The sequence below is a fragment of the Ectobacillus ponti genome (assembly GCF_024294785.1).
In the GTDB taxonomy this organism is placed as follows: domain Bacteria; phylum Bacillota; class Bacilli; order Bacillales; family Bacillaceae_G; genus Ectobacillus; species Ectobacillus ponti.
In genome coordinates this window covers 342,269-399,939 of sequence record NZ_JANCLT010000002.1, presented here as the reverse complement: position 1 = coordinate 399,939, position 57,671 = coordinate 342,269, and the positions used below count along the sequence as shown (strand labels likewise).

Here is a 57,671-nt window from a genome sequence, read left to right as displayed (position 1 = left end):
CATGAGGAAAAGCTTCCTATTGTCCTGGTAGGAGGCGGGAGTCCACTCTTAAATGACAGATTATTCGGAAGATATAGAAAGGTTATCAATCCAGCAGGCTATCACATCTGCAATGCAATTGGCGCATGCTTTGCCCATGTAAGTGAGCAGGTTGATAAGGTGTACTGGCTGAGGGAGCAAACAAAGGAAGAGGTCATTGAGGGCGCGGTGGCCGCGGCGAGAGAAGCTGTCATCTGGAAAGGGGCAAAGCCTGGAAGTGTCAGAATCGCTTATGTGGAGGAATACCCCTTTGATTACCTGCAGGGAGAGGTATTGAGGGTGAGAACGAAGGCAATTGGGGAGTTGGAAATGAAATCGTAAAAAACAGGGAGATGAATAGGATGGAGAACAAGACGCTGGCTGATGATTTTTCCTTAACCCGTGTACCTCAGGAAGCCAGGCTGCCGATGTGGGAGGTGCTGCTCGTCCGGGTCGGTGCGTTGACAGCATTGTCTCAATTTATGCTGGGAGCGGCTCTTGGCTATGGCATGACCTTTTGGGAAGCATTTTGGGCCACCATGCTGGGCAGCGTACTGCTGGAGGTTGTCAGCTTATTTCTTGGTCTCGCAGGAGCGCGTGAAGGCCTCTCCACCAGCCTTCTGGCCCGCTGGACCGGGTTTGGCAGATACGGTTCGAGCATCATAGGGGGCGTCATTGCAATTGCGCTGATTGGCTGGTTCGGTGTACAGAATACCGTGTTTGCACAAGGCTTGAATCAGGCCATGAACGGCTTGCTCGGAGTGCCCTTGACGGCGGTTCTCACCGGCTTGGCAGTAACAGCTATTGTTGTGTTTGGATTCAAGTGGCTGAGTTGGACAGCCAAAATTGCCGTTCCCGGATTTCTTTTAGTTATCATATTCGGTATTTTTGAAGTGCTTTCCAACCACTCCTTAGGAAGCTTGGTGAATATGGCGGCGCCAGGACCGGCTTTGTCAATCGGGATGGCCGCAACAATGGTTGCGGGTGGGTTTATGGTTGGCGCTGTTATCACGCCGGATATGAGCCGCTACTGCCGCAATGGCAAGGATGTACTTTGGATGACGCTGATTGGGACTGTGGCCGGGGAACTCGGCGTTAACCTGATCGCTGTTTTAATGGCCCACGCAGTCAAGAGCAGTGATGTTGTTACTATTATTCTACAAACGGCAGGCTGGATGGGAGCGGCAATTGTTATTTTTTCTACTGTAAAAATCAACGACCTGAACCTGTATTCTTCTTCTCTTGGCGTTACCAATATCATTGATACAGTGTTTAAAAAGAAAGTAAATCGCGGCCTTGTTACTTTAATTATTGGAATCATCGGCACACTGCTTTCCGTTGCAGGCATTCTGGATAAATTCGTTGATTTCCTCGTGCTCCTTGGCATTGGGATTCCTCCAATTGCGGGCATCATGGTTGTGGATTATTTCATCCTGAAAACGCATCGAAAGGTTCTTGATGAGAGCAGAGCCAGAGGAGAGCTGCCGGATACATGCGAGAACCTGAATCCTGTAACCTTGATCGCCTGGATTTCCGGCTTCGCAGTGGGCTACCTGGTAACAAGCGGCATTCCATCCCTGAACTCCCTCATGTCAAGCGCAGTTGTTTACTTCCTGGGGATGGTGATTTACAACAAGGCTTTTAAGGCAAAAAGCAAGGCGGATTCTGAATTCACAGTATGATGTTTCATTTACGACTTGAGGAGGGGACCTTTGATGCGGTACTTAGGAAAACAGGAAATAGAGGACATTGCTGTCGGCGCAGCACTATTGGGAACAGGAGGCGGCGGTGACCCGTACATCGGCAAGCTCATGGCCCTTCAGGCCATCGAGGAATGCGGCCCGATTCAAGTGCTGTCTGTTGACGAGATTCCGGATGATGCACTTGTTGTCCCATCCGGGATGATGGGTGCTCCAACCGTTATGGTCGAGAAAGCGCCGAGCGGTGATGAGGCGTTCAAGACCTTTGAGATTCTGGAAAAGTACCTGGGAAAAAAGATTTATGCAACTATGCCGATTGAGGCAGGGGGCATCAATTCCATGCTGCCGCTGGCACTGGCGGCCCGTCTGGGTCTTCCGGTTGTAGACGTGGATGGAATGGGAAGAGCCTTTCCGGAGCTGCAGATGGTCACGTTTTACCTGGATGGCATTTCAGCAACTCCTATGGTAATTGCGGATGAGAAGGGTAATACAACACTGTTGAACACGATTGACAACCTCTGGGCAGAACGGATTGCCCGCAATGCAACGATTCAAAAAGGCGGCTCCGTCATGATGGCCATCTACCCGATGACAGGCCGCAATTTGAAGGACAGCGGCATTCATGACATTCTGCAGCTGGAGGAGGAAATCGGACGTTCCATCCGCCTGGCGAAGCAGAATAATGTGGATCCGATCCGGGAAGTGCTGGCGCTGACAAACGGGTTTGAGCTCTTTAAGGGAAAGGTCGTTGACGTGAACCGGAAGACAGAAACAGGCTTTGCCCGGGGCACCGCAAAAATTGAAGGGATGCTCGATTACAAGGGCGAGACATTGGAGCTGAGATTCCAAAATGAGCACTTGATTGCGCAAACAGAGAACCGGCTCGTCTGTGTCACGCCTGACTTGATTGCTGTTCTTGATGCGGAGACAGGACTTCCAATCACAACCGAGGGTCTGCGCTATGGCGCCCGCTGTGTCGTCGTCGGCATTCCGTGCCATCCGAAGTGGAGGACAGAAAAGGGCATTGAAACGTGCGGCCCTAAGTATTTCGGCTATGAGGTGGAGTATACGCCGCTTGAAGAGCTTGTAAAGAAAGGAGTGAACGCCTGATGAGCATCTACAGAATCGGCATTGATGTCGGAGGAACGCATACGGATGCGGTTTTGCTTGATGAAAATAATCAGGTCATTGCTGAAACAAAGGCAGCAACCTCTGCTGATGTCAGCACAGGAATTTTTCATGCCATGAAGGCAGTCATTCAACAGGGGCAAGTGCCCAGAAACCAGATTAAATACGCCATGCTGGGGACCACTCACTGCACAAATGCGATTGTGGAGCGCAAAAGGCTGAATGAGATTGCCGTCATTCGCATCGGTGCGCCGGCCACATTGGCGGTGAAGCCATTAATTGGGGTGCCGGATGACCTCCGCGAGAAGCTGGGCCAGTACGTCTACATTGTAAGAGGCGGGCATGAATTTGACGGCCGGGAGATCACCAAGCTGGATGAGACGGATTTGTACCGCATTGCTTACGAGATTAAGGGAAAGGTGAACTCGGTGGCAGTTACTTCCGTATTCTCCCCTGTGTCCCGCGGACATGAGGCACGGGCTGCTGAAATCCTGCAGGAGGTGCTGGGAGAGCATATACCTGTTTCCCTTTCTTCAGAGATCGGCAGCGTGGGACTGCTGGAGCGGGAGAATGCCACCATTCTGAATGCTGCTGTCGTCAATGTGGCAAAGACAACCGCAGACGGGTTCATCGAGGCCTTGAAGAATGAAGGAATTGAGGCAAGAGTATTCTTCGGGCAGAACGATGGCACGCTCATGTCTGTAGAATACGCGGTGAAATATCCGATTTTTACCATTGCCTGCGGCCCGACAAACTCACTTCGCGGCGCATCCTATCTGAGCAATACGTCCGATGCCATTGTCGTTGACGTAGGAGGAACCACGACCGACATCGGAGTACTTATCCACTCCTTCCCAAGGGAGTCCTCGCTTGCCGTTGAAATTGGCGGAGCCCGTACGAACTTCCGGATGCCAGATTTGATCTCCATCGGTCTTGGCGGGGGGACCATTATCCGTGTAGGGGAAGACGGGGCATTCACGATCGGGCCTGACAGCGTCGGCTATCAGCTGCCGGAGAAGGGTTTGATTTTTGGGGGTGACACGTTAACGGCTACTGACGTTGCGGTCGGGCTTGGAAAAGTGCAGCTTGGTGACCCTGCCAAGGTGGCTCACCTGGATAAGAGTGTACTAGAAAAGGTGTATGCAGAGCTGGTGAACCATGTGGAGCAGGCCATTGATAAAATGAAGACGAGTGCAGCTCCCGTACCAGTCATTCTGGTGGGCGGCGGAAGCATTTTGCTGCCCGACGAGCTGAAGGGTGCCTCTGAAGTCATCCGGCCGAACTATTTTGGTGTCGCAAATGCGATTGGCGCAGCCATCTCGCAGGTCAGCGGCCAGGTGGAGCGCGTATATTCCCTGCAGGAGCTTGGCCGGGAGAAAGCGCTTGAGATGGCAAAGCAGGAAGCCAGAAATGAGGCAATCAAGGCAGGCGCTGATCCTGATCAGCTGGTGGTTGTGGACATAGAAGATGTACCGCTTGCCTATCTGCCGGGGAACGCCACCCGCATTCGAGTGAAGGCGGCAGGTGCCCTGGCCAAGGTAGAAGAAACAGAGGTAGTGTAATAGAAAGGGGCCAATTCGGCCCCTTTTTGCGTATAAATGAAAAAATGTTGTAGATAAATCTAGGGAATTTGCAGATGAAATGAAAAAAGTGTCGGATAAAACTTCTCATACCGAACAAAAGGGACTGATCAGAGTCAGTCCCTTTTGTTCATTTCTTATAGCGCCGTCAAAATGATTGGCTCGCCTTTTGTCACCACGATCGTATGCTCACACTGCGCCACCAGGCTCTTGTCCGGCGTGATGAACGTCCAGCCGTCGCCGGACTCCACGATATGATCGGCCTTCGCGGAGACAAACGGTTCCACCGCCAGCACGAGTCCGTCCTTCAGGAGGACGGTGTCACGCGGCTCGAAGTAGTTGAAGATGTGCTCCGGCGCCTCATGCAGGCTGCGGCCGATGCCGTGGCCCGTCAGATTTTCGATCACGTTGAAGCCGCTTTTGCGGGCTTCGTTGAACACGGCGCGGCCGATCTGGTTGCGCTTCGCTCCCGCCTTCACCTTCTTCATCGCTGCCCAGAACGCGTCCTCGGCAGCCTTGCACAGGCGCTCCTTCAGGTCATCGCTTTGCCCCACGACGAAGGAAATGCCTGTGTCCGCATAAAAGCCATCCAATGCCGCAGAGATATCAATATTCACCAGGTCGCCGTCCTGTATGACGCGGTCACCCGGAATGCCGTGCGCCACCTCTTCGTTCACGCTGATGCAGGTTACGCCTGGGAAGTCATATTCCTTTTCCGGTGCAGAGACAGCCCCGTGCTCGTCCAGCACACGCTTGCCGATGAGATCCAATTCCTTTGTTGTCATGCCCGGCTTCGCTGCAGCCCGCATCTCCTCGCGCGCCAGCGCCACAATGCGGCCGATTTTCCGCAGCGCTTCCAGCTCTTGTTCGTTCTGAATAATCATGAGAAACCCACTTTCTGTACGAATAAATGTTTTCTTTAAATGGTATCACTTTTTGCGGGAATGTTCAAAGCACATGACAATTGTCACCCCACATTCATGACATCCCATACTGCAGCCGAAAAAGGGAATTTCATACAATGAAAACAGGAGGATGATGAACATGATCGAAGTGAAGGGTGTTACGAAGCAGTTCAAGGATAAGAAAGCGGTAGACGGTATATCGTTCACTATACAAAAGGGAAGTGTCACAGCCATCCTGGGACCGAACGGGGCAGGGAAAACGACGCTGATTTCGATGATGCTGGGGCTGCTTGACCCATCAGCGGGGCACATCCGGCTGGGCGGCCAGCCGCCAAAAAGCATGGCGGCGCGGGACCAGCTGGGAGCAATGCTGCAGGAGGTCAGCGTCATTGACGGCATTACAGTGGGCGAAACCTTGGATTTGTTCCGCAGCTACTATTCCCATCCGATGTCCAAGGAGCGGCTGTTGGAGTGGTCCGGCTTACAGGGGGAGCAGAAGAAGCGGGCTGACAGCCTGTCGGGCGGCCAGAAGCGCCGGCTTGGCTTTGCCATCGCGCTGGCGGGAGATCCGGATTTGCTGTTTCTCGATGAGCCGACAGTGGGCATGGACATTACCTCACGGAAGCTATTTTGGGAAAGTATCCATAGGCTGACGAAAAGAGGAAAAACGATTATTTTAACAACGCACTACTTGGAGGAGGCAGAGCATGTCGCTGACCGGGTCATCCTCATGTCCGCCGGCAAGGTGATTGCGGACGGCACGCCGGAGGAGATGAAGGCTTCCTTGACGCACCGGTCGGTATCCTTTACGGCTGACGGCATACTGGCTGTGGACGCGCTGACAGCCCTGCCGCATGTAAAAGGCGTCAGCACACAGGGCAGCCGCATGACGGTGACAACGACGGATACGGATGCGGTGCTGCGGGACATCTTCAGCCGCAATCTGCCTGTGCATGATATTGCCATTGAGAACGGAAGTCTGGATGAAGTGTTTGAAGTGCTCATGAAACGGGAGGAGATCGCATGAACGGATTTTTGATGCAATGTAAAATTGAGCTGCTGCGGACGGTGCGCAACCGCCGCTTCATTATCGCATCTCTCATGATGCCGATTCTGTTCTATTATATCTTTACAAACGTGGTGAACAACGCGCCGGACACGAAGGCATGGCAGGCGCAGTATATGATCTCCATGGCCGCCTTCAGTGTGATCGGCAGCGCCTTTAACGTGCTGGGCATCCGGCTTGTGCAGGAGCAAAGCTTCGGCTGGACGAAGCAGCTGCGCATCACACCACTGCCCGCGGGCGCCTATCTGACGGCGAAAATGATTGCTCAAACCTTCATCAATGCCCTGTCTGTCATTGTAATTTTTCTGGCAGGCTTTCTCATCAATGATGTCGAGCTGAGTGCTTGGCAGTGGCTTTCCGCCGGACTTTGGATTATTCTTGCGGCTGTCCCATTTTTGGCGCTGGGCACTATCATCGGTTTAATGAAAAAGATTGATACCGCCGCAGCCATCTCCAGCATTCTCTATCTGTGCATGTCCGTCCTCGGCGGTTTGTGGATGCCGATTGAAATATTTCCAAAGACACTGCAGAAAATCGGCGAGTGGCTGCCGACCTACCGCTTCGGGCACGGCGCCTGGAATATTGCGGCCGGCAAAGCGCCGGATCTGCAAAGCATGGTCGTTTTGGCAGGATATTTGCTGGTATTTGTCGTAATGTCCCTGTATATCAGAAAAAGACAGGAAGCGATTTGATGGCAGGAAAGAAATGGCGTCTCTTTCCAGAAAAGTACGGGTACTTCCCGCTTTTCTGGCTTATTTATTTAGCATTTCCCGTTCATTATCTGCAGCTGGAGCCCCCGCTGAAAATGGTGGCAGGCTATGCGATGCTTGCGGTCTTCCTGGTGGTGTACCGGCAGCTGTACTATGCAGAGAAGTGGTATGTGCCGCTTGTGCTGCTGCAAATGCTCATCGTCTATATTTTTGTGTTCGCGTATGACCCCAATTATATGTATATGGGCTTCTATGCCTCCAATTTCATCGGCATGATCAAAAGCCGCCGGCAATTTATCAGCCTGCTGGCGGTGTTGGCGCTTGGCAATGCGCTCAGCATGTTCTTCGCGCTGGACCGCCTGAATCAGGATGACCTGTGGAATCTGATGCCGCCGGTTATTTTGAGCCTACTGTTCCCGTTTGCCACGCAGGCAGCCATGAAGCAGCAGGAGCTGCGCCGGCAGCTGAACGAGGCCAACGCGCAGATTGAGGTACTGGTGAAACGGGAGGAGCGGCAGCGCATTGCCCGGGATTTGCACGATACCCTGGGGCACACCCTCTCCCTCATTGCTTTGAAAAGCCAGCTCATTGAAAAGCTGGCGGTGCGGGATGCGGCGCGCGCCCAGCAGGAGGCCCGGGAAGTCGGGAAGACCGCCCGCTCGGCCCTGCGGCAGGTGCGCGAGCTCATTTCGGATATGCGGGCCGTGACCATTCCTGAGGAAATGGTTCAGGTACGGGCGATCCTGGAGGCTGCGGGCATCTCCCTTTCCTGTGAGGTGGAGGAGCGGCCGCTGCCGCCGCTGATGCAAAATATTCTGGGCATGTGCCTGCGGGAAGCTGTCACCAATGTGGTGAAGCACAGCCGGGCGGATCACTGCTCCATCTCGCTGAAGGAAGCGGGCGGAGAAATTGTGATGGAGGTCCGGGACAACGGGAGGGGCTTGGCGGAGTCGGATGGCTCAGGAAACGGCCTGAAGGGCATCGAGGAGCGCCTTGCTTTGCTGGAGGGCCGGGCTGCATTCCAGTTTACCGGCAAGGGAACGACAGTCCGTATTGCCCTTCCCCTTGTCATCAAACAGAAGCAGGAGGTGGCAACATGATTCGGATCATCATTGCCGAGGACCAGCGGATGCTCCGGGGCGCGCTCGGGGCCTTGCTGGATTTTGAAGAAGATATTGAAGTGATTGGCCAGGCTGAGAACGGGCAGGAGGCGCTTCGCTTAATTCGGGCGCTACAGCCCGATGTGTGCCTGCTGGATATTGAGATGCCCGTGATGAGCGGGCTGGAGGTGGCGGAGCAGCTGCAGGGCGCCGCTTGTAAGGTCATGATTCTGACCACCTTTGCCCGTCCCGGCTACTTTGAGCGGGCGATGAAGGCCGGTGTGCACGGGTACCTGCTGAAGGACAGCCCGAGCGACGAGCTGGCGGAAAGCATCCGCAGCGTCATGAAGGGCAAACGGGAAATCTCCCCGGACCTTATGTTCGGCATGTGGCAGGAGGGAAACCCGCTGACCGACCGGGAGCGCGACGTCCTTCTGCTGGCGAAGGAAGGAAAGACCACGAACGAAATTGCCAAGACCCTCTACCTCTCCCCGGGCACCGTCCGAAATTATATGTCGGAGGTGCTGAACAAGCTCCGCGTGCGCAACCGCATTGAGGCGATTGCGGCGGCGGAGGAGAAGGGCTGGATATAATGTGGGGCAGCCTTCGCGAATTGTAGGAAAGCTTTTCTGAATTGTAGGAAGCAGCCCGCGAATTGTAGGAAAGCTCTTCTGAATTGTAGGAAAATCCGCGGGAGTGTCGGGAATCCATGCGAATTGTAGGAAAGCTCTTCTGAATTGTAGGAAAGCCCGCAGAGGAAAGTCTCTACAGCTCAATCTCCGCCCCGCGCACCCGCTTGTACCCCCGCAGCTTGCCGATGTCCTCCATCAGCTGGAGCAGGGCTTTGTCCTTTTGCTTGCTTTCGAGCATGACATCGAAGTCGCGCCCCAGCGATTTGGCCAGTGTAAGGAACGGCTTGATGAACTCCAGGGCCACATAATCCGCGTGGGCGCGGAATTCTTTTTCGGAGCGCGGCGAGGAGAGGTGCACCTTCGGGACGACGCCGAAATGCTCCCAGGTGTCAAACACCTGCGGCAGCAGCTCCTCCAACGGTTCTTCACCGGGGTTGGCCATGTGGTGGTGATAGTCGAATACAAGCGGAATCGTATGGCGCTGGCAGACAGCGAGAGTCTCCGCAGTCGTGTACGTTTTATCATCATTCTCCAGCGTCATGCGCGCCTTCACATGCGCTGGCAGCTGTTTGATATTTTCATGGAACCGCTCAACTGCCGCGCTTTTATCTCCGTAGGCACCGCCGACATGAATGTTCAGATTTCCTCGATCCTGCACACCCATCGCTTCGAGAATGCTATAGTGGTATTCCATATCCAACACAGCATTTTCGGTAATATGCGGTTTGTCGCTGGTGAACAGGGTGAACTGATTCGGATGCATGCTGACCCGCATGTTGTTCTGCCTGACAATATCGCCAAGCTCCTTCCACTGCTCCCGGAACAGGCCGATATAGTCGAAGTCCACCTCCGGATGGGTCGCAAGCGGCACGAGTGAGGAGGACATGCGGTACATTTGAATTTCCTGGGCAATATTGTAATATAGAATTCGTCTTGTGCTCTGTAAATTCAAAGCGGTAACCTCGTACAGCTTCCGTTCCCGTTCCTCCTTCTCCATCTGCTTCCAGCGTGTGAACGTCAGCGTCTTCGCCGGTGTGCATTCCCAGAGCGTGAGTGCATGCGATACATAACCAAAGCGGATTCTCAATGGAATTCCCCCTATAAAAAGAATGCGATGATTGTGCCGATTTTCTCCTTCAGCCGCTCGCCAAAGGACAGTCTCTCAACGTCCTCCAGGGTAAGCTTGCGGGAGGCTTCCAAATCCTCATCCACCTCTTTTTTGATGGCGGCAAAAAAGGAGGAGTCTTGCATGATGCAGTTCATTTCATGATTGATATAGAGGCTGCGCAAATCAAAGTTGGCCGTTCCGATATCACAGATGTGGCCATCGACAATAAAGATTTTTGCGTGAAAAAAGCCGTTCAAGAACTCGTACACGTCGCAGCCCTCCCGCAGCAGTTGCCGCATATACGGGAACTTGGCCTCACGGACCAAGGGATGGTCTGATTTTTTCGGCACGAGCACCGCAATCCGCACACCGCGCTGCGCTGCCTGAATAAGCGCATCCATGAGACGCTTGCCGGGGATGAAGTAAGGGGTGCCGATATAAATATCATGCTGGGCCATTTCAATCAAATCCAGAAAGGTCTGCTGCAGATACGCGCCGTCCGTGGGGACAAAATAGTGCTCTACCGCGCCCGGCAAAAGCGGCGGGAAGTACCTCGATTCCCTGAGCAAATTCTCCTTCGTATCATCCCGCCAATCATGCAGAAATTGCGTCTGCAAATCCTGGACGCCCTCGCCGGTCAGGCGCAGATGATAGTCCCGCCAGTTGCCGAGCTTTGGATCGTTCCCGAGATATTCTTCTCCGATGTTAAAGCCGCCCACATAGCCGATTTTTCCGTCAATGACCGTAATTTTCCGATGATTGCGCTGATTGATGCTGTAAAAGAAGTAGGGAAAGCGCGGGTTGTGGCAGAAAGCAAAATGGACGCCGGCACGCCGCAGCTCCCTGATGGATTTGCGCGACAGCAGATGGCTGCCGACCCGGTCAAGCAGCAGGCGCACCTCCACGCCTTCCTGTGCCTTTTTCATTAAAAGCTGAAGAAAACGCTGGCTGACTGCATCATTCTTTACGATGAAAAATAAAATATGAATATGGTCCTTTGCTTGTTCTATATCAGCAAATAGATCCCTATATAACATCTTGCCGTATGTATAAAGCCGAAAATCACTTTTGCGCCGCGGAAAGGCCCGCTGTCTCACGCGCTTCAGCTGCCGTCTGCGCCCCAGCCAGAAATCCACCGGCAGCCAGGCGATGAACAGCAGCAACACGAGAAGAAAAACCGTCATCGTGTTTTCCCCCCTGTACACTGGTCTCCCTAGTTTCTGCCGCTTTGTCGAAAAAAATTCATTCGTGCCGTACAACAAAATGGTTGACTGAATGCTCACTCATTATATAATGGAAGTAGATTACAATTCAGAAAATTACATGATTTTCGAATAGTTTGTAATGAACACTATAATGAGAGGGGTTGAAGCAGCATGAATGGCTGGCTCATCGTCAACTGGCTGGCGTTTCTCGGAATTACAGCCTATGCACTCTATTTATTCGTATACCTTGTCCAAACCCGCATTGCCTACATCAGGCTCGGCAAGAAGGTCGAGTTTGACAACAATGTGAAGGAACGCTGGAACCGCGTGAAAACGAACGTGTTCGGACAGAAGAAGCTGCTGAAGGATAAGAAAAGCGGCATCATGCACGTCATGTTTTTCTACGGTTTCATTCTTGTCCAATTCGGGGCCATCGACTTCATCTGGAAAGGCCTTGCACCTGGATCACACCTCCCGCTTGGACCGCTCTACCCTGCCTTTACCTTCTTCCAAGAAATTGTCACCTTAGTTATTCTCGTTGCAGTATTTTGGGCGTTTTACCGCCGCTACATTGAAAAGCTTGTGCGCTTGAAGCGCAATTTTAAATCTGGCCTTGTGCTGATCTTTATCGGCGGCCTGATGATTTCCGTTCTGTTAGGAAACGGCGCAGGCATCATCTGGCATGGCGAAGCGGCATCATGGGGCGAACCGATTGCCTCTGTCATCTCCTTTGTGTTGTCCGGTCTTGGCACAACTGCAAGCGCTGTCATCTTCTACTTCTGCTGGTGGGTGCATCTTGTCATCCTGTTAACCTTCCTGGTGTATGTGCCGCAATCCAAGCATGCCCACTTGATTTCCGGTCCGGCCAACGTCTTTCTTGGACGTCTGACAAACCCGGGCAAGCTGGAAAAAATCGATTTTGAAGATGAAACGCAGGAAACCTTCGGCGTCGGCCGCATTGAAGACTTCAAGCAGACGCAACTCATCGACCTGTACGCCTGCGTGGAGTGCGGACGCTGCACGAATATGTGCCCGGCAACCGGCACCGGCAAAATGCTGTCGCCGATGGACTTGATTTTAAAATTGCGTGACCATCTCACTGATACAGGGGCGGCAGTGACCTCCCGCACCCCTTGGGTACCGGCTTTTGCTTTCAACAATACGAGAGGCAACCAGCTGGCGCTGCAGGCAGCCGGCAAAGGGCAAAGCGAAACGGCTGCGGCTGTCGCTTACAGCCCAAGTCTGATCGGCGAAGTCATCACGGAAGAGGAAATCTGGGCATGTACAACATGCCGCAACTGCGAAGATCAATGCCCGGTCATGAATGAGCATGTCGATAAAATCATCGACCTCCGCCGTTACCTCGTGCTGACTGAGGGCAGCATGGATCCGGAAGCGCAGCGCGCGATGACCAATATCGAGCGCCAGGGCAACCCGTGGGGCCTCAGCAAGAAGGAGCGCGAGGACTGGCGCGAATCCCGCGAGGATGTTGTGATTCCGACAGTAAAAGAAATGCAGAAGAAGGGCGAGGAGTTCGAGTACTTGTTCTGGGTCGGCTCCATGGGCTCTTATGACAGCCGCAGCCAAAAAATCGCGCTGGCGTTTGCGAAGCTGCTGAATGAAGCGGGCGTAAGCTTTGCGATTCTTGGCAACAAGGAGAAGAACTCCGGCGACACACCGCGCCGTCTCGGCAATGAGTTCCTGTTCCAGGATCTTGCGGCGAAGAACATTGAAGAATTTGAAAAAGCGGGCGTGAAGAAGATTGTGACCATCGACCCGCATGCTTATAACATTTTCAAAAATGAGTATCCGGATTTCGGACTGCAGGCAGAGGTCTTCCACCATACAGAGGTGCTGGCGCAGCTCGTACAGGAAGGCAAGCTGAAGCCAACTCATGCAGTCAATGAAACCATCACATTCCATGATTCCTGCTACCTCGGCCGCTACAACGAGGTGTACGAGGCACCGCGCAGCATCCTGAAGGCCATCCCGGGTGTGAACCTTGTGGAGATGGAGCGCAACCGCGATACCGGCATGTGCTGCGGCGCGGGCGGCGGCCTCATGTGGATGGAGGAAACGGCCGGCACGCGCATTAACGTGGCGCGCACCGAGCAGGCCATCGCAGTCAACCCGTCCGTGATCAGCTCCGGCTGTCCGTACTGCTTGACGATGCTGAGCGACGGCACGAAGGCGAAGGAAGTGGACGAAAGCATTCAAACATTGGACGTGGCAGAGCTGCTGGAGCGCGCGGTCATCGGCGCATAAGAGTTTCGGGAAGAGGTGCAGAGGCACCTCTTTGCCCGGAAACGGGACTGAACGAGCGTTCAATCGACAATTAAAGGGGGATATGAACATGGGGAAAACAGTAATCGTAGGAGCGGCAAGAACACCGGTCGGCAAGTACGGCGGTGCTTTGAAGGATTTGAAGGCGGTGGAATTAGGCGGTCTGGCCATTGGGGCAGCCCTGGAGCGCGCCGGTGTGGCGGCTGACCAGGTCGGCGAGGTCATCTTCGGCACGGTCATCCAAGGCGGGCAGGGGCAGATTCCTTCCCGGCAGGCAGCGCGCCTGGCAGGGCTTCCGTGGGAAGTGAAGACAGAAACGGTGAACAAAGTGTGCGCGTCCGGCATGCGGGCAGTGACCTTGGCCGACACCCTGATCCGCGCCGGGGAAGAGTCCGTCATCGTGGCGGGCGGCATGGAATCCATGAGCAGCTCCCCGTACATTTTACGTGGTGCGCGCTGGGGCTACCGCATGGGCCACAGCAATGTGGAAGATTTGAATATAGCGGATGGTCTAACCTGTGCGTTCTCCGGCGTACATATGGGAACGTACGGAAGTGATACAGCCCGTGAGCTTGGCATTTCCCGCGAGGAGCAGGATGCCTGGTCCTACCGCAGCCATATGCGTGCCGTTGCCGCCCGTGAGGAAGGCAAGTTCGAGGAAGAAATTGTGCCGGTCAGCATCCCGCAGCGCAAAGGGGACCCGATTGTCGTGCTGCATGATGAGTCTCCTCGTGCGGATACCTCCATTGAAAAGCTGGCAAAGCTGAAGCCCGCATTTGGCGCGGACGGCACGATTACCGCGGGCAATGCCCCGGGCATTAACGACGGTGCTGCTGCCCTCGTGCTGATGAGTGAGGAGCGCGCCCAGGTGGAGGGACGGACACCGCTGGCGACCATCCTGGGCCACACAGCCATGGCAATTGAATCCAAGGACTTCCCGAAGACACCGGGCTATGCGATCAACGAGCTCCTGAAAAAGACCGGCAAAAAGGTAGAGGAGATCGACCTGTTCGAAATCAACGAAGCATTCGCGGCAGTGGCTTTGGCAAGCATCCAACTGGCAGGCATCGACCCTGAGAAGGTGAACGTCAACGGCGGCGCGGTGGCGATGGGCCATCCAATCGGCGCAAGCGGCGCGCGTATCATTGTATCCCTGATCCATGCACTGAAGCAGCGCGGCGGCGGCATCGGCATCGCCTCCATCTGTAGCGGCGGCGGCCAGGGCGACGCGATTATGATTGAGGTTCGGTAATTTTTGGGTATCCGGCTTCAGCGGCTAGCCCCCTGCCAGGGGAGAACCCCCGACACGGAGAGGCAAACAGCACCTTTCAGGTCGGGGAACCTCCCCTTCTGGGGGCTGAGCAAGCCGCTTCAGCACTTAGGGGTATCCGGCTTCAGCGGCTAGCTTGCCGCCAGGGAGAACCTGCCCGCATAACAGGCAAACAGCGCCTGTTAGCGGTCAGAATCTCCTTTCTGCAAGCTGAACGAGCCGCTTCAGCACTTAATTAGAGGAGGAGAAAAGATGGGCGTACAAAATATTTTGGTGATTGGTGCAGGTCAAATGGGTTCCGGTATCGCGCAGGTGTGTGCGGCAGCCGGGTACAGCGTCACGCTGCAGGACTTGAAGCAGGAGCAGCTCGACCGCGGCCTTGGCATTATTACGAAAAATTTGTCCCGTACTGTGGATAAGGGCCGCATGACAGAGGAAGAAAAGCAGGCTGTGCTGGACCGCATCCAGCCGACGTTGGATATTGAAGCTGCCCGGGGAGCGGACCTTGTGATTGAGGCGGCCATCGAGCAGATGAACATTAAGAAGCAAATTTTTGCACAGCTGGATGAGCTGGCTCCGGCCCATGCCATTTTAGCGACCAACACATCCTCCCTGCCGATTACGGAAATCGCAGCGGTGACAAAGCGTCCGGAGCAGGTCATCGGCATGCATTTTATGAACCCGGTGCCGGTCATGAAGCTCGTGGAAATCATCCGCGGCCTTGCGACAACGGATGAGGTATATCAGACCATCGAGGACATTACGAAAAACATCGGCAAAACACCGGTGGAGGTAAATGACTTCCCTGGCTTCATCTCCAACCGCATTCTGCTGCCGATGATCAACGAAGCCATCTATGCTTTATATGAGGGCGTGGCAACGAAGGAAGCCATTGATGACGTCATGAAGCTTGGCATGAACCATCCGATGGGCCCGCTGACGCTGGCTGACTTCATCGGCCTCGATACGTGCCTGTATATCATGGAAGTGCTGCACGAGGGCTTAGGCGACAGCAAATACCGCCCATGCCCGCTGCTGCGGAAATATGTGAGCGCCGGCTGGCTCGGCAAGAAGAGCGGCCGCGGCTTTTATGTGTATGAGTGATTGCTAGGGAAATAGATTCAGCTGGGGCGGCTGGCTTGCCGAACGAGCCGCTTCAGCACTTAGATGGGGGATGGACATGAATTTTCTACTTACAGAAGAGCAGGACATGATGCGGAAAATGGTCCGGGATTTTGCGGAGAAGGAGATTGCGCCGTTTGTGCCGCAGATGGAGCAAGGGGAGTTCCCGCGTGAGGTTTTACGGAAAATGGGTGGGCTTGGTTTAATGGGGATCCCAATTCCCGAGGAGTACGGCGGCGCCGGGATGGATTTTACATCCTATATTTTAGCTATCCATGAGCTGTCCCGGGTCAGTGCGGCCATCGGGGTGATTTTAGCCGTACACACATCTGTCGGCACGAATCCGATTCTGTACTTTGGGACGGAGGAGCAAAAGTGCAAGTATGTGCCAAAGCTGGCAGCGGGCGAAATGCTTGGGGCCTTCGCGCTGACGGAGCCGGGCGCCGGTTCGGATGCGGGCAGCCTGAAAACAAAAGCGGTCCGCAACGGTGACCACTACGTTGTCAATGGTTCCAAGGTGTTCATTACAAACGGCGGGGAAGCTGATACCTACATTCTGTTTGCTTCCACAAATCCGTCAATGGGAACCAAGGGCATTTCAGCTTTTATCGTGGAAAAGGGTACAACGGGCCTGGTCATCGGCAAGGATGAGCACAAGATGGGGCTGCACGGCTCCCGTACGGTGCAGCTGACCTTTGAGGATATGAGGGTGCCTGCCGAGAACCTGTTGGGTGCCGAAGGGCAGGGCTTTAAGATTGCGATGTCGAATTTAGACGTAGGACGGATTGGCATTGGAGCACAGGCCTTGGGCATTGCCGAGGCTGCCTTGCATGATGCCAACGAGTATGCAAAAACGCGTTATCAATTCGGCAAACCCATCAACACGCAGCAGGGCATCGCCTTCAAGCTGGCAGACATGGCCACAGGTGTCGAGGCATCCCGCCTGCTCGTGTACCGGGCAGCTTCCCTCCGCCAGCAGGGGCTCCCGTGCGGCAAGGAGGCCTCCATGGCGAAGCTGTTCGCTTCCCAAACAGCCATGCATGTGGCCATTGAAGCCATCCAGGTGCTTGGCGGCTATGGCTATACGAAGGACTATGCGGTGGAGCGCTTCTTCCGCGATGCGAAGGTATGTGAGATTTACGAGGGCACAAGTGAAATTCAGCGTATTGTCATCAGCAAGCAACTATAGGGGGAAATGAAGATGCAATTCAAATTATCTGAAGAACATGAAATGATTCGTAAAACTGTGCGTGATTTTGCCGAAAATGAAGTAGCGCCGACTGCGGCTGAACGTGATGAAGAAGAACGCTTTGACCGGGTTATTTTTGATAAAATGGCGGAGCTGGGCCTGACCGGCATTCCATGGCCTGAGGAGTACGGCGGCATCGGCAGCGACTATCTGGCCTACTGCATCGCGGTCGAAGAGCTGTCCCGCGTCTGCGCCTCCACAGGGGTAACACTGTCCGCCCACACCTCTCTTGCCGGCTGGCCGGTATATAAGTTCGGCACAGAGGAGCAGAAGCAGAAATACCTGCGTCCAATGGCAGAGGGAACAAAAATCGGTGCGTACGGCCTGACTGAGCCGGGTTCCGGCTCTGATGCGGGCGGCATGCGCACAATGGCGAAGCTCGAAGGCGACCATTACGTCCTGAACGGCTCCAAAATCTTTATCACAAACGGCGGCATTGCTGATATCTACATCGTATTTGCTCTGACAGATCCGTCCTCCAAGCAGCGCGGCACAACAGCTTTCATTGTGGAAGCCGACACGCCTGGATTCTCTGTCGGCAAGAAGGAAGCGAAGCTCGGCATCCGTTCTTCACCAACAACCGAAATTATTTTTGAAGACTGCCGCATCCCAGTCGAGAACCGTCTTGGCGAAGAGGGCCAGGGCTTCAAGATCGCCATGCAGACACTCGACGGCGGACGCAACGGCATCGCGGCGCAGGCTGTGGGCATCGCCCAGGGCGCGCTTGATGCAGCGGTCGGCTATGCGAAGGAGCGCCAGCAGTTTGGCCGTCCGATCATCGACCAGCAGGGTATCGCCTTCAAGCTGGCTGATATGGCGACAAGCGTAGAGGCTGCAAGACTCTTAACCTATCAGGCTGCTTGGCTGGAATCTGCAGGCCTGCCATATGGCAAGGAATCTGCAATGTCCAAACTGTTTGCCGGCGATGCTGCGATGCGGGTCACAACAGAAGCGGTGCAGGTATTCGGCGGCTATGGCTATACGAAGGACTATCCGGTGGAGCGCTTCATGCGTGACGCGAAAATTACACAGATTTATGAGGGAACACAAGAGATTCAACGTCTTGTCATTTCCCGCATGCTGGCAAAATGATGAGCGCGGGTTCGCCCGCGCTTCTCTACAGAGAGGAGAGAGCGAGTTGAGCAAGCATACTGTTCAAGCATCTGTGAAGGATGAAAAGCTTGTGGCAATTCGCCGCGAGCAGATGGTGAAAGGGGCGGTGCAGCTCTTTAAGCAAAAGGGCTTCCACCGCACGACAACGAGAGAAATCGCCAAGGCGTCCGGTTTCAGCATCGGGACGCTGTATGAATATATACGCACGAAGGACGACGTATTATACCTCGTGTGCGACAGCATTTATGAGCTTGTAAAGGAGCGGCTGGAGGAGGCCCTGAATATCGGGCAGGGCAGCCTGGAGAGCCTGAAGCTTGCCATCGCCAACTACTTCAAGGTCATGGACGAGCTGCAGGACGAGGTACTCATCATGTACCAGGAGGTCCGCTTCCTCCCGAAGGAGTCCATTCCTTATGTCCTGCGCAAGGAGCTGGAGATGGTCGGCATGTTTGAAAGCTTCCTCCAGCAGTGCGTCGACAACGGGGAATTCTCGCTGACGCAGGACGAGATCGCGTTGGTGGCCCACAACATTTTCGTCCAGGGACAAATGTGGGGCTTCCGCCGCTGGGCCATGCGCAAGCTCTACACGCTGGAGCAATACACGGAGCTGCAAACACAATATTTGCTGCACGGTGTGCATATGAAAGAGAAGGGAGCAGGAGTGTGAATGATGACAACAGTATATCGTCCAAAGCATAAAGTCCGGTTTGTGACCGCATCGAGCCTGTTCGACGGACATGATGCCTCCATCAATATCATGCGGCGCATTCTGCAATCCAGCGGTGCCGAGGTCATCCACCTCGGGCACAACCGCTCTGTTGAAGAAATTGTAAACGCCGCCATCCAGGAGGATGTCCAGGGCATCGCCATTTCTTCCTATCAGGGAGGCCATGTGGAGTATTTCAAGTATATGTATGACCTGCTGCAGGAGCGCGGCGGCGGCCATATCCGTATTTACGGCGGCGGCGGCGGTGTTATTATTCCGCGGGAAATCGACGAGCTTCACGCTTACGGCATCGCCAAAATTTTCTCGCCGGAGGACGGCCGCCGTCTCGGCCTGCAGGGCATGATCAATCAAATGCTGGAGGAAAGCGACTTCCCGACAGCGGGTGACCTGAACCAGGCTCTTCTGGAAACAGAGGAACTCAATGTGACAACGATCGCCAAGCTGATTACCTTGGCGGAGGAAAGTGTCGGCAAAGGGAATATTTTGATTCAATCTCTGGCAGAGCGCGTCAAGAACGCGGCGCCGGTGCTCGGCATCACCGGTACAGGCGGCGCCGGCAAGAGCTCCCTGACGGATGAACTGATCCGCCGCTTCCTGAACGAAATTGACGACATTAAAATTGCGGTCATCTCCATTGACCCGACAAAGCAAAAGACGGGCGGCGCCCTGCTTGGTGACCGAATCCGCATGAACTCCATCAACTCACCGCGTGTATACATGCGAAGCCTGGCAACACGGGAATCCCGTTCCGAGCTGTCGCTGGCCATTCAGGATGCCATTACTGTCGCAAAGGCAGCGGGCTTTGATCTGATCATCGTGGAAACAAGCGGCATCGGCCAAGGGGACGCGGCCATCACGCAGTACAGCGATCTCAGCATGTATGTCATGACAAGTGAATTTGGCGCGCCGACTCAGCTTGAAAAGATTGATATGATTGATTATGCAGATCTCATTGTCATCAACAAGTTCGAGCGCAAGGGCTCCGAGGATGCCCTGCGCCAGGTGCAAAAGCAATATCAGCGCAGCCGCATGCTGTTCGAGCTGCCGCTGGAGGAAATGCCGGTATACGGCACCATTGCGAGCCAGTTCAACGATGCCGGCACAAATACGGTATTTTTGAAGCTGGTTGAATTGGTGAACACCAAGGCGCAGAAGGAATGGCAGCCAAAAACCATCAAGCCGGGCAAGGTGGAAAAGCAGAATGTCATCATTCCGACAGACCGCCGCTATTACCTGCGTGAGATCACGGATGCAGTCCGAAACTACCATAAGCGTACAGAAGAGCAGGCAAAGGCAGCGGAGCGCTTGTTCCAAATTGAAGGCGCAATCCAGGCGATTGCTGAAAAAGATGGTGACCCGCAGGCTGCGGAAACGCTGCGTGCGGTGCGGCGCAGCTATGAAAATGTGCTGTCTCCGGACGTGAAGCAAATTCTGGAATCTTGGGATGAGGTCAAAGCGAAGTATGCGGCTGACGAGTTCGTGACGAAGATCCGTGACAAGGAAATTCGTACACAGCTCTACACAACGACTTTGTCCGGCACACGCATTCCAAAGGTTGTTTTGCCGAAGTACCGCAACTACGGTGAAGTTGTACGCTGGGTGCGCAAGGAGAACGTGCCGGGCGAGTTCCCGTACACAGCGGGTGTATTCCCGTTCAAGCGTTCTGATGAGGATCCGAAGCGCCAGTTTGCCGGCGAAGGCACACCGGAGCGCACGAACCGCCGCTTCCACTATTTGAGCAAGGATGACAATGCGAAGCGCCTCAGCACAGCGTTTGACTCTGTGACACTGTACGGGGAAGACCCAGCGTATCGTCCGGACATTTTCGGCAAAATCGGCGAGAGCGGCGTCAACGTTTGTACGCTCGATGACATGAAGAAGCTGTACAGCGGCTTTGACCTCTGCGCACCTTCCACGTCCGTGTCCATGACCATCAACGGCCCGGCACCGATCATTCTGGCGATGTTCATGAATACAACAATTGACCAGCAGATTGAAAAAGCGGAGGCTGAATTGGGACGCAAGGTGACGCCTGAGGAGTACAAGGGCATTGCGACGCGTGCCCTGCAGACTGTCCGCGGCACGGTGCAGGCTGACATTCTGAAGGAAGATCAGGGGCAGAACACGTGCATCTTCTCCACGGAATTTGCGCTTCGTCTCATGGGTGACATTCAGGAGTATTTTATTGAAAACAAAGTACGAAACTACTATTCTGTCTCCATCTCCGGCTACCATATTGCTGAAGCGGGGGCAAATCCGATTTCCCAACTGGCGTTCACGCTGTCCAACGGCTTCACGTACGTCGAATACTACCTGAGCCGCGGCATGAGCATTGATGACTTCGCACCGAACCTGAGCTTCTTCTTCAGCAACGGCCTCGATGCCGAATACTCTGTCATCGGCCGTGTGGCGCGCCGCATCTGGTCCATTGTCATGAAGGAAAAGTATGGTGCGAATGACCGCAGCCAGAAGCTGAAGTATCATGTGCAGACATCCGGCCGTTCCCTGCACGCGCAGGAAATCGCGTTCAATGATATCCGGACGACACTGCAGGCACTGATGGCGCTGCATGACAACTGTAACTCGCTTCATACCAATGCATATGATGAGGCGATCACAACGCCGACAGAGGAATCCGTGCGCCGCGCGATGGCCATCCAGCTCATCATTACAAAGGAGCATGGACTGACGAAGAACGAAAATCCGCTGCAGGGCTCCTTCATCTTAGAAGAGCTGACGGACCTCGTCGAAGAGGCGGTGCTGCAGGAGTTTGACCGCATCAACGACCGCGGCGGCGTGCTGGGCGCGATGGAAACACAATATCAGCGCGGCAAGATTCAGGATGAGTCTATGCATTACGAAATGCAAAAGCACACAGGCGAGCTGCCAATTATCGGCGTGAACACCTACCTGAATCCGAATGCGGCTGTGGAAGAGGAAATGAACAATCTGGAGCTGGCCCGTTCCTCCTATGAGGAGAAGGAATCTCAGATTCTCAACCTGCAGTCCTTCCAGGAGAAGCATAAGGACGAAGCCGGTCTGGCTCTCCAACGCTTGAAGGAGGTCGCAGTCTCCGGCGGCAACATTTTCGCGGAGCTGATGAACACCGTCCGCGTTGCCAGCCTGGGGCAGATTACACAGGCATTGTACGAAGTGGGCGGCCAATACCGCCGGAATATGTAACAAACAAAGGCTCCCGATTCATGGGAGCCTTTGTTTGTTACACTTTTTCGAATTTATCTTACACTTTTTCGGATTTATCTTACACTTTTTGAGATTTATCTATAAAAATCACAAAACCGTAAATCCATACTTCTGAAAAATCTTCAACGCTGCATCAGACTGCAGATATTTATAAAAATCATCCGCCTCTGCCTTATGCTTCGTCGCCTTCAGCACTCCAAGCGGGTAGACAATCGGGTCATGTGTGCCCGCGTCCGCAGTCGCCACAATTTTCACTTTGTCTGATACCTTCGCATCCGTCTCATACACAATCCCTGCCTCCACGTTGCCGGTCTCCACATACGTCAGCACCTGGCGGACATCCTTGGCGTAAATCATTTTACTCTCAACAGCCTGCCAGAGCCCGAGCTTTGTCAGAGACTGCTTGGCATACTTGCCGGCCGGCACAGATTCCGGTGCGCCCATGGAGACTTGCTTGGCTGAGACCAAATCGGAAAAGCCCTTCAGCGCGCTGTTCTTCGGCGCAACCAGCACGAGCTTATTCCCCAGTACATTCTTTCCTTCGCTTACGAGGCCTTTCTTCTGCAAGGCTTGAAACTTATCTTCGGCGGCGGAGAAAAATACATCTACAGGCGCGCCCTGTTCAATTTGCTGCTGCAGGGCGCCGGAGCTGCCGAAGTTGAAGGACAGCTTCATGTTCGGATGGTCTGTTTCATATTGTTTCTGAATATCGGTCAAAGCGTTCTGCAGGCTGGCAGCAGCGGAAATCGTCAGGGACACCTGCTCCTGCTTGGCGCAGCCGAAGAGTGCCAGCAGGCATAAACTCAAACATAGACAGAGCCGTTTCATATATTCGTTCCTTTCTTGTTATAACTAGTTATATCTAATTATAACTAGTTATATCTAACCTGTACACGATAGACTTTGACCACTACAATGGGGATAGAAAGTGAGGGGATGAAGCATGAGAGGAGACTCTTATACAACGGAGGAGGTCGCGAAGCAGCTGAAGGTGTCCAAGCTGACGGTATATGACCTCATTAAAAAAGGGGAGCTGCCCGCCTACCGGATCGGGCGGCAGATGAGAATTGATGTGGAGGATTTGGAGCAATATATCCGCCGGTTGAAAACAGGGATGCCATCCCGGCAGGCAGCGGTCATCAGCGGCCAGGACTTGTCCTTGGATATTTTGGCCAAGCATGTGGAAAAGCAGTCGCCCGACACAGCGGTGCTGCGGGCCTACAACGGCAGTCTGACCAGCTTGCTGCAGCTGCATGGAAATGAAACAAGTATCGTCAGCCTGCATTTGTTCGATGGAGATACAGGCGAGTACAATATTCCGTATGTGAAACGTATTTTAGTGGGCAAGTCGTGCATTGTGCTGCATTTGCTCTCCAGACGGGTCGGCTTTTATGTGCAAAAGGGCAATCCGAAGCAAATCCGGACGTGGGAGGACCTGCGGAAGAAGGGCGTCCGCTTTGTGAACCGGGAATATGGCGCCGGCATCCGGGTGCTCGTGGATGAAAACCTGCGCTTGCGCGGCATCAAACCGAGCGAAATTCAAGGCTATGATCACGAGGAAAGCAACCATATCGGAATCGCTTCCCGTGTCGCGGGCGGCCGGGCTGATGTCGGCATCGGAACAGAGAAGGTGGCGGAGCTTGTCGGGGTGGAGTTTATCCCGCTTGCTTTGGAGCAGTATGATTTGGTGATACTGAAAACAGCGGCAAATGAAGAATGGATTCAAACAATAAAAGCTGTGCTGCATACGAAAGGGTTTCAGGAGGAGCTGGAGGCTATTGGCGGCTATGACCTTTCGCAGACCGGACGGGTCCTGTATGAAGCCTTTTAACACAGCAATTTCAAGAGGATTCGCTATTTAGAACAATAAAACGTGTAGATAAATTGGGTGAAAGGAGAGGGAAATGCAGCTTTTTTTGCGGAATATGTGAAAATGGTAGCAAATATGTCTGTTTTACAAACAAAAAAATATAAAACAATCAAAAAAAGTTGTTTAAAATTATAGACAGGGCCAAAGGCATTTGCTATGATGAAAGCGTAATCAATTTGCAGAAAATACAAAAAAGAAATGCTGCTTTTCCTGAGGTGAAAATGATGATGACAAAATTATCAGTAGACCAATCGAATACGGAGGTTGCCACAAGAGTGCTGACGACCGACTTGGATAATTTCATTGAAATTGCCAAGGCGCTGTCGACAGACCTGCGGATTGCCATGTTCAAGAGCCTGCTGGAGCGGCCGCGCAATGTCATTGAGATTGCGGAGATGTTCAACATTCCACCTTCCACGGCAGCAGTCAATATTAAAAAGCTGGAGGATGCCAACCTCATCCAAACAGAAATGGTGCCCGGCACAAGGGGAACACAGAAGGTCTGCGCCGCGGTGTTCAGCAAGATCATTGTGGAGACAAACGCGGTCGAGCAAATCAAACAGAACGATATAGTGGAAATCCCAATGCCGATCGGCCACTTCTTTGACTTTCAGGTGGCGCCGACCTGCGGCTTGGTCAGCGACAAGAAGATTATCGGCGAGTTCGACGACCCGTCCTCCTTCCTGGAGCCTGAGCGGACAAACGCGCAGCTGATCTGGTTCCGCCAAGGCTACCTGGAGTACCGGTTCCCGAACCGGACACCGCGGGGAGCACGCGCAAACAGCCTGGAGCTTTCCATGGAGATTTGCTCGGAAGCACCATTGCACAATCTGGATTGGCCGTCTGATATTACCCTTTGGATCAATGGAGTCGAAGTGGGAACTTGGACGAGTCCCGGGGATTTCGGCGGGGAACGCGGGGTGCTGACCCCATCCTGGTGGGGCGAGGCAAATACACAATTCGGTTTGCTGAAAACATGGCGTGTAGCTGAAGACGGCGCTTTTATTGACGGCCGGACCATTTCGGAGGTCACGCTGGAAAAATTGGCGCTGGAGCAATCGCCTTTTATCACCGTTAAAATCGGTGTGAAGCCGGATGCGATAAATGATGGCGGCATCAACCTGTTCGGCAGCAAATTCGGAAACTATGAAACAGATCTTGTCATGCGTCTTGGCTTTGTGAGATAGCCTACTAGTTCTTATTTTATATAGATGTGAGTGAATGGGTAGGGAATAGATAAAGGGGGTAACCACACATGAGTATGTGGAGACAAGTAAGAGGAATTGCAGCTGCAACAATCCTGGGCACATCCCTGGTACTGGCGGGCTGTAGTTCAAAGTCAACAGAGAAGACAGCTTCTCCATCTGCAAGCGGCAAGCAGGAAATTACATTCTGGACACCATTCTCCGGTGCGGACGGTCCGTTCATGAAGAAAATTGTGGACGCTTATAACAAGGAATCCGACAAGTACAACGTAAAATTCCAGATCATCCCGAACGGCGAATACTACAAGCAAGTAGATCTGGCTCTGAGCACAGGCAAGAAGCGTCCAGATGTGATGATCATGCACGTGGACCAGATCCCTACATATCAAAAGAAGGACCAGCTGCAGCCAATGGATGACATCGCAAGCAAGGCTGGCATCAAAGCAAGCGACTTTGTAGAGGCTCCTGTGAAGTACGAAACAATCGATGGCAAGCTGTACGGCGTTCCGCTCGACGTTCACCCAATGGTTATGTACTACAATAAGGATTTGTTCAAGGCTGCCGGCATTGAGAAAGCGCCGACAACCCGTGAAGAGTTTGTAGCAGCTGCGAAGAAGCTGACAGACAAGGACAAGGGGCAGTGGGGCTTCGTTATGCCGACACTGTGGCCGCAGCAGTTCATCTTCCCGTCCGTAGTAGCGCAAAACGGCGGCAAGCTGGCTGATGAGCAAGGCAAGCCGACGCTGAACTCTCCGGAAGCAGTGGAAGCACTGACATTCCTGAAGAGCCTGGTGTACGATGCGAAGGTATCTCCTGAAAAGGTGGCGCAAGACGGCGAGGTTACTCTGTTCCTGCAAGGCAAAAACGCCATGCAGCTGAACGGCCCTTGGATGAAGGATCAATTCGACAAAGCAAAAATCAACTATGGTGTAGCAGAAGTTCCACAGCTTGGCACAAAGCAAAAGGCAGTGCAAGCAGGCTCTCATAACTTCGTCGTTCCAAAGGATGTTAAGGATGCCAAGGTTCTGGAAGGTGTGGGCGACTTCCTGAAGTATGTTGCCGGCCACTCCATCGACTGGGCACAATCCGGCCAGGCGGTTGCTTCCAAGCAAGTATTGGCAAGCCCTGAGTTCCAAAGTCTGACACAGCAGCAGACAACTGTGGCAAAAGAATTCGACTATGCGATCTTCAACCCGCCTGTTGTCAACTGGGGCGCAATGACTGGCGACCTGTACAAGGAAATCAACCTTGTGCTGCTTGGCCAGAAGGATGCAAAGAAGGCATTGGATGAAGCACAGGAAAAAGCATTGCAAGTGAAATAAGGCAAGGCGATCGGGCAGGTGGCTTCACCTGCCTGATTCACTAAGAGAAGGAGGAATCTCCCATGGGTCAAAATATGAAGCCGGGCTCCGGGCCAGACTTGGCTGTGGAAACGTTATCAGTCCATGCTGTGCAGACTGCAACAAAACGCCGAAAGCAGAAGTGGAAGTCTAAGCTGACCTCCAGCCTGTTTGTGCTCCCATATCTCATTTGTTTTATCGCATTTCTCATCTACCCTCTGATGCACGGAATTATTATGAGTTTCCAAGATTACGAACTGCTTTCCGATTCCACGAAATTCATCGGCCTGCAGAACTATGTGGATATCTTCACTGCCGGAAGCTACACGCACACCAGCTTCTTTCAGGGATTGCTTGGGACTGTAAAATTCGTGATCTACTCTGTTCCCTTCTTGATTGTTGTCGGCCTGCTGCTGGCGCTTCTGGTGAATGCGCTGCCGAAGAAGGCAAGCGGCCTGTTCCGGACCATCTTCTTCAGCCCGTATGCCATTTCCGCATCTGTTATGGCGGTTATCTTCCTGCGCGTGTTCGATACGAACTCCGGTCTTTTGAATATTGTGCTCGGCAAGCTCGGCCTGCAGTCGCAAATTGGCTGGCTGACGGATCTGCCCTGGGCATGGATTTCCTTAATCGGGGCGACACTTTGGTGGACCATCGGCTTCAACATGCTGATCTTTATCAATGCCTTGAATGAAGTATCTGAAGAAATGTATGAGGCGGCCAAAATTGATGGGGCAAGTGCATGGCAGAAGCTGATTTATATTACGCTTCCATCCATCCGGAAAATTATGCTGTTCATTATCATCACGTCCACGATCGCATCCTTTAACATCTATGCGCAGCCGTTCCTGATGACGCGCGGCGGTCCGGGATCTGAAACAACCGTACTCCTGATGAACGTGTTCGACGTTGCGTTCGGCCAGCATAAGATGGGCGCGGCATCCGCGATGGCTCTCTTGATGGCTATTATGATCATTGTCGTTTCCATCATCCAATTCCGTGTAACGAACGAAAAGGAGCGATGATTTCCTATGAAAAGAAAGGCAAAGCCTATTACTCTCATTATTCTTGCGAGTTTGCTTGCGGTCATTTTTATTGCGCCGCTGTTGTGGATGGTTTCCATTTCCTTTAAGGACGATGTAGAGGCCATTCTGCCAAACCTGAGCTTTATCCCGTCCAACCCGACAATTGATAACTACGTGAACGTACTGACAGGCGGCGACCTGAACGTGCCGATCATGCGCTGGGTGTTCAACTCCCTGTTCGCCGGCATCGCAACCACCGTTCTCGTTGTGGTCATTGATGCCCTGGCTGCTTACGGCCTGGCACGCTTGGATATTCCGTTTAAAAAGGTCATTTTCGCTGCCATTGTCGGCACGATGATGATTCCAAGCATCGTTTGGTTTCTGCCGCTGTATGCGCAGTTCAGCGATTGGCAGCTCATTGATACGTATTGGGCGCTGATTTTGCCGTATACCTCCGGAGCCTTCGGTGTGTTCCTGCTGTATCAGTTCTTCGCGGGCTTCCCGAAGGAAATTGAAGAGGCGGCGCATCTCGACGGCGCGAACAAGTTCCAGATTTTCTGGATGATTCTGCTTCCGTCCGCGAAGCCGGCGCTTTGGACACTCGCCATTCTGACATTCATGGGCGTGTTCAATGACTTCGTTTGGCCACTGTACGCGACAAACTCTGATGAAATGCGGACGCTGACAGCCGGTATTGCGATTATGACGCAGGGCAGCTATGTCAGCACACCAAATAAAATGATGGCTCTTTCTACAATTGCCACGATTCCAGTTATGCTTGTCTTCCTGATCGGCCAGAAATCCTTCGTGAAGGCTGTTACGCAAGCGGGAATTAAATAATAAAGGAGACCGAGACGATGACACACTTACGACCAGAATATCCACGCCCGCAATTCGTGCGCAGCAATTGGGAAAATTTGAACGGAGCATGGGATTTCTCCTTCGATGACCGGAATGCCGGTCTGCAAGAAAAATGGTATGCGCAGTTTCCAAGCGAGTCTGTAACGATTCAGGTGCCGTTCGCATATCAAACAAAGCTCAGCGGCATCGCTGATCCTTCCTTCCATGATGTGGTCTGGTACCGCCGCAGCCTTGACATTCCGGCTGCGTGGGCCGGCCAGGAGGTCATCCTGCACTTTGGCGCGGTGGACTACCGCGCTTGGGTATACGTGAACGGGGAACTGGCGACCTTCCATGAGGGCGGACATGTTTCCTTCTCCACAAATATCACGTCCTTCTTAAAGGATACTGACAATGAACTGGTGGTGCGCGTGGAGGACCCGTCCACTGACGAGCTGATGCCGCGCGGCAAGCAGTACTGGCACGAGCAATCCGCATCCATTTTCTACACACGCACAACCGGCATTTGGCAGACGGTGTGGATGGAAGCGGTAGAAAGCAGCCGCATCGAAAAGGTCCGCTTCACGCCGGATATTGATAACGGAGATATCGCGATTGAATACAACCTGAAATTCCCGGTTGGAGCTGATCTCAGCGAATACCAGGTACAGACTACCATTTCTTTTAAAGGGCAAACGGTTGTTTCAGACAGCTTCCGAGTGCTCGAGACATACAACAAGCGCGTCTATAATGTTATCAACCGTTACATTGACCGCACAAACGCCCATGGCGGCGGCTGGATGTGGGCGCCGGAGCATCCAAATCTGTTCGATGTGGAGTTCCAGCTGCTCCGCAACGGGGAAGCAGTCGATGCGGCAAGCAGCTACTTCGGCATGCGCAAGGTTTCCATTGAAAACAGCAAGTTCATGCTGAACAACCGTCCATATTATCAAAAGCTGGTGCTCGACCAGGGCTACTTCCCGGAAGGCCTGCTGACGGCTCCGTCTGACGAAGCGCTGAAGCGTGACATCGAGCTGTCCAAGGAAATGGGCTTCAACGGCGCCCGCAAGCATCAGAAGGTAGAAGACCCGCGCTTCATGTACTGGGCGGACAAATTGGGCTTCCTTGTATGGGGCGAAATCGCGAACTGCGTGGAGTTTGGCCCGGAGGCAATTGAGCGTCTGACAAAAGAGTGGATTGAGGTTGTGAACCGTGACTACAACCACCCATCCATCATTGCCTGGGTGCCGATCAACGAGAGCTGGGGCGTATCCCGCGTGCTGCTGGATGAGCTGCAGCAGAACCACACGCTGGCAATGTACTACCTGACAAAATCATTGGATAAAACACGTGTAGTGATGTCCAATGACGGCTGGGAGCACACGATTTCCGACCTGTGCACCATCCATAACTATGAGGGAGCGGAGCAGGTGCGGAAGGCATACGAGACAGTAGAAAGCGCGATTTCCACTGAGCCGGCGCGCCGCGCAATCTACGCGAAGGGCTTCGGCTACCGCGGCGAACCAATCCTGGTAACAGAGTACGGCGGCATCGCCTACAAGGCCGATGACACGTCCGGCTGGGGCTACTCCAGCGTGCAATCGCCGGAGCAGCTCGTGGAAGCGTACCGAGCAGTAACGGATGCCATCCTCGACAGCCCGGTCGTGCAGGGCTTCTGCTATACGCAGATTGCGGACGTGGAGCAGGAAATCAACGGCCTCCTGACCTATGACCGCCAGCCAAAGTGCGACCTCAGCAAAATCAAAGAAATTAACGATCGCCTCAAATAATTGGAGGGTGACTCTATGAAAAAGAAGACGATCATCCTGACTGCGGCGGCGGCCATCTTGGCTGCCTCCGCAGCCTTTGGCATGACATGGCTGCAGAAGCCGAAGGAGACGGCAGCGACGCCGAAGTTCGGAGAGTACCAAAATCCTGTCTTTGAGCCCGTATTTGCCGATCCGTCGGTCATCAAGGGGGAAGACGGCTACTACTATGCATACGGCACGGAGGATGATTGGGGAGACGGGCACGGCCCGCATGTCGTTCCTATTCTCCGCTCCAAGAATTTGGTGGATTGGAAGTTTCACCGCGATGCCTTTGAGGTGAAGCCGGGCTGGAAGGAAGGCGGCGGCGGCCTGTGGGCGCCGGATATCTCCAAGCATAAGGACGGCAAATACTATATGTATTACTCCGTTTCCATTTGGGGCGATCCGAACCCGGCCATCGGGGTGGCGACTGCTGACAGCCCGGGCGGCCCTTTCACCGACCAGGGGCAGCTGTTCACGAGTGACAGCATCGGCGTTGACAACTCCATTGACCCGCAATTTTTCCAGGATGATGACGGGAAGTCCTACCTGTTCTGGGGCAGCTTCCACGGCATCTACGGCATTGAATTGTCCGCGGACGGCCTGAAGACGGTCGGCGAGAAGTTTCAGGTGGCGGATACGCAGTATGAAGCGCCGTATGTCATCAAGCGCGACGGCAAATACTACTTCTTCGGTTCCGCGGGCAGCTGCTGTGACGGGGAGAACAGTACCTATCACGTCAATGTCGGCCGATCCGACTCCATTAAGGAGCCGTTCAAGGATGCCAAGGGCGTATCCCTGCTCCAGGGCGGCGGCACGACGGTCCTCGCTTTTAACGAGAAAAAGGGCAAGAACGGCAAGCAGTTTGTCGGTCCGGGCCATAACGCCATCGTGACGGATGCCGCGGGCAAGGACTGGATTCTATACCATGCCATTGACGCGGATGACCCGCGCCTCTTGAACGGGGCAACGCGGCGGCCACTGCTGATTGATGCCATCACTTGGGAAAAAGGCTGGCCGACGGTGAAGGGGAAGGAGCCGGGCAACGGCCCGGCGCCTGCGCCGGCTGTGAAGTAGGATTTATCTGACACTTTTTCGGGTTTATCTTACAATTTTTACGATTTATCTGACACTTTTTTGGATTTAACTATAAATTTGACTGAAGAGCCGCGATCCGGCTCTTCTTTTACAGCAAAGGGGAACTGAAAATGGGAGAGCTACGCACTTTTCAAAACCCGCCGGTCATTCATCGGCCGGAGGAGAATGATCAGGAGTATCCGCTCGTGAATCCGGATCCGTACGTGATCAAATATAAGGGGATGTATTACAGCTACGCGACGGGCGCACAGGGTGTTACCGTGATGGCATCAGGGGACCTGTGCGAGTGGCAGCACCTCGGCTATGCCCTGCGCCTGCCGGATCAGAAGGACTACTGGGCGCCGGCTGTCTACTATCATAACGGCCTCTTTTATATGTACTATTCCTCGATGAAGCCTGATGAGCACGACCCGCATTTTGAAATCATGAAGGTGGCGGTGTCGGAAGCGCCGGAGGGCCCGTTCCGTTATGTAAAAACACTGTTTGACACCTTCTCAATCGATGCCCATGTCGTGCGGCGGGACGGAGAATTTTATTTGTTCTACTCCACCAATGATTATGCGGGCACGGACGAGGACCATCCGGGCACCGTCATCCTGGTGGACCGCCTGCTTGACCTGTACACGCCGGCCGGGGAGCCGCAAATTGTGGTGAAGCCGACGCTGCAGGAGGAGGTGTTCGAGGAGAACCGCTTTGGCGACGGGCGGGACTGGCATACGATTGAGGGCGCCTTTTACCTGGAGCGGCACGGGAAGCACTACTGCATGTACAGCGGCAATGCCTACCTGAAGCCGCACTATTTCATCGGCTATTCCATAGCGGATACCATTACCGGCCCTTGGACTAAGGCGCCGAACGAATACACCTATGCGCCGCTGATGAAGAAAACGGAACACGTCCTTGGCACCGGCCATAACTCAGTCATCCAAGCGCCAAACCTTATAGACGACTGGATTGTGTACCATGGTGTGGACGCCGGCAAGGTCCATGAGATGCACCGGGAGCACCGGCAGCTGCGCATTGACCCGCTTTTCTGGAAGGGAGAGCACATGTGGACGCCCGGACCTTCCCATGACCTGCAGGCAGCACCTGCCCTGCCGACTGTGCAAGGCCTGGATAACGGGCTTTGGGAAGAGAACGGCGGTGCGTGGGAAACGGCAGACGGAGAGCTGCGGCAGACGTCCCCGGCAGGGAAGGCGGAATGGCTGCTGCGGGAGCCGGTCAACAGCTATGTGTGCGAGGTCAGTGCGAAGTGGAATCCGCCGGTGCCGTCCCATCTTGGCGGACTATACGGCTTGTATCTTGCCTATCAGAATGAAGCAAATTATGTGCAGCTCCTGTTCCACACCGGGCGCCATGAGTTCCAGGTGCTCGCGGCGGTGAACGGCATCCGGTCCGAGCTGCATCGCGGCCGGCTGGAGAAGGGCTTCCGCTGGGATGTGTGGCACTGCATCCGAGTGGAGAGGAATCTGTCTCATGCGGCTGTGTGGGTGGACGGACAGGAGCTGCTGCGTGCATCCGTTCCTGTTCCATCGGGGCGTGTCGGCTTCGTTACACATTCCACTTCGGCTTCCTATGCCGGCTTTGCCCTGACGAAGCAGGTCAGCCTGATGCCGGGGAGCCTGCCGCTTTTTGAGGCAAGCGGCGATTGGTCGTTGCTTGGCCGCAAGTTATCCTATGAAAAGGATGGCAGACTTGGTATGGTTGTAATGAAGGAACCATTCGGCACCGGCTATCAATGCTCCGTAGATGTGAAAACGAATTCACAATATAAGGGCAGGCTGGGGATATACATATCCTATTTGAATCAGGACAATTATGTAAGGGTTTCCTTTGACGAGGCAAAGCGCCGGGTCTGCATCCAATGGATCGAGGACGGCACCGTCAGACAGTCGGAGGAAGCGGATTACCCACCTCTCCTCTCCTTCGGGGACGGGCACACGCTGCTGGTGAAGGCGGGAGGCGGACAGGCGGTTGTTCTGGCGGATGATATGCTGATTTTTGATGGAGATGTGAGCACTTGTGAGGCGGGAATCGGCCTGTTTGCTGAAATGAAAACGGAATTCCGCCATCTGCAGGTTTGGACACTGAATTAACATTGTAAAAGGGAGCAAGAGACATGGACGTACAAAAGCAAGTATTCGATGAGCTGGACGGGCAGGCCGTCCACTCCTTTACCATTACAAACGATCACGGCATGGCAGTAACATGCATCAGCTACGGCTGCATCATCACGGACATTCTCGTGCCGGATGCAAACGGTGTGCGTGAGAATGTGGTGCTGGGCTTTGACAGCATTGCCGAGTACCAGCAGTATTCTCCATACTTTGGCGCAGTCATCGGCCGTGTGGCGGGCCGCATTGCCGGTGGAGAGTTTGAACTGAACGGCAAGACGTACAAGCTGGCGCAAAACAACGGGCAGAATCATCTGCATGGCGGCCTGAAGGGCTTTGACCGTGTAGTTTGGGATGCGGAAATCATTGAAAATGGCGTCGTATTTTCCTATGTGAGCCCGGATGGGGAAGAGGGCTACCCGGGAACGCTGCATGTAAAGGTGACGTACACATTGAGCAATGATAATGAACTTGTCATTTCTTATCATGGCGTCAGCGATCAGGATACGCTGCTGAACATGACCAACCATACGTATTTCAACCTGAGCGGCAACCTGAAGCGAGATACGACAGAGCATGTGCTGCTGATCAAGAGCGACCGCTTCGGCGAGCTGACGGAGGACCTGCTGCCGACGGGCGCGGCCCTGCCGGTGGAAGGGACAGCCTTCGATTTCCGTGAGGGACGCAAGCTGGTGGACGGTGTCCGCTCCGAGGATGCCCAGAACGTGCTCGCGGGCCGCGGCTACGACCACCCGTTCCTGCTGAACGAGAACTTTGCCCAGGAAATTATACTGGCTGATGCGGAGTCCGGCCGCCGCCTGATTATGGAGACAGACCAGCCGGCCGTTGTGCTTTACTCCGGTACGCAGATGACGGATGACCACAGCATCCGCGGCGTCCAGTCCCGCCGTTATCTCGGCCTCTGCCTCGAAACGCAAGGGCTGCCGGATGCCATCCACCATCCGCAGTTCCCGTCTGTTGTCCTGAAGAAGGATGCGGCGTACAAGGCTGTGACCAAGTACAAATTCACCGTGTAAGAGGGAGGCATCCCCCTCTTTTTGTAATTTTTAGACAGTTGTCATTTACAGCACCCCTCTCTCGGTATACCATCTAATTCATACAATGGTACAGAGTCGAGGAGGGAAGCGCATGAAATGGTACATTGCGGCAGCTGTTGTGTTTTGCCTGGCTGTAATAGGAGTTCTAAATTTGGCGAAGATTACCTCGGCCACGCCGGGGGAAGCGGTGAAGCGCGCTTTGGCAACCGAGCTGGCAGCGGCCAAGGAAACCGCCAAGCCTGTGCAGACGATTGAAGTGCCGGACAGCCCCTACACCCTTGTCGTGTTGCCTGAGCCGAACCGGGTTTGGGTATTCAAAACCCTCACATTTGCCGGCCGTTCCTACGCCTCGCTGGCAAGCGGGATGAATTTGTACGAAAGCCCGAATAAGTCCATCACCCAGCTCGAGAACGACAAGCTGGTGTTCGGCACAGCTGAGGTTCCTGAAGGCAAGCATGTGGTGGTGAATGGCAAGCAGCTGCCGATGCTGCGTCTGGATTCCTATTTCAAGGACAGTAAGTTCGCGCTCTTTTATAAGAATCTGTATTTCTACTACACCGATAAGCCAATGGCTGTCAGCCAAAAGCCGCCTGAACCGATTGTATCCGTCGAGTAGCAGGCTGGGGGCCGCTTTTGCTTGGAGCAAGCGGCCTTCTAGAAATGGCGGCAGTGCCAGAGCTTCTCCCAAATGGCGCAAATCTTCGTCTGTATCAAAGCCTGGGACGTCTGTTGCCAGTTCGGAGAGGATGCCGTTCGGTTCTCATCCTTTATACGGCGAATATCAAGTCTCTGGGGGTTCCGTATCTTTCCCCGTTTCTCCCTCTTCGAACACAGGAGCTGAAGGACGCCTTGTACAGAGGGGATTTACGGACGCCCATCAACAGCCGGCATTCCTATAAAAGGAGTGATTTCACTCCTGCCGGCAGGACTTCACATCCTAAAAACAAAAGGTTTTTCAACTCTTTAGTTTTTAGTGGCATAATTCCCCTTTCATTGTTTATAATGAATAGTATGGACTTTTTTGTACAGGCCTTATTATGTATATAAAGCATGATCATATATGGAAGAAAGGAAGTGCCTTACGTGAACCTATATTCACCTGAAGAATTAAAGGAACTATCTATGATTGAACTGGCGCACGCAATCCTGGAAGGCAAGAAGCAAGCCACGGCATTTTCTGACATGGTGCAGGAAATCGCAACTACGTTGGAATTGTCTCAGGAAGCTGTTCATACCCGCCTCGCTCAATTCTACACAGACATCAACGTCGATGGCCGCTTCATCAGCGTTGGCGAAAACCGCTGGGGCCTCCGCAGCTGGTATCCGTACGAGCAGATGGAAGAAGAAATTCTGCCGCAGGCAAAGCCGAAGAAGAAGCGCAAGTATGACGAAGAAGATCTGCTGGATGACTATGTGGCAGAGGACGAAGACTTCGAAGACATCGATGAACTGGATGATTTGGATGTAATCGAAGAAGATGAATTCGTCGATGAAGATGAAGTGGATGAATTCGACGATGAAATCGTGGAAGACGAAGATGAACTCGCCGAGCTGGATGAAGAGGAAGAGCTCGAAGAGGAAGAAGAGGCTGAGTTTGAAGAGGAAGAAGAGGAAGAAATTTAATCCCTTGACTTTTTAGAGGGGACTAGGTAGAATCTTTTTTGGGCTCTTTAAAACAGGTACGTAAACCAAATATGTTCATATATGTGAGAAAATTGCTCCCCGGCATAAGTGTCTTGGGCGGGCAATTTTCTTTTTTATTTTTGATAAGAATGGACAAACAGTCCTACACTAAAGGCATATGGGCTGCTCCTGCAATGCGCTGCATCAGCGCTTGATGGCATATACAGACAACAGAAGGGAGAACGTTTATGACGAAGTATATTTTCGTAACTGGCGGCGTTGTATCATCATTAGGAAAGGGCATTACGGCGGCATCTCTGGGCCGTTTGCTGAAGAACCGCGGTTTCAGCGTAACCATTCAAAAATTTGACCCATACATCAACGTGGACCCGGGGACAATGAGCCCGTACCAGCACGGTGAGGTATTCGTAACAGATGACGGTGCGGAGACAGACCTGGATCTGGGCCACTATGAGCGCTTCATCGACATCAACCTGGGCAAGCACAGCAACGTGACAACAGGCAAGGTATACTCCACAGTGCTGCAGAAGGAACGCCGCGGCGACTATCTGGGCGGAACCGTGCAGGTCATCCCGCACATCACGAACGAAATCAAGGAGCGCGTATCCCGTGCCGGCCGTGAGACAAATGCAGACGTTGTCATCACAGAAATCGGCGGAACAGTGGGCGACATCGAGTCTCTGCCGTTCCTCGAGGCGATCCGCCAAATGAAGAGCGATATCGGCCGCGACAACGTGATGTACATCCATTGTACGCTGATCCCTTACATCAAGGCAGCCGGCGAAATGAAGACAAAGCCGACACAGCACAGCGTGAAAGAGCTGCGCAGCCTCGGCATCCAGCCAAACATCATCGTGGTTCGTACAGAATTCCCGGTTTCCCAAGATATGAAGGACAAGCTGGCGCTGTTCTGCGACATCGATCCGAAGGCTGTGATTGAATGCCGCGATGCGGATACGCTGTACGCGGTGCCACTGGCGCTGCAGGAGCAGAACATGGACCAGATCGTATGCGACCATCTGAAGCTGCAGGCTCCTCCGGCTGAAATGAGCGAGTGGAAAGAGCTTGTGGACAAGGTGCGCAACCTGTCCAAGAAGACGAAAATTGCTCTTGTTGGTAAATATGTAGAGCTGCAGGATGCTTACATCTCTGTTGTGGAAGCCCTGCGCCATGCCGGCTATGCATTCGATACAGACATCGAAATCAGCTGGATCAATGCGGAGCAGGTGACACAAGAGAACGTGAAGAAGCTGATCGGCGATGCAGACGGCATTCTCGTGCCGGGCGGCTTCGGCGACCGCGGCGTGGAAGGCAAAATCGTGGCAGCCCAGTATGCGCGTGAAAACCTGGTGCCGTTCCTCGGCATTTGCTTGGGCATGCAGATTGCATCCATTGAATTTGCCCGCAACGTGCTTGGCCTGAAGGGCGCCAACTCTTCTGAGATTGACTCTGATACACCGCACGCAATCATCGACCTGCTGCCGGAGCAGAAGGATGTAGAAGACCTCGGCGGCACACTGCGCCTTGGCCTGTATCCATGCAAGCTGCAGGAGGAAACAAAAGCCTTCAACGCGTACGGCGAGCCGGTTGTGTATGAGCGCCACCGCCACCGTTACGAGTTCAACAACCAATACCGCCAGCAAATGGAGCAGGCAGGCTTCGTCTTCTCCGGCACAAGTCCGGATGGCCGTCTGGTGGAAATCATTGAGATTAAGAACCACCCTTGGTTCGTGGCATCCCAGTTCCACCCAGAGTTCGTGTCCCGTCCGACACGTCCACAGCCGCTGTTCCGCGACTTCGTGGAAGCATCCATGATCAACGGCGAGAATAAGTAAGAGCAAGGCCCTGCATAGGCGGGGCTTTTTTGCGTTCTGGAACCATTGTGAAGGATATGGGGCAAATGCCGGGGAAATGAAACAATGGAAGACGGACGATTTCAGCAGATGGAACAATGTTTCCGGAAAATGAAACAATCTTCTCGAAAAATGAAACAATTGAAGGAATTGGAGTACCCAAAAGGAGGAGCCAGCATGACATGGCAGAGAGAAATAGAGCATTTGCTGCAAAAAGCAGGGGGAAAGGTGAGTTGTATTGTGCAGGGAGACCTGCAGTTTGAGTATGGGGCTAATGTGGTACACCGGGCCGCCAGCCTGATCAAGCTTCCGATCCTGGCTGCAGCGCTGCAGCAGCTGGACATGAGTGAGCGGGTCCCGTGCGCCGCCCTGGGGAAGGAGAGCGGTCTCGCCGCAGCGTTTTCGCCGGAAGCAGCACTATTAATAGAAGATATCTGCCTGCTGATGATGGCAGTGTCCGATAATGCGGCAACCAACTGGCTGATCGAACGGTTGGGCATGCCCGCGCTGCAGCGGGAAGCCGCGTCCCGGGGCATGGTGCTCGGGCGCCGGATGCTGCAGAGCCCGGCGGAGGCCGGGGGTGACAATCTGTGCAGTGCCCGTCAGGTCGCCGGACTGCTTGCAGAGATGGACAGCTCCCCGCTGCGGGATTCCTTCTACAAGCCGCTGTTGGCGCAGCAGCTCCGCCAGCAGCTGCCCGGTCTCCTGGAATACCGTGACGTGGTCATCGCCAACAAAACAGGCAGCCTGCAGGGTGTGCTGCATGACGCCGCCCGGCTCCAGGCGGGCGGAAAGACCGTATACATAGCCGTCCTCATGTCGGAGCTGTCCGATGTTGCCTATGCGGCATACCTGCAGGCCCGGATTGGGCAAATTGTGGCAGACCAACTGGAAAAATAGGAAAGCTGGCAAGCCCCCGGGAATACGTACAAAGAAAGGACCTTTTTACAGGAGGGAAGCCATGCTTGTAAGCGTGCCAGTGGCGAATGTATGGACGAAGCCGGTGCAGGGGGAATGGCTGCAGCTTGCTCTGTCGGGATGGACCAGGTATTGGATTGACAGTCTGACGGTGAAGGAGCGCTATCGGCTGTTTGAGGAAAAGCTGCTGCAGACGCAGGTGCTGCTCGGGGAGGAGGTGCTGGTGGTCAGGACGGAGGGGGACTGGGCCGAGGTTCGGGTGCCGTCGCAGCGGACCTCGCAGGATGCGGCCGGCTATCCGGGCTGGATGCAGCTATCTCAGCTGAGAGAAGCTGTTGCGCTCCGTTCCTGGCAGCATTTTATCGTGGTATCGCCGTCAGCTGAGCTGTACAGCAGCGACGGGGCAAGCAAGCAGGTCATCGCCTATCAAACAGCCCTTCCGGTAGCGGAGGAGCAGAAGCATTGGGTGTATGTGCATACACCGGATGGCATCCGCAAGGTGCGCCGCATGTCTGGTGAAATCATTGCCGGGCGGACACCGGCTCCCGCCGGCAGGGAAAGGCTGCTGAAGTTCGGCAGACGGTTCCTGGGGTTGCCGTATTTGTGGGGCGGCAACAGTGCGTTCGGCTTCGATTGCTCCGGCTTCACCCACACACTTGCCAAGGCAATCGGCCGGGACATTCCCCGCGATGCCGGCGACCAGGCGCGGGAGGGGACCCCGGTGGAGCCCGGGCAGCAGCAGCCCGGCGACCTGCTGTTTTTTGCTTATGAACAGGGAAAGTGCCGGGTCCACCACGTCGGCATCTGCGCCGGATTTGGCCGGATGCTGCATGCGCCGAAGACAGGGCGGAGCGTTGAAATCATAGAGCTGGCGGGCACCCCTTACGAAGCGGAGCTGTGCGCCATCCGGCGCCTATAGAAAAAATCCCGGGAATCCCGGGACTTTTTCATTACTGATGCTTCTTTCTTCTGCCAAGCACAAGGCCAAGCCCTGCGGTCAGGAGGCCGGCCAGTCCGTAGTTGAACATGGACGTTGCCGTGTCAGGCAATTCTGTCGCAGCTGGCGTTGTCTTCACCGACTGGGAAACAGGGGTTGCCACGACCGGGGACGGTGCGGCAGGTGTCTGCGTGCTTGGAGCCGGTGTTGGTGTTGGCGTTGGAGCCGGTGTGCCCGTGTCCTGCTTGAAGGTGATGGTTGCCGCCTCACTGAGCAGCGGCACCTCTTCATCGTTCAGGTGGTAGCGAATCTGGATGGTTTGACCTTCAGCAAAGGCTTGTCCCTGTTCATACACCTTCCAGGTCTTGCCGCCATCAGTGGAAACTTCTCCTTCAAAGTTTACGAGCTTCCGATCTTTATAGTCTGCTAGAATGACTGGAGCATCAGCCAGCTCCTGCTCATAGTCCTTGGAATATTGGAATGCATGGACGTAGCCTGTGCCCTCAGTAAGCGATCCCGGCATGGTTTTCAAGAGCTGGGCATGGCGGGCGGCGAACGGACCATTTTTCAGATCAAATTCGTTCATGGCAATCCGCAGGTCCTTCAGGTTCTTGTCGGAGAACGAAGGGAGATTCTTCAGCGCATTAAACTCCAAATATACGTGCGCAGGAGCTGTCTCAGGGTCAATCGTAAAGGAGGTCAGGCCTCTGCCTTCGTCCCCTCCATTAAAGGCCAGATCAATCGTTTCCAGGTTTGGATTGCCTGTCAGATCTACTGTTGCAAGATGGTTGCCGGACAGATCCACATGCTTTAATTTGCCGCTCTTTGGCAGCTTAATAGATTGCAGGCTTCCATACACGGTGAGGTCCTGCAGCTTTGTATGGCTGGACAGATCCGCGCTCTTCAGGTTGTAGGATGTCAGCGTTACAGCTGTGAGATTGCGGAAAGCTTCCAATCCTTTGATGCTGGAGAAGCTTCCGTCCAGCACCAGGCTGTCGGTATCCAATTGCTCCTGTGTCAGGACATCGCTGGTTGTTACATGAAAGCGCTCTGCCACTGCCCGGGCCAGATCTGCATCCTCAAACTGCTGGGCAATTGCAGGAGCTTCTTGCTTAATGGCCGGAGCCTGTGTTTTCTCAGCGGCTGGAGCTTGTGCTTGCTCGGCAGCAGGAGTCTGAGCCGGCGTCGCGGCATCTGGAGCGGGAGTCTGTGCTTGCTGGGCCTGCTCAGCAGCCGGAGCTGTTTGCTCTTGCGTGCCGGCCGGAGCTGTCACGGTGGTTTGCGGGTTTGAAACTGTGGCTGCATCGCTCTCTGCGGCCGCGGAAAATGGGCTCAGCAACAGAGCGGCAGCTGCCACAGTGCCGATGGCTTGCTTCTTATTCATATACAAATCCCCCAATATATGGTATTTTAATCCTTCGTTATGTAATATACCGCAAAGTTCACTATCAAGAAATATACTTTTTGAAATAATTGAAAAAAGATGTAAAAAAATAAGAGAACCTGTATTATACAAGTTCTCCCAGGTCTTCGTCATACTCCGCCAGAATTTCCTCAATAATGAAGCGTAAGCCATAGTAGGCAAACAGGGACGTCATGAGGCTGGGAAAACCGGAACGTGTGCCGTCCTCATTTGGAATCAGCGCCTTCGTCAGCTTTGTATCAATATGCACATCAACATAGTCAACGAGGGAAGGAGCGCCTTCCTTTACAGCGGACATGCCAACAATCGAGTGGCCATCCTCCTGCAGCTGCTTGGCCAGCGCGACAATGTCCTCATCCGTGGAGAAGCGGCTGACCAACAGAATCCGGTCGGCGGGCTGAATGTCGACGCCCGGCTGGATATCAGCGCCCGGCTCCAGCCGCTGCGCGCCGCGGAACGGTTCCTCCCCGTACAGGGCCTCCGCCACCACGCCCTCCATTTCTCTTGTGCCGTACATGTAAATCGTCCCGCTCCCAGTCAGCGCCTGTGCCAACAGACGGGCGCCATCCTCCAGGCTCTCGTCCTCCTGCTCGGCAATCCGCTTCAAATACCCGGTCAACTGTGTGGAAAAAATTTTTAACATTTTTCTCTGTCCTTTCTTTATAATAAATTGTGTATAATTCTTAACATGATTGGAAAATCCTTGTGTGCTTTCCTGCAAGCATATGCATTCTCCTGTCTGATTATAGCGTATTTTGTTGAAAGTAAGAAATCTGGATAAATATACCTATACAGAAAGCAGGAGAAGGCAAGAAAGCATAGAAGTAAGTTTGAAGTGAGATAGTAGGACAAATATCTCAAAAAAAGAAAGGTCGGGGAGCACATGAAAGGAAAGATTTTAATTGTCGATGATCAGTACGGCATCCGCATCTTGTTGAACGAGGTGTTTCAGAAGGAAGGCTATGAAACATTTCAGGCGGCCAACGGTTTTAAGGCAATTGATATTGTGAAGAATGACCGGCCGGACCTCGTCATTCTGGATATGAAGATTCCGGGTATGGACGGCATTGAAATTCTAAAGCATGTAAAAGAGATTGACCGCGATATTAAAGTCATTTTAATGACTGCTTACGGCGAATTGGATATGATCCAGGAGGCGAAGGAGCTGGGGGCGCTGATGCACTTTGCCAAGCCGTTTGACATTGATGAAATCCGGCAGGCTGTGCGCAATGAGGTTGCTGTAAACGCTTAGTTTGACGAATTTAAAAAAAATACTTGAAAAAGCGTTTTCATTCTGGTTGGCAATGGTGAATGCGGTTGAGTTTTACAGTACAAGTTGGTATGCTATGGGATGTAGAAAATAAGTCCGGTACGCTTTTATACATACTTTGATTTATCATGGCAGATACTGACAATGATAAGAACTTATCGGATGCAAAAAACGTTAGGAGGATTCACCATGCCTTTAGTTTCCATGACTGAAATGCTGAACAAAGCGTTGGAAGGTAAGTACGCAGTGGGCCAATTCAACATCAACAACCTTGAGTGGACACAAGCGATTCTTGCAGCAGCTGAAGAAGAAAAATCCCCTGTTATCCTTGGTGTGTCTGAGGGCGCAGCTCGTCATATGAGCGGCTTCAAAACAGTTGTAAAAATGGTTGAGGGCCTGCTGGAGGACATGAAGATCACTGTTCCTGTCGCAATCCACCTGGACCACGGCTCCAGCTTTGATAAGTGTAAGGAAGCAATCGACGCAGGCTTCACGTCTGTTATGATTGATGCTTCCCACCATCCGTTCGAAGAGAACGTAGAAACTACGAAGAAGGTAGTGGAATACGCGCATGCGAAGGGTGTTTCTGTAGAAGCTGAGCTTGGCACAGTCGGCGGCCAAGAAGATGATGTAGTGGCAGAAGGCGTAATCTACGCTGATCCAAAGGAGTGCGCTGAGCTTGTAAAGCAAACTGGCATCGACTGCCTGGCTCCTGCACTGGGCTCTGTACACGGACCTTACAAAGGCGAACCAAACCTTGGCTTCAAGGAAATGGAAGAAGTGCGTGATCTGACTGGCGTGCCTTTGGTGCTTCACGGCGGAACAGGCATCCCGACAAAGGATATCGATCGTGCGATCTCCCTTGGTACATCCAAAATCAACGTAAACACAGAAAACCAACTTTCTTTCACAAAGACTGTGCGTGAAGTGCTGGCGAACGATCAAGAAGCCTATGACCCACGCAAGTATATCGGCCCTGGCCGCGAAGCAATCAAGCAAACTGTAATCGGCAAGATGCGTGAATTCGGCTCCAACGGCAAAGCATAATCCGATATTCACAAATCTTCTCCACCAGGAAACCGTCTAGGCTTTTAGACGGTTTCCTTTCGTTGTATAATGAAAGCGTCAACATTTTACAAATATAGACAAGATGCACAAGAATGCATCAAAATGGGAGATGCCATATTCCAAAAAGGGAGGAATAAATATGAAATTCTTCATTGATACAGCCAACCTGGAGGAAATACGCGAAATTAACAGTATGGGCATTCTGGCGGGCGTTACGACAAACCCTTCACTTGTCGCGAAGGAGAAGAATGTTTCGTTCCATGACCGCCTGCGTGAAATTACGGCAGAGGTGCAGGGCTCCGTCAGTGCGGAGGTGATTGGCCTGACGGCGGAGGAGATGATTGCCGAGGGGAAAGAGCTGGCAGCGATTGCGCCGAACATTACGGTGAAGGTTCCGATGACGGCAGACGGCTTAAAGGCTGTAAAGGCTTTGAGTGACGTGGGCATTAAAACAAATGTGACCCTCATTTTCAATGCCAACCAGGCACTTATGGCAGCCCGAGCCGGTGCCACATACGTCTCGCCGTTCCTGGGCCGCCTGGATGATATCGGCCAGAACGGGCTGGATCTTATTGATACCATTTCCACTATTTTTGTGCAGCATGGCATCCGCACGGAAATTATTGCTGCATCCATCCGCCATCCGCTTCACGTAACGGAAGCAGCCTTGCGCGGGGCGCATATCGCCACCATTCCGTATAAGGTCTTTCTGCAGCTGATGCAGCACCCGCTGACAGACAAGGGCATTGAACAGTTTCTGCATGACTGGAACAACAGATCATAACAACGGCTAAGAAGGGAGTTTACTATGGAAAAACTCATGATTGAAGGCGGCGTCAAGCTGAACGGGACGGTGCGGATCAGCGGCGCCAAGAATAGTGCAGTCGCTCTCATTCCTGCCACCATTTTGGCGGAAACTCCCGTGACCATCGGCGGTGTGCCGAATATTTCTGATGTAAAAACGCTCGGGGATTTGCTGGAGGAGCTGGGCGGCGCCGTCAGCTTCAACGGCCAGGACATGACCGTGGACCCCTCCAAAATGGTCGGGATGCCTTTGCCAAACGGCAAGGTGAAAAAGCTGCGCGCCTCCTACTATTTGATGGGAGCGATGCTCGGCCGCTTCAAAAAGGCGGTCATCGGGCTGCCGGGCGGCTGCCACCTCGGCCCGCGCCCGATTGACCAGCATATTAAGGGCTTTGAAGCATTGGGAGCGCAGGTGACGAATGAGCAGGGCGCTCTCTATCTGCGCGCTGATGAGCTGCGCGGCGCCCGCATCTACCTGGACGTGGTCAGCGTCGGCGCCACCATTAACATTATGCTGGCAGCCGTACGCGCCAAGGGGCGGACGATTATTGAGAATGCGGCAAAGGAGCCGGAAATTATTGACGTGGCAACCCTGCTGACCAGCATGGGCGCGCGCATCAAGGGTGCCGGCACCGATGTGATCCGGATTGACGGCGTGGACTCCCTAAAGGGCTGCTACCATTCCATCATTCCGGACCGGATTGAGGCGGGGACGTATATGATTCTGGGGGCGGCTGCAGGGGAACGGCTGCTCATCGACAACGTCATTCCGCAGCATATGGAATCTGTCATCGCCAAGCTGCGGGAAATGGGTGTGCGCATCGAGGCGCAGGATGACCAAGTCATCGTATACGGCGGGAGCAATTTCAAGACTGTGGATGTCAAGACACTCGTATATCCGGGCTTCCCGACAGACCTGCAGCAGCCGTTCACCTCGCTATTGACAAAGGCGAACGGCACCGGTGTGGTGACGGACACGATTTACGGCGCCCGCTTCAAGCATATTGACGAGCTGCGCCGGATGAATGCCGGCATCAAGGTGGAGGGCCGTTCCGCGATTGTCAGCGGGCCGGTTGAGCTGAACGGGGCAAAGGTGAAAGCGAGCGACCTCCGCGCCGGTGCCGCCCTTGTCATTGCCGGGCTCATGGCCAACGGCATCACGGAAGTGACGGGCTTGGAGCACATTGACCGCGGCTACGAGGACTTGGAGGAGAAGCTGCGCGGCCTGGGCGCGCGCATTTGGCGGGAAGAATTGACCGAGCAAGAGGCAGAGCAGGTCGAGAACGCCTGAACACATATTTTTACGGCTAAGGGAGAGGGAATGTGTGGAGAGAAGTTTATCAATGGAGCTCATCCGGGTGACCGAAGCGGCCGCTTTGGCGTCGGCGCGCTGGATGGGGCGCGGGAAAAAGGACGAAGCTGACGAAGCGGCAACCTCCGCGATGCGCGATGTATTCGACACGGTACCGATGAAGGGGACAGTTGTCATCGGGGAAGGGGAAATGGACGAAGCGCCGATGCTGTATATTGGGGAAAAGCTCGGCACAGGCTACGGCCCGCGTGTGGACGTTGCCGTGGATCCGCTGGAAGGAACGAATATTGTGGCGACAGGGGGCTGGAATGCCCTGGCGGTAATTGCGGTGGCGGACCATGGGAACCTGCTGCATGCGCCGGATATGTACATGGATAAAATCGCGGTTGGCCCGGAGGCGGTCGGCGTCATCGACATCAACGCTTCCGTTACGGATAATCTTCGCGCGGTGGCGAAAGCTAAGGGGAAGAACATTGAAGATGTCGTGGCCACGGTCCTGAACCGCCCGCGCCACGCCCAGATTATCGACGAAATCCGCCGCGCCGGCGCGCGCATCAAGCTGATCAATGACGGCGATGTGGCTGGCGCCATCAATACGGCATTTGACCATACAGGTGTGGACATCCTGTTCGGCTCCGGGGGCGCTCCCGAGGGCGTACTGTCCGCTGTTGCCCTGAAGTGCCTCGGCGGCGAGCTGCAGGGCAAGCTGCTGCCTCAGAGCGAGGAGGAGCTGCTGCGCTGCAGGAAGATGGGCATTGCTGATGTGAACCGTGTCCTGCGCATGGAGGACCTTGTCCGCGGCGATGACGCGATTTTTGCGGCGACCGGCGTCACGGACGGCGAGCTGCTGCGCGGTGTCCAGTTCAAGGGAACGGTGGGCACGACGCATTCTGTTGTCATGCGCGCCAAATCCGGCACCGTCCGCTTCATTGACGGCCGGCACAGCCTCCATAAGAAGCCAAACCTCGTCATCAAATAATGCACGCGGGGGCTGGTCCGGACCAGCCCTCTTCCCTTTGTGGTTTGATTGGAAAAAAATACAAAAAATTGGTTTGGAAAGAGGGTTTTCCCGCTGAACCGCGAAAATACTAAGGGCATCCTTGTAAGAAATATACACGCCCCAAGCCGCAAAGCTTCATCCAAAAAAAGGTCTTTTATGGAACCCTGCCCGCCAATTCCAAAGGTTTTCATTGATTAAAACTAGAAATTGAGGTTACAATAGGGAATATTAATCAAACTGAATGTACCTGCCTTTCCAAAAACCTTCCGCCTTTCAACATTCCATAAACAAATAAGAACTCAATAAAGTGTGGTGTTTGCATGAACCTGACAATTTCAGCATTAGAGAATATGAAACTTAAAGAACTGTACGAGCACGCAAAAGGATTTAAAATTTCCTATTACAGCAAGCTCACCAAAAAGGAACTGGTTTTTGCCATCTTAAAGGCACAGGCAGAAAAAGAAGGTTATTTCTTCATGGAAGGCGTGCTGGAAATCATCCAGTCGGAAGGATTCGGCTTCTTACGTCCAATCAACTACTCTCCAAGCTCAGAAGACATCTACATCTCCGCATCGCAAATTCGACGCTTCGACTTACGTAACGGTGATAAAGTATCAGGAAAAGTGCGTCCGCCAAAGGAAAATGAACGCTACTTCGGCTTGCTGCAGGTGGAAGCAGTGAACGGGGACGACCCGGAATCCGCGAAGGAGCGCGTGCACTTCCCAGGCTTGACGCCATTATATCCAAACCGTCATATGACGCTGGAAACAGAAAATAACAAGGTGTCCACCCGTTTGATGGACCTGATTGCCCCGGTCGGCTTTGGACAGCGCGGCTTGATTGTGGCGCCGCCAAAAGCAGGGAAAACAGAATTGATTAAAGAGATTGCCCACAGCATCAAAACAAACCATCCGGAAGCAGAGCTCATCGTGCTGCTCATTGACGAGCGCCCGGAGGAAGTAACGGATATTGAACGCTTTGTCGGCGGTTCCGGCGACGTAGTCAGCTCTACATTTGACGAAGTGCCGGAAAACCACATCAAGGTGGCAGAGCTTGTACTGGAGCGCGCCATGCGCCTCGTAGAGCATAAGAAAGATGTAATCATCCTGATGGACAGCATCACCCGTCTGGCCCGGGCCTACAACCTGGTCATTCCGCCAAGCGGCCGCACGCTGTCCGGCGGTATCGACCCGGCGGCATTCCACCGTCCGAAGCGCTTCTTCGGCGCAGCCCGCAACATCGAGGAAGGCGGAAGTTTGACCATCCTGGCTACGGCTCTCGTGGACACAGGCTCCCGCATGGATGACGTCATCTATGAAGAGTTCAAGGGAACAGGAAACATGGAGCTGCACCTCGACCGCGGTTTGGCCGAGCGCCGCATCTTCCCGGCCATCGACATCCGCCGCTCCGGCACGCGCAAGGAAGAGCTGCTGCTGCCTAAAGAGCAATTGGATAAGCTATGGGCGATCCGCAAGACCATGAACGATACACATGACTTCACTGAGCGCTTCATCCGCAGCCTCAAGAAGACGAAGTCCAACGAAGAGTTTTTCAGCCTCGTCGGCACTGAGCAAAAGGGTGTCGTAACGTCCAAATAGTGTTAAAAACAGGCAGTTGCAAAATATATGTCGAATTGGTATAATCCACTTATGTGTGTTTCATCAATGACGCTATGTACCCAAAGCATGGCGCGATGAAAAACTCTGTTTCGAATGATTCAGGGCGGAAGGAGATGAAAAGAATGAAAGCAGGAATTCATCCGAATTATCGCAAGGTTGTTTACATGGATGTGAACACTGGCTTCAAATTCTTGAGCGGTTCTACACAACGTGCTAGCGAAACTATCGAATGGGAAGACGGTCAAACGTATCCACTGATCAAGGTGGAAATCAGTTCCTCTTCTCACCCGTTCTACACAGGACGTCAGAAGTTCGCTTCTGCAGATGGCCGCGTTGATCGTTTCAACAAAAAATACGGTCTTAAGTAATAGTAGAATCAAAGCAGGCAAGTGCGAAAACCGCTTGCCTGCTTTTTTATATGAAAAGCGGAAGCAGCCCGTTTAGCCATCAGAAGGGAGGTTCTCCGACCTGAGAGGCGCTTTTTGCCTCTCTGTGTCGGAGGTTCTCCCTGGCAGATGGCTGGCTGCTGCAGCTGGACTATGAAGAAAAGCGGAGGGGGCTTGCTTGGCTCACCGAAGGGAGGTTCCGGCCGTTAAAAGGCGCTTTTTTCCTTTTATGGAGCAGGGTTCTCCCTGGCAGTGGGCTAGCCTGCGGAACTGGATATGAAGAAAAGCGGAGCCAGCTCCGTCTCATATATATATTTGTAAAAGGTGTGGTGGACGACAATGGCACAGTTATTCTTTCGATACGGCGCGATGAACAGCGGCAAATCCATCGAGATTCTGAAGGTAGCCCATAACTACGAGGAGCAGAACAAGCCTGTCATGATTTTCACATCAGGCATTGATAACCGCGATGAAGTCGGCTTCGTCTCCAGCCGCATCGGGCTGCGCCGCCAGGCCATCCCTATTTTTGCCGACACAAACATTTTCGGAGCGGTAGCCGAAGCAGAAGTGAAGCCATACTGCGTTCTCATTGACGAGGTGCAGTTCGTGAGTGAACAGCACGTGAAGCAGCTGGCACAGATTGTCGATGAGCTGGACATTCCGGTCATGGGCTTTGGCCTGAAGAATGACTTCCAGAACCAGCTGTTTGAGGGCAGCAAATATATGCTGCTGTATGCGGACAAGATCGAAGAAATGAAAACCATTTGCTGGTTCTGTGCCAAGAAGGCTGTCATGAACCTCCGCGTGGACGGGCAGGGCAGACCGGTCTACACAGGCGAGCAAATCCAGATTGGCGGCAACGATACATACTATCCTGTATGCCGCAAGCACCATAAGAACCCGCCTTTGTAAGAGGCGGGTTTCTTTTTTCGGTTGTTCTCGGGATGAATTGTAGGAAAGTCCCGGTGAATTGTAGGAAAGGCAGTTTGAATTGTAGGAAGAGGCCGGCGAATTGTAGGAAAGGCAGTTTGAATTGTAGGAATGAATCTCTGAATTGTAGGAAACAGCCCCGGCCCTTCTGTTTTTTATATCAGCCTAAAATGGCTTGCGAGCCTTCAATTCATCCAAATAGATGTTTGCCGGATCCTCGTAGGGCAGGTGGTCCTGCGGTTCGCCGTTGTCCGGAAGCGTCAGCTGAAGCTGTGCTGAGCCATAGTCCTCCCAGCGGCTGTCCACCATCAGCTTCGCCGTCAGCTCATAGGCGGCGCTGTCCCTCTTGATGTCCAAGTCGGCGGGGATGCTGTAGGAGAACGGAACAAACATAGCTTCCTCTGCGCCAACCGGGAAGGAACGCTGCTTGACCGGCATCAGCCGCGCCTTCGCATCCTTGTCCAAGCCCAGCGGTGCAAATACAACTGCGGCTCCCTCAATCAGTACTGCCTTCCGTTTTGCGCCCTTCACCACAATGTCTCCAACGATTGTCTCACCAAGCTCGTATGTATCCTTTGGGAGACGAATTTCTGCAGTTACACCTTGTCCGAATACTGCTTTTACTTTTTCCAACATATTCAACACTCTCCTTCATTTTTATTTGTTGGGGGGTGTTGCTTATCCTTACTGTAACAGGTCTTTCGAAGATCATGTGGAATGTTATGGAAATGCAGCGGCTTTGTCATCGCTTTATCGTAAAGAGCCATGTTTTCTTACAAAAGTAACAGGAGTTATACAGAATGACAGAATCCAGCTGCTTTATTGCCTTTCCATAGGCTTATGTCATATACTTAAGGTTAAAGACTCAATTTGACCGAGGTGAAAAACGTGTTTGATCGTTTACAGGCGATTGAAAGCCGATATGATAAATTAAATGAACTCCTGAGCGATCCGGAGGTTGTCAGCGACCCGAAGAAGCTTCGCGAGTATTCCAAAGAACAATCCGACATTCAAGAAACGGTGGAAGCCTACCGTGAATACAAGGCTGTGCGCGAACAGCTGCAGGATGCAAAGGCCATGCTGGAAGACAAGCTGGACCCGGACATGCGCGATATGGTAAAGGAAGAAATTTCTGAGCTGGAGGAGCAGGATCAGCAGCTGTCCGACCGCCTGAAGATTTTGCTTGTGCCAAAGGACCCGAACGACGATAAGAACGTTATCGTGGAAATCCGCGGTGCGGCCGGCGGTGATGAAGCGGCCTTGTTTGCGGTTGACCTCTATAAGATGTACAGCCGTTACGCAGAGGCGCAGGGCTGGAAGTCCGACATTATTGAAGCCAGCTATACAGAGCTTGGCGGCTATAAGGAAATTATCTTCATGATTAACGGAACAGGCGCATTTTCCAAGCTGAAATTTGAAAATGGCGCCCACCGCGTGCAGCGTGTGCCGGAAACAGAGTCCGGCGGCCGCATTCATACCTCCACCGCAACAGTGGCTGTTCTGCCGGAAGCGGAGGAAGTGGAAGTTGAGATTCACGAAAAGGATATCCGTGTGGACACATTCGCATCCAGCGGACCGGGCGGACAGAGCGTGAACACAACCATGTCTGCTGTACGTCTGACACACATTCCGACAGGCACTGTTGTATCCTGCCAGGATGAGAAATCACAGATCAAGAACAAGGAAAAGGCGATGAAGGTGCTTCGCGCCCGCGTGTACGATAAGTTCCAGCAGGAAGCGCAGGCGGAGTATGACCAGAACCGCAAGCAAGCAGTCGGCACAGGCGACCGCTCCGAGCGCATCCGTACGTACAACTTCCCGCAAAACCGTGTAACCGACCACCGCATCGGTTTGACGATTCAAAAGCTGGATCAAATCCTGCAGGGCAAATTGGATGATTTCATCAACGCCCTCATCATGGACGATCAGGCAAAGCGGATGGAGGCTGCCGAGTAATGCGGATCTTCGAAGCCCTGAAATGGGCTTCTTCTTTTTTGCTTGCCCATGGGCGCGATGAGAACGCGGGCGAGCTGCTGCTGTGCCATGTGCTGGGCACGAATCGGACGGGCATGCTTATGAATTTGCGGGAAGAGCTGCCAGCCGAACAGCAGGAGGAGTTTCAAAAGCTTGTGCAACAGCACGGAGAAGGTATACCGGTACAGTATCTCATCGGCTATGAATGGTTTTACGGACGAAGGTTCACCGTCAATCAAGAGGTTCTCATTCCGCGCCCGGAAACGGAGGAGCTCATTGTCGGCGTGCTGGAGCGCATTGAGAAGAAGTGGGGCAAGCAGGCGCTGCGGGTGGCCGACATCGGCACGGGCAGCGGCGCAATTGCCATTACGCTGGCGCTGGAGAATCCGAATTTGCAGGTCGCGACTGTGGACATCGCGCCGGAATCCCTTGAGGTGGCGCGGCAAAACGCGGAGGAGCTTGGGGCTCGCGTCACCTTTTACCACGGTGACCTGCTGAGCCCGTTCCTGCAGTCCGGCAGGAAGCTGGACGTGGTCGTGTCCAACCCGCCCTACATTCCGCATGAGGAGTGGCTGGGGCTCTCTGAGGTCGTGAAGGAGCATGAGCCGGTGCGCGCCTTGGTGGGCGGCGAGGACGGTCTGGACTTCTACCGCCGTTTCATGGTGGAGCTGCCGCAGGTGCTGTCACACTCCTTCCTTGTGGCATTTGAGGTGGGCGCGGGCCAGGGCGCTGACGTGAAGGGTATGCTGGAGGCAACGTTCCCTGATGCGCAGGCGGAGGTTGTCTACGACATCAACGGCAAGGACCGGATGGTATTTGCTGTGCAATAACAGATAGTTGTGTCCGGAGCTTTCCGGGCACAACCGATTTTTGAAGAGCGGGCTGCTGGATGGACCAAGAGAAGCAGACCGCTGAAAAAATTCCGCTAGATTTTCAAATTGCTAGTTTAGACCCACCCCAACCTGGCTACACTGATGGACAGGAAGGGACGGGGAGAGAAATGAAAAAACAGATCATCGCTTTCTTGTTACTTTTAGTAATCGGTGCGCAGTTGACAGCGCATTTTGGATATACAGCAGCACAAGCAAGCTCTATTAAGATTCCAAATGAGGCTATCCGCCTCCGCATTCTGGCAAACAGTGATTCTGAGCAGGATCAGGCGTTAAAGCGCAAGGTGCGCGACCGGGTGAAGGCACAGATTGATACATGGGTGCAGGACTTGAAATCCTTCGAGGATGCGCGCCGCGTCATCCAAAGCCGTCTGCCGGAAATCGAGCAGACCGTGGCAGCGGTGCTGAAGGAGGAAGGCAGCAAGCAAGGCTTCAAGGTTGAGTTCGGCAAGCATGTTAAGTTTCCGACAAAGGTGTACGGCAATTTCATTTATCCCGCAGGCGAGTATGAGGCAGTGCTGGTAACGCTCGGTGAAGGAGCAGGCGCCAACTGGTGGTGCGTCCTGTTCCCGCCGCTTTGCTTCCTGGATTTTGCAAGCGGCACGGCGATTGCGAAGAAGCAGGAAACAGAAGAGCCTGTACAGGAACCGGCTGAGGAGAAAGCGGCAATGGAGCAAGAACAGCCGAAGGAGCAGCCAAAGCAGGAAAAGAAGGCTGTGAAGAAGACGGTAAAAGCGGCGAAGGCCCGTACGATGCAGGAGGAAAAGCTGCTGAAGGAGATTGAAGCCAGCACAGCTGACGAAGAGCCTGCCACAGAGGAAAAACCGGAATTCGTGAAGGAAGAAAAGGAAACGGAAGTGCGCTTCTTCCTCGTGGACGCTTTCCATTCTTTATTCTCCCGCTGAGTTCTAAGCTTGTCCTCCCTCTCATAGGATAGAAGCAGAGAGGGAGGCGAAAGGATGCCGGAGATACGCTTTGCACGAAGAGAGGATGTGCCGCGGCTGCTGGAATTTTTGGGGCAGGCAGGTCCTGTTGATGAACGGGTTCAGCGGATATATCCACATTTTATGCTGCTGGAGCAGGATGGGGCGATTCAGGCCACCATTGGCTGTGAACAAGCAGGTTCAGTCGGCCTGCTGCGGTCGATGATCTTATCCCCGTCTGTGGATAAGGGGATGCTGCTTCAGCTGTTGGAGATCTATCTCCAGCAAATGCAGGAACGGGGTGTAACCTGTATGTATCTAATTACAACCATGCCTGATGCGCTGCCATTATTCCGCTTATTCGGGTTCCAGGCAGCGGATACGGACGAAATTCCGCCTCAGTTGGCTGAAATTCCGCACTTTCAGGCAGGGATGAAGCAGCCGGGAGCAAGCTTACTGAATTGTCAGCTATCAACAGAGTTACCCACAGATTCGTAAGGTTTATCCACAAAATGTGGATAAACCTTGTTTGTGTTTTCCGATTCTCACAGGGTACACTGAAGAAATAAGGATTTTATTGAGGAAAGAGGCTGGAAAAGATATGCACACAAAACATTGGTTTGTGGATAACATTGTGGAAAATAAAAATAGTTATCCACAACTTCAGGAAGCAGCGTCACTTTTACGACAAGGTGAAGCTGTGGCATTCCCAACTGAAACGGTATATGGCCTGGGGGCGGATGCTACAAATGATGAAGCGGTGTCAAAAATATTTGCGGCAAAGGGCCGGCCGAGCGACAATCCGTTGATTGTACATATTGCATCCCGGCGGCAGCTGGAGGCGTTGGCGGCAGAAATTCCAGCTGTGGCGGACAAGCTGATGGAAGCCTTCTGGCCGGGGCCGCTGACGCTTATTTTTCCAAAGCGGGAAGGCATTTCGGAAAAAGTGACAGCCGGATTATCCACAGTGGCGGTGCGGATGCCGGACCATCCGGTGGCTCTGGCGCTCATTGAAGAGGCGAATGTTCCGGTTGCTGCGCCAAGCGCGAACCGTTCCGGCCGGCCGAGCCCGACGCTGGCTGTCCATGTGGCGGAGGATCTGGACGGAAAGATCGCCGGGATTGTGGACGGCGGCGCGACAGGTGTGGGTGTGGAGTCAACCGTACTGGACTGCACAAGCGAAGTGCCGACCATTTTACGGCCGGGCGGTGTGACGAAGGAGCAGCTGGAGGAGGTCATCGGCCCGGTCCGCATGGATGCGGCGCTGCGGGATGAAACAGCCAAGCCAAAGTCTCCCGGTATGAAATATACCCACTATGCGCCAAAGGCCCCGCTGGCAATTGTGCACGGAACAAGAGAATTTCTGCAGCAGCTTGTCCGCGAACGCCAGGCGGAAGGGCTGAAGACAGGCGTGCTGACAACAGCGGAACATCAAGATTTTTACGAAGCGGATGTGGTGCTGGCCTGCGGCCGGCGGGCGGACCTGGAGACAGTGGCCGCCAAGCTGTATGATGTGCTGCGGTCCTTCGACGCAGCCGGCGTGGATGTGATTTACAGTGAGTCCTTCCCAAGTGAAGGAATTGGCGCAGCCTTGATGAACCGGCTGGAGAAGGCGGCCGGCCATACGGTAATCGTGCAGAAATAGATTCTATCCCCCTTTGGATTTGCATATGTTTAAGTAGCAAGTCCAAGGGGGGGAACTATGGATATCCAATATATCATCGGAGAGCTGGTGACGCTCACCATCATGGCAATTGCCTTGGGGCTTGATGCGTTCTCGGTCAGCCTCGGCATGGGCATGATTCCCATGCGGCTGCGGCAAATGTTTTACATCGGCATTGTCATCGGCGTCTTCCACGTCCTGATGCCGCTGGCAGGGATGATGATCGGGAAGCTGCTTTCAGAAAAATTCGGATCCATTGCGACTGTGGCGGGCGGCCTTCTGCTGATCGGCCTCGGTTTGCATATTATTTATTCTACATTGTTTGGCGAAGAGGAGAGCAAGGTCATGCCCGTCGGCTTCGGCCTGCTTGTATTTGCCTTCAGCGTCAGTGTGGACAGCTTTTCGGTCGGCCTCAGCCTCGGCATTTACGGGGCGAGAACATGGGTCACCATTTTAATTTTCGGCTTTGTCAGCATGGTGATGACTTGGACGGGTCTCCTGCTTGGCCGCCATGCACAGAAGATGCTGGGTACATATGGAGAAGTGCTGGGAGGCAGCATTCTGGTCGGCTTCGGCATCAAGCTGCTGTTCCCTTTTTAGAACACCGGTGCAATCAGCGCACCGGTGTTTTTTTATTTTTGCCTGCATACTTGAAAGGGTTTCATAAGAAAGTGTAGAATAATCTATATGAATAAATAAGGAATAAAATAGAATAAATTACGAATTTATATTATTTTAAGCCTGTAAAAGTAAAATATTACATTCCTTTCATGTTCAGAATTATGTATAATGAGGAAGTAAAGGTATTTGGTTCCGAAATTTGTATATAAACTCAAATGTCTCTCTTATACAACAGTTGCAGATTTCCTATGGCCTTTTGTTCTTTAAAAAGCACAAAACAGGCAGGATGTTCCGGTTGTGGGGAGACAGGATTGAGTTTACATAAAAGCAGCTTTAAATATATGTAAAGGGGGAGCTATATGTTAAAGAGGACAGTTTCGATCTGTCTGGCAATGTCTCTTGTTACAGGAAACGTTGCGATGGCAGAGGAGGGCCCTGCAGCCTCCAATCCGGTGCAGGGGGAACAGCAAAGCCAGGAGCAGAATGTTCATGGCGACATGGCGCAGGAGCAAACCAATGCCGAGGGCAAACCGGCTACGGAGCAGCAGCAGTCTGCTGAAATGGGCAACGACCAAACGCAGGCAAGCAAGAACGCGGAGCAGACACAAGCAGCAGGAACAACAGTAAATCAAACACAGGCCGCCAACAACGGGACAGAAGTGAAGCAGACCCAGACAGCGACAGCAGATGTGGACAGACAGCAATCCTATGAGGAAACGGGCAGTGCGCAGCAGGGCCAGAATACCAAGGTGGAGGCAAACCAAGACCAGGTGCTGGCCGCGAATGGGGAAGCTTCCGCAACTCAGGGACAAGACGTAACAGTTGATACGTCACAATCACAAAAGGTGCTTGTTGGGGACGCTGAGAAGGGCCAGGAGCAGGGCGCGCAGGTAGTGAGCGAGCAAGACCAGTACGCCAAGGTAGCCAAGGATTCCGAATCTTCAGTCAAGATGAACCAGGGAACAACAGTTACCTCCAGCCAAAAGCAGCAGCTGCCTGAGGGACAAGCCCAGGAAACAGCAGCAACCAATGTGCAGACACAAGATTTGCAGACAAAAGGCACATCAGAGCTTGGACAAAACCAATCTGTGGATGCGAAACAGACTGGAGATCAACAGGGTGCCGTTGCTGTTGCGACAAAGAACGTGCTGACAATTTTTGAACGTGCGACCAAGCTGTTTGTCAGCTTCCTCCAGGACATCACCATTGGCGACTACAAGGAAACCATTGTGCGTGAGTACGAGCTGAAATCAGACGAGCTGTCCAGAAGCCAGGTTGAGACGGTCACGTATGAGTGGGGAACCGTAACAGCGGCAAACTGCGGCCGTGTGCAGAAGAATACAGAGAACAGCATCCAAGCAAATATCATCAGCTTCATCTCTGTCACATTTGGCTTGGAAACAAAGCCTGTTTTGCAGCCGTGCGGACAGGAAACAGTAGATCCGAAGCCGGAGCAACCGAAGCCGGAGCAGCCGAAGCCGGAAGCACCAAAGACAATTCCTGCACCTGTACCGCAGGTTTTGGACACAGTCATCACTGCACCTCCGGTTGCAACGCCAACTGTACAAGCAAACAAATTGCCTGACACGGCGACAAATGACCTGAACCTTATTCTGCTCGGACTGGGTCTGGCAGCAGGGGGAAGTCTCTTGTATTTCGGACAAAGAAGAAAGTCCAAAGCATAACAAATGGAAGAGAGGCATTTCTGCATGAGATGTCTCTTTACAAATTCTTCATTTTTGCAAGGTCTGCCGGAATGCTTTGTACATTTACAAAGGATCTGGCTCTGTTGCACTCCACCTCATAATATAAAACATGTTTTTTCTACTTTTATCATGATGTTCTTTGGTTTTCTGTTCTTTAAAACAAACAGAAAAACAATCTGTTTTTGAATTTCTTTTTTGAATAAATTGTAAAAAAATTTATAATTTTTGTCTCTTTCTACCATTACCATATTA

The 57,671-nt window shown here is 53.4% G+C and carries 50 protein-coding genes and 2 pseudogenes (1 of these 52 cut by a window edge); 44 read left to right on the top strand and 8 right to left on the bottom strand.

Annotation, left to right across the window (positions count from 1 at the left end; translation table 11 throughout):
* The 4 genes in view from NK662_RS05450 to NK662_RS05435 are tightly spaced (at most 33 nt apart) and all read left to right on the top strand, a layout consistent with a single transcriptional unit that may run on beyond the window.
* Window positions 1-360 carry the 3' end of a hydantoinase/oxoprolinase N-terminal domain-containing protein gene (locus tag NK662_RS05450; RefSeq protein ID WP_254757886.1) on the top strand. The gene continues 1,197 nt to the left of window position 1, outside the view, so the window shows 360 of its 1,557 coding nt (coding positions 1,198-1,557); its start codon lies beyond the left edge, outside the window; its stop codon occupies window positions 358-360.
* A gap of 20 nt (window positions 361-380) precedes the next feature.
* Window positions 381-1,700, top strand: coding sequence for a purine-cytosine permease family protein (locus NK662_RS05445; protein ID WP_254757885.1), 1,320 nt, complete (start codon window positions 381-383; stop codon window positions 1,698-1,700).
* A gap of 33 nt (window positions 1,701-1,733) precedes the next feature.
* Window positions 1,734-2,828: an S-methyl thiohydantoin desulfurase family protein gene (locus tag NK662_RS05440; protein ID WP_254757884.1), complete on the top strand. Its 1,095-nt coding sequence runs from the start codon at window positions 1,734-1,736 to the stop codon at window positions 2,826-2,828.
* Window positions 2,828-4,408 (top strand): hydantoinase/oxoprolinase N-terminal domain-containing protein, encoded by a 1,581-nt coding sequence (locus tag NK662_RS05435; RefSeq protein ID WP_254757883.1) that lies wholly within the window; start codon window positions 2,828-2,830, stop codon window positions 4,406-4,408. The genes NK662_RS05440 and NK662_RS05435 overlap by 1 nt, the downstream gene beginning before the upstream one ends.
* Before the next feature lie 155 nt (window positions 4,409-4,563).
* Here the strand turns inward: NK662_RS05435 and map are convergent, their stop codons facing one another.
* Entirely contained in the window at window positions 4,564-5,310 is a 747-nt protein-coding gene (map, locus tag NK662_RS05430) for a type I methionyl aminopeptidase (protein WP_254757882.1), read from the bottom strand.
* A gap of 151 nt (window positions 5,311-5,461) precedes the next feature.
* On the opposite strand from map, the gene NK662_RS05425 reads away from it, so the two are divergent.
* From NK662_RS05425 to NK662_RS05410, 4 genes are read left to right on the top strand one after another with little or no spacing between them, the layout of a single operon-like run.
* On the top strand, window positions 5,462-6,358 hold the full coding sequence (locus NK662_RS05425; RefSeq protein WP_254757881.1) for an ABC transporter ATP-binding protein: 897 nt from the start codon (window positions 5,462-5,464) through the stop codon (window positions 6,356-6,358).
* A complete protein-coding gene (locus NK662_RS05420; protein WP_254757880.1) occupies window positions 6,355-7,089 on the top strand; it encodes an ABC transporter permease in 735 nt (244 codons plus the stop codon). Before NK662_RS05425 ends, NK662_RS05420 begins: the two co-directional genes overlap by 4 nt.
* Entirely contained in the window at window positions 7,089-8,207 is a 1,119-nt protein-coding gene (locus NK662_RS05415) for a sensor histidine kinase (RefSeq protein ID WP_254757879.1), read from the top strand. The genes NK662_RS05420 and NK662_RS05415 overlap by 1 nt, the downstream gene beginning before the upstream one ends.
* On the top strand, window positions 8,204-8,800 hold the full coding sequence (locus NK662_RS05410) for a response regulator transcription factor (protein WP_254757878.1): 597 nt from the start codon (window positions 8,204-8,206) through the stop codon (window positions 8,798-8,800). Before NK662_RS05415 ends, NK662_RS05410 begins: the two co-directional genes overlap by 4 nt.
* 172 nt (window positions 8,801-8,972) lie before the next feature.
* On the opposite strand, the gene uvsE is transcribed toward NK662_RS05410, so the two are convergent.
* Window positions 8,973-9,926: a UV DNA damage repair endonuclease UvsE gene (uvsE, locus tag NK662_RS05405; protein WP_254757877.1), complete on the bottom strand. Its 954-nt coding sequence runs from the start codon at window positions 9,924-9,926 to the stop codon at window positions 8,973-8,975.
* 11 nt (window positions 9,927-9,937) lie between these two features.
* Window positions 9,938-11,131 carry a cardiolipin synthase gene (gene cls, locus NK662_RS05400; RefSeq protein ID WP_254757876.1) on the bottom strand — a complete coding sequence of 398 codons (1,194 nt, stop codon included), beginning with the start codon at window positions 11,129-11,131 and terminating at the stop codon, window positions 9,938-9,940.
* Window positions 11,132-11,323: 192 nt separating this feature from the next.
* Between cls and NK662_RS05395 the strand changes: the two genes are divergently transcribed.
* The 7 genes and pseudogenes from NK662_RS05395 (at window position 11,324) to icmF (ending at window position 22,099) form a co-directional block, all read left to right on the top strand.
* Complete coding sequence (locus NK662_RS05395) at window positions 11,324-13,417, top strand: (Fe-S)-binding protein (protein WP_254757875.1); 2,094 nt, start codon at window positions 11,324-11,326, stop codon at window positions 13,415-13,417.
* Between the two features lie 76 nt (window positions 13,418-13,493).
* Window positions 13,494-14,687 (top strand): annotated as a pseudogene (locus tag NK662_RS05390) (acetyl-CoA C-acetyltransferase); the annotation flags it as partial.
* A 270-nt stretch (window positions 14,688-14,957) separates the two neighbouring features.
* Window positions 14,958-15,809 (top strand): 3-hydroxybutyryl-CoA dehydrogenase, encoded by an 852-nt coding sequence (locus tag NK662_RS05385; protein ID WP_254757873.1) that lies wholly within the window; start codon window positions 14,958-14,960, stop codon window positions 15,807-15,809.
* A gap of 76 nt (window positions 15,810-15,885) precedes the next feature.
* Window positions 15,886-17,016 (top strand): acyl-CoA dehydrogenase, encoded by a 1,131-nt coding sequence (locus NK662_RS05380; RefSeq protein ID WP_254757872.1) that lies wholly within the window; start codon window positions 15,886-15,888, stop codon window positions 17,014-17,016.
* 12 nt (window positions 17,017-17,028) lie between these two features.
* Complete coding sequence (locus tag NK662_RS05375; RefSeq protein ID WP_254757871.1) at window positions 17,029-18,168, top strand: acyl-CoA dehydrogenase; 1,140 nt, start codon at window positions 17,029-17,031, stop codon at window positions 18,166-18,168.
* A gap of 46 nt (window positions 18,169-18,214) precedes the next feature.
* Entirely contained in the window at window positions 18,215-18,856 is a 642-nt protein-coding gene (locus tag NK662_RS05370) for a TetR/AcrR family transcriptional regulator (protein WP_254757870.1), read from the top strand.
* Window positions 18,857-18,859: 3 nt separating this feature from the next.
* Window positions 18,860-22,099 (top strand): fused isobutyryl-CoA mutase/GTPase IcmF, encoded by a 3,240-nt coding sequence (gene icmF, locus NK662_RS05365; protein ID WP_254757869.1) that lies wholly within the window; start codon window positions 18,860-18,862, stop codon window positions 22,097-22,099.
* A gap of 108 nt (window positions 22,100-22,207) precedes the next feature.
* On the opposite strand, the gene modA is transcribed toward icmF, so the two are convergent.
* Window positions 22,208-22,948, bottom strand: coding sequence for a molybdate ABC transporter substrate-binding protein (gene modA, locus NK662_RS05360; protein WP_438503589.1), 741 nt, complete (start codon window positions 22,946-22,948; stop codon window positions 22,208-22,210).
* A 115-nt stretch (window positions 22,949-23,063) separates the two neighbouring features.
* On the opposite strand from modA, the gene NK662_RS05355 reads away from it, so the two are divergent.
* The 10 genes from NK662_RS05355 to NK662_RS05310 all read left to right on the top strand — a co-directional run bounded on the left by NK662_RS05355 (window position 23,064) and on the right by NK662_RS05310 (window position 35,094).
* Window positions 23,064-23,951 carry a substrate-binding domain-containing protein gene (locus NK662_RS05355; RefSeq protein WP_254757868.1) on the top strand — a complete coding sequence of 296 codons (888 nt, stop codon included), beginning with the start codon at window positions 23,064-23,066 and terminating at the stop codon, window positions 23,949-23,951.
* Between the two features lie 263 nt (window positions 23,952-24,214).
* Complete coding sequence (locus NK662_RS05350; protein WP_254757867.1) at window positions 24,215-25,177, top strand: ArsR/SmtB family transcription factor; 963 nt, start codon at window positions 24,215-24,217, stop codon at window positions 25,175-25,177.
* A gap of 68 nt (window positions 25,178-25,245) precedes the next feature.
* Window positions 25,246-26,517 carry an ABC transporter substrate-binding protein gene (locus tag NK662_RS05345; protein ID WP_254757866.1) on the top strand — a complete coding sequence of 424 codons (1,272 nt, stop codon included), beginning with the start codon at window positions 25,246-25,248 and terminating at the stop codon, window positions 26,515-26,517.
* A gap of 62 nt (window positions 26,518-26,579) precedes the next feature.
* Window positions 26,580-27,560: a carbohydrate ABC transporter permease gene (locus tag NK662_RS05340; protein ID WP_254757865.1), complete on the top strand. Its 981-nt coding sequence runs from the start codon at window positions 26,580-26,582 to the stop codon at window positions 27,558-27,560.
* Window positions 27,561-27,566: 6 nt separating this feature from the next.
* Window positions 27,567-28,400, top strand: a complete 834-nt coding sequence (locus NK662_RS05335) for a carbohydrate ABC transporter permease (RefSeq protein WP_254757864.1) — start codon at window positions 27,567-27,569, stop codon at window positions 28,398-28,400.
* Between the two features lie 17 nt (window positions 28,401-28,417).
* Window positions 28,418-30,190, top strand: a complete 1,773-nt coding sequence (locus tag NK662_RS05330; RefSeq protein WP_254757863.1) for a glycoside hydrolase family 2 protein — start codon at window positions 28,418-28,420, stop codon at window positions 30,188-30,190.
* 15 nt (window positions 30,191-30,205) lie between these two features.
* On the top strand, window positions 30,206-31,285 hold the full coding sequence (locus NK662_RS05325) for a family 43 glycosylhydrolase (RefSeq protein WP_254757862.1): 1,080 nt from the start codon (window positions 30,206-30,208) through the stop codon (window positions 31,283-31,285).
* A gap of 131 nt (window positions 31,286-31,416) precedes the next feature.
* Entirely contained in the window at window positions 31,417-33,402 is a 1,986-nt protein-coding gene (locus NK662_RS05320) for a family 43 glycosylhydrolase (RefSeq protein WP_254757861.1), read from the top strand.
* Window positions 33,403-33,425: 23 nt separating this feature from the next.
* Window positions 33,426-34,457, top strand: a complete 1,032-nt coding sequence (locus NK662_RS05315; RefSeq protein ID WP_254757860.1) for an aldose epimerase family protein — start codon at window positions 33,426-33,428, stop codon at window positions 34,455-34,457.
* 112 nt (window positions 34,458-34,569) lie between these two features.
* Window positions 34,570-35,094 (top strand): hypothetical protein, encoded by a 525-nt coding sequence (locus tag NK662_RS05310; protein ID WP_254757859.1) that lies wholly within the window; start codon window positions 34,570-34,572, stop codon window positions 35,092-35,094.
* A 12-nt stretch (window positions 35,095-35,106) separates the two neighbouring features.
* On the opposite strand, the pseudogene NK662_RS05305 reads toward NK662_RS05310, so the two are convergent.
* A pseudogene (locus NK662_RS05305) lies at window positions 35,107-35,238 on the bottom strand (ring-cleaving dioxygenase); the annotation flags it as partial.
* Between the two features lie 362 nt (window positions 35,239-35,600).
* On the opposite strand from NK662_RS05305, the gene rpoE reads away from it, so the two are divergent.
* The 4 genes from rpoE (at window position 35,601) to NK662_RS05285 (ending at window position 39,812) form a co-directional block, all read left to right on the top strand.
* Window positions 35,601-36,101: a DNA-directed RNA polymerase subunit delta gene (gene rpoE / locus NK662_RS05300; protein ID WP_254758037.1), complete on the top strand. Its 501-nt coding sequence runs from the start codon at window positions 35,601-35,603 to the stop codon at window positions 36,099-36,101.
* Between the two features lie 248 nt (window positions 36,102-36,349).
* Entirely contained in the window at window positions 36,350-37,957 is a 1,608-nt protein-coding gene (gene pyrG / locus NK662_RS05295) for a CTP synthase (RefSeq protein ID WP_254757858.1), read from the top strand.
* Between the two features lie 195 nt (window positions 37,958-38,152).
* Window positions 38,153-38,875: a serine hydrolase gene (locus NK662_RS05290; protein WP_254757857.1), complete on the top strand. Its 723-nt coding sequence runs from the start codon at window positions 38,153-38,155 to the stop codon at window positions 38,873-38,875.
* 61 nt (window positions 38,876-38,936) lie between these two features.
* Window positions 38,937-39,812, top strand: coding sequence for a C40 family peptidase (locus NK662_RS05285; RefSeq protein ID WP_254757856.1), 876 nt, complete (start codon window positions 38,937-38,939; stop codon window positions 39,810-39,812).
* A 31-nt stretch (window positions 39,813-39,843) separates the two neighbouring features.
* Here NK662_RS05285 and NK662_RS05280 read toward each other — a convergent pair whose 3' ends face one another.
* Window positions 39,844-41,214: an LPXTG cell wall anchor domain-containing protein gene (locus NK662_RS05280; RefSeq protein WP_254757855.1), complete on the bottom strand. Its 1,371-nt coding sequence runs from the start codon at window positions 41,212-41,214 to the stop codon at window positions 39,844-39,846.
* 124 nt (window positions 41,215-41,338) lie between these two features.
* On the bottom strand, window positions 41,339-41,896 hold the full coding sequence (locus NK662_RS05275) for a DUF2529 domain-containing protein (RefSeq protein ID WP_254757854.1): 558 nt from the start codon (window positions 41,894-41,896) through the stop codon (window positions 41,339-41,341).
* 240 nt (window positions 41,897-42,136) lie between these two features.
* Between NK662_RS05275 and NK662_RS05270 the strand changes: the two genes are divergently transcribed.
* The 8 genes from NK662_RS05270 to NK662_RS05235 all read left to right on the top strand — a co-directional run bounded on the left by NK662_RS05270 (window position 42,137) and on the right by NK662_RS05235 (window position 49,624).
* Window positions 42,137-42,505 carry a response regulator gene (locus NK662_RS05270; RefSeq protein ID WP_254757853.1) on the top strand — a complete coding sequence of 123 codons (369 nt, stop codon included), beginning with the start codon at window positions 42,137-42,139 and terminating at the stop codon, window positions 42,503-42,505.
* Window positions 42,506-42,712: 207 nt separating this feature from the next.
* Window positions 42,713-43,570: a class II fructose-bisphosphate aldolase gene (locus tag NK662_RS05265; protein ID WP_254757852.1), complete on the top strand. Its 858-nt coding sequence runs from the start codon at window positions 42,713-42,715 to the stop codon at window positions 43,568-43,570.
* 160 nt (window positions 43,571-43,730) lie between these two features.
* The gene (gene fsa / locus NK662_RS05260; RefSeq protein ID WP_254757851.1) at window positions 43,731-44,375 is read left to right on the top strand and encodes a fructose-6-phosphate aldolase; all 645 of its coding nucleotides are present in this window, start codon (window positions 43,731-43,733) and stop codon (window positions 44,373-44,375) included.
* A gap of 24 nt (window positions 44,376-44,399) precedes the next feature.
* A complete protein-coding gene (gene murA, locus NK662_RS05255; protein WP_254757850.1) occupies window positions 44,400-45,686 on the top strand; it encodes a UDP-N-acetylglucosamine 1-carboxyvinyltransferase in 1,287 nt (428 codons plus the stop codon).
* A 34-nt stretch (window positions 45,687-45,720) separates the two neighbouring features.
* Window positions 45,721-46,686 (top strand): class II fructose-bisphosphatase, encoded by a 966-nt coding sequence (glpX, locus tag NK662_RS05250; protein WP_254757849.1) that lies wholly within the window; start codon window positions 45,721-45,723, stop codon window positions 46,684-46,686.
* A 341-nt stretch (window positions 46,687-47,027) separates the two neighbouring features.
* Complete coding sequence (rho, locus tag NK662_RS05245) at window positions 47,028-48,305, top strand: transcription termination factor Rho (RefSeq protein WP_254757848.1); 1,278 nt, start codon at window positions 47,028-47,030, stop codon at window positions 48,303-48,305.
* A 143-nt stretch (window positions 48,306-48,448) separates the two neighbouring features.
* Window positions 48,449-48,694, top strand: a complete 246-nt coding sequence (locus NK662_RS05240) for a type B 50S ribosomal protein L31 (protein WP_254757847.1) — start codon at window positions 48,449-48,451, stop codon at window positions 48,692-48,694.
* A gap of 357 nt (window positions 48,695-49,051) precedes the next feature.
* Complete coding sequence (locus NK662_RS05235; RefSeq protein ID WP_254757846.1) at window positions 49,052-49,624, top strand: thymidine kinase; 573 nt, start codon at window positions 49,052-49,054, stop codon at window positions 49,622-49,624.
* 183 nt (window positions 49,625-49,807) lie between these two features.
* Here the strand turns inward: NK662_RS05235 and NK662_RS05230 are convergent, their stop codons facing one another.
* Entirely contained in the window at window positions 49,808-50,278 is a 471-nt protein-coding gene (locus NK662_RS05230) for a hypothetical protein (RefSeq protein ID WP_254757845.1), read from the bottom strand.
* A gap of 252 nt (window positions 50,279-50,530) precedes the next feature.
* On the opposite strand from NK662_RS05230, the gene prfA reads away from it, so the two are divergent.
* From prfA to NK662_RS05195, 7 genes are all read left to right on the top strand, one after another.
* Complete coding sequence (gene prfA, locus NK662_RS05225; RefSeq protein ID WP_254757844.1) at window positions 50,531-51,598, top strand: peptide chain release factor 1; 1,068 nt, start codon at window positions 50,531-50,533, stop codon at window positions 51,596-51,598.
* Window positions 51,598-52,446 carry a peptide chain release factor N(5)-glutamine methyltransferase gene (prmC, locus tag NK662_RS05220; RefSeq protein WP_254757843.1) on the top strand — a complete coding sequence of 283 codons (849 nt, stop codon included), beginning with the start codon at window positions 51,598-51,600 and terminating at the stop codon, window positions 52,444-52,446. Before prfA ends, prmC begins: the two co-directional genes overlap by 1 nt.
* 170 nt (window positions 52,447-52,616) lie before the next feature.
* Window positions 52,617-53,411 carry a stage II sporulation protein R gene (gene spoIIR, locus NK662_RS05215; protein WP_254757842.1) on the top strand — a complete coding sequence of 265 codons (795 nt, stop codon included), beginning with the start codon at window positions 52,617-52,619 and terminating at the stop codon, window positions 53,409-53,411.
* A gap of 54 nt (window positions 53,412-53,465) precedes the next feature.
* Window positions 53,466-53,927 (top strand): GNAT family N-acetyltransferase, encoded by a 462-nt coding sequence (locus tag NK662_RS05210; protein ID WP_254757841.1) that lies wholly within the window; start codon window positions 53,466-53,468, stop codon window positions 53,925-53,927.
* Between the two features lie 103 nt (window positions 53,928-54,030).
* A complete protein-coding gene (locus tag NK662_RS05205) occupies window positions 54,031-55,074 on the top strand; it encodes an L-threonylcarbamoyladenylate synthase (RefSeq protein ID WP_254757840.1) in 1,044 nt (347 codons plus the stop codon).
* Between the two features lie 102 nt (window positions 55,075-55,176).
* A complete protein-coding gene (locus tag NK662_RS05200; RefSeq protein WP_254758036.1) occupies window positions 55,177-55,692 on the top strand; it encodes a manganese efflux pump MntP in 516 nt (171 codons plus the stop codon).
* Between the two features lie 380 nt (window positions 55,693-56,072).
* Window positions 56,073-57,398: an LPxTATN C-terminal sorting signal domain gene (locus NK662_RS05195; RefSeq protein ID WP_254757839.1), complete on the top strand. Its 1,326-nt coding sequence runs from the start codon at window positions 56,073-56,075 to the stop codon at window positions 57,396-57,398.
* Window positions 57,399-57,671: the final 273 nt, after the last annotated feature.

Excerpts from the sequence above, each read along its gene's own strand:
- NK662_RS05445 (WP_254757885.1), top strand. The coding sequence starts at position 381 with ATGGAGAACAAGACGCTGGCTGATGATTTTTCCTTAACCCGTGTACCT.
- NK662_RS05440 (WP_254757884.1), top strand. The coding sequence starts at position 1,734 with ATGCGGTACTTAGGAAAACAGGAAATAGAGGACATTGCTGTCGGCGCA.
- NK662_RS05435 (WP_254757883.1), top strand. The coding sequence starts at position 2,828 with ATGAGCATCTACAGAATCGGCATTGATGTCGGAGGAACGCATACGGAT.
- map (WP_254757882.1), bottom strand. The coding sequence starts at position 5,310 with ATGATTATTCAGAACGAACAAGAGCTGGAAGCGCTGCGGAAAATCGGC.
- NK662_RS05425 (WP_254757881.1), top strand. The coding sequence starts at position 5,462 with ATGATGAACATGATCGAAGTGAAGGGTGTTACGAAGCAGTTCAAGGAT.
- NK662_RS05420 (WP_254757880.1), top strand. The coding sequence starts at position 6,355 with ATGAACGGATTTTTGATGCAATGTAAAATTGAGCTGCTGCGGACGGTG.
- NK662_RS05415 (WP_254757879.1), top strand. The coding sequence starts at position 7,089 with ATGGCAGGAAAGAAATGGCGTCTCTTTCCAGAAAAGTACGGGTACTTC.
- NK662_RS05410 (WP_254757878.1), top strand. The coding sequence starts at position 8,204 with ATGATTCGGATCATCATTGCCGAGGACCAGCGGATGCTCCGGGGCGCG.
- cls (WP_254757876.1), bottom strand. The coding sequence starts at position 11,131 with ATGACGGTTTTTCTTCTCGTGTTGCTGCTGTTCATCGCCTGGCTGCCG.
- NK662_RS05395 (WP_254757875.1), top strand. The coding sequence starts at position 11,324 with ATGAATGGCTGGCTCATCGTCAACTGGCTGGCGTTTCTCGGAATTACA.
- NK662_RS05385 (WP_254757873.1), top strand. The coding sequence starts at position 14,958 with ATGGGCGTACAAAATATTTTGGTGATTGGTGCAGGTCAAATGGGTTCC.
- NK662_RS05380 (WP_254757872.1), top strand. The coding sequence starts at position 15,886 with ATGAATTTTCTACTTACAGAAGAGCAGGACATGATGCGGAAAATGGTC.
- NK662_RS05375 (WP_254757871.1), top strand. The coding sequence starts at position 17,029 with ATGCAATTCAAATTATCTGAAGAACATGAAATGATTCGTAAAACTGTG.
- icmF (WP_254757869.1), top strand. The coding sequence starts at position 18,860 with ATGACAACAGTATATCGTCCAAAGCATAAAGTCCGGTTTGTGACCGCA.
- modA (WP_438503589.1), bottom strand. The coding sequence starts at position 22,948 with ATGAAACGGCTCTGTCTATGTTTGAGTTTATGCCTGCTGGCACTCTTC.
- NK662_RS05355 (WP_254757868.1), top strand. The coding sequence starts at position 23,064 with ATGAGAGGAGACTCTTATACAACGGAGGAGGTCGCGAAGCAGCTGAAG.
- NK662_RS05350 (WP_254757867.1), top strand. The coding sequence starts at position 24,215 with ATGATGACAAAATTATCAGTAGACCAATCGAATACGGAGGTTGCCACA.
- NK662_RS05345 (WP_254757866.1), top strand. The coding sequence starts at position 25,246 with ATGAGTATGTGGAGACAAGTAAGAGGAATTGCAGCTGCAACAATCCTG.
- NK662_RS05340 (WP_254757865.1), top strand. The coding sequence starts at position 26,580 with ATGGGTCAAAATATGAAGCCGGGCTCCGGGCCAGACTTGGCTGTGGAA.
- NK662_RS05335 (WP_254757864.1), top strand. The coding sequence starts at position 27,567 with ATGAAAAGAAAGGCAAAGCCTATTACTCTCATTATTCTTGCGAGTTTG.
- NK662_RS05330 (WP_254757863.1), top strand. The coding sequence starts at position 28,418 with ATGACACACTTACGACCAGAATATCCACGCCCGCAATTCGTGCGCAGC.
- NK662_RS05325 (WP_254757862.1), top strand. The coding sequence starts at position 30,206 with ATGAAAAAGAAGACGATCATCCTGACTGCGGCGGCGGCCATCTTGGCT.
- NK662_RS05320 (WP_254757861.1), top strand. The coding sequence starts at position 31,417 with ATGGGAGAGCTACGCACTTTTCAAAACCCGCCGGTCATTCATCGGCCG.
- NK662_RS05315 (WP_254757860.1), top strand. The coding sequence starts at position 33,426 with ATGGACGTACAAAAGCAAGTATTCGATGAGCTGGACGGGCAGGCCGTC.
- NK662_RS05310 (WP_254757859.1), top strand. The coding sequence starts at position 34,570 with ATGAAATGGTACATTGCGGCAGCTGTTGTGTTTTGCCTGGCTGTAATA.
- rpoE (WP_254758037.1), top strand. The coding sequence starts at position 35,601 with ATGATTGAACTGGCGCACGCAATCCTGGAAGGCAAGAAGCAAGCCACG.
- pyrG (WP_254757858.1), top strand. The coding sequence starts at position 36,350 with ATGACGAAGTATATTTTCGTAACTGGCGGCGTTGTATCATCATTAGGA.
- NK662_RS05290 (WP_254757857.1), top strand. The coding sequence starts at position 38,153 with ATGACATGGCAGAGAGAAATAGAGCATTTGCTGCAAAAAGCAGGGGGA.
- NK662_RS05285 (WP_254757856.1), top strand. The coding sequence starts at position 38,937 with ATGCTTGTAAGCGTGCCAGTGGCGAATGTATGGACGAAGCCGGTGCAG.
- NK662_RS05280 (WP_254757855.1), bottom strand. The coding sequence starts at position 41,214 with ATGAATAAGAAGCAAGCCATCGGCACTGTGGCAGCTGCCGCTCTGTTG.
- NK662_RS05275 (WP_254757854.1), bottom strand. The coding sequence starts at position 41,896 with ATGTTAAAAATTTTTTCCACACAGTTGACCGGGTATTTGAAGCGGATT.
- NK662_RS05270 (WP_254757853.1), top strand. The coding sequence starts at position 42,137 with ATGAAAGGAAAGATTTTAATTGTCGATGATCAGTACGGCATCCGCATC.
- NK662_RS05265 (WP_254757852.1), top strand. The coding sequence starts at position 42,713 with ATGCCTTTAGTTTCCATGACTGAAATGCTGAACAAAGCGTTGGAAGGT.
- fsa (WP_254757851.1), top strand. The coding sequence starts at position 43,731 with ATGAAATTCTTCATTGATACAGCCAACCTGGAGGAAATACGCGAAATT.
- murA (WP_254757850.1), top strand. The coding sequence starts at position 44,400 with ATGGAAAAACTCATGATTGAAGGCGGCGTCAAGCTGAACGGGACGGTG.
- rho (WP_254757848.1), top strand. The coding sequence starts at position 47,028 with ATGAACCTGACAATTTCAGCATTAGAGAATATGAAACTTAAAGAACTG.
- NK662_RS05240 (WP_254757847.1), top strand. The coding sequence starts at position 48,449 with ATGAAAGCAGGAATTCATCCGAATTATCGCAAGGTTGTTTACATGGAT.
- NK662_RS05235 (WP_254757846.1), top strand. The coding sequence starts at position 49,052 with ATGGCACAGTTATTCTTTCGATACGGCGCGATGAACAGCGGCAAATCC.
- NK662_RS05230 (WP_254757845.1), bottom strand. The coding sequence starts at position 50,278 with ATGTTGGAAAAAGTAAAAGCAGTATTCGGACAAGGTGTAACTGCAGAA.
- prmC (WP_254757843.1), top strand. The coding sequence starts at position 51,598 with ATGCGGATCTTCGAAGCCCTGAAATGGGCTTCTTCTTTTTTGCTTGCC.
- spoIIR (WP_254757842.1), top strand. The coding sequence starts at position 52,617 with ATGAAAAAACAGATCATCGCTTTCTTGTTACTTTTAGTAATCGGTGCG.
- NK662_RS05210 (WP_254757841.1), top strand. The coding sequence starts at position 53,466 with ATGCCGGAGATACGCTTTGCACGAAGAGAGGATGTGCCGCGGCTGCTG.
- NK662_RS05205 (WP_254757840.1), top strand. The coding sequence starts at position 54,031 with ATGCACACAAAACATTGGTTTGTGGATAACATTGTGGAAAATAAAAAT.
- NK662_RS05200 (WP_254758036.1), top strand. The coding sequence starts at position 55,177 with ATGGCAATTGCCTTGGGGCTTGATGCGTTCTCGGTCAGCCTCGGCATG.
- NK662_RS05195 (WP_254757839.1), top strand. The coding sequence starts at position 56,073 with ATGTTAAAGAGGACAGTTTCGATCTGTCTGGCAATGTCTCTTGTTACA.